At 63.5% G+C, this 57671-nt stretch carries 55 protein-coding genes (1 of these 55 running past the window's edge); 27 read left to right on the forward strand and 28 right to left on the reverse strand.

Annotation, left to right across the window (positions count from 1 at the left end):
• Positions 1-171: 171 nt before the first annotated feature.
• Together AC56PL_RS23565 and AC56PL_RS23570 are read right to left on the reverse strand one after the other, a co-directional pair.
• Positions 172-1827, reverse strand: coding sequence for an alpha/beta hydrolase (locus AC56PL_RS23565; RefSeq protein WP_497155322.1), 1656 nt, complete (start codon positions 1825-1827; stop codon positions 172-174).
• Positions 1828-1830: 3 nt separating this feature from the next.
• The gene (locus AC56PL_RS23570) at positions 1831-2133 is read right to left on the reverse strand and encodes a hypothetical protein (protein WP_497155323.1); all 303 of its coding nucleotides are present in this window, start codon (positions 2131-2133) and stop codon (positions 1831-1833) included.
• Between the two features lie 315 nt (positions 2134-2448).
• Between AC56PL_RS23570 and AC56PL_RS23575 the strand changes: the two genes are divergently transcribed.
• From AC56PL_RS23575 to AC56PL_RS23590, 4 genes are read left to right on the forward strand one after another with little or no spacing between them, the layout of a single operon-like run.
• Entirely contained in the window at positions 2449-4245 is a 1797-nt protein-coding gene (locus AC56PL_RS23575; protein ID WP_497155324.1) for an alpha/beta hydrolase, read from the forward strand.
• Between the two features lie 32 nt (positions 4246-4277).
• Entirely contained in the window at positions 4278-4844 is a 567-nt protein-coding gene (locus tag AC56PL_RS23580; protein WP_495517647.1) for a hypothetical protein, read from the forward strand.
• On the forward strand, positions 4844-5428 hold the full coding sequence (locus AC56PL_RS23585; protein ID WP_497155325.1) for a hypothetical protein: 585 nt from the start codon (positions 4844-4846) through the stop codon (positions 5426-5428). Before AC56PL_RS23580 ends, AC56PL_RS23585 begins: the two co-directional genes overlap by 1 nt.
• 19 nt (positions 5429-5447) lie before the next feature.
• Positions 5448-5741 carry a hypothetical protein gene (locus AC56PL_RS23590; protein ID WP_497155326.1) on the forward strand — a complete coding sequence of 98 codons (294 nt, stop codon included), beginning with the start codon at positions 5448-5450 and terminating at the stop codon, positions 5739-5741.
• A 36-nt stretch (positions 5742-5777) separates the two neighbouring features.
• Here AC56PL_RS23590 and AC56PL_RS23595 read toward each other — a convergent pair whose 3' ends face one another.
• Both AC56PL_RS23595 and AC56PL_RS23600 read right to left on the reverse strand, forming a co-directional pair.
• Positions 5778-6149, reverse strand: a complete 372-nt coding sequence (locus AC56PL_RS23595) for a nuclear transport factor 2-like protein (RefSeq protein ID WP_495517645.1) — start codon at positions 6147-6149, stop codon at positions 5778-5780.
• 22 nt (positions 6150-6171) lie between these two features.
• Complete coding sequence (locus AC56PL_RS23600; RefSeq protein WP_497155627.1) at positions 6172-7572, reverse strand: acyl-CoA synthetase; 1401 nt, start codon at positions 7570-7572, stop codon at positions 6172-6174.
• Positions 7573-7669: 97 nt separating this feature from the next.
• Between AC56PL_RS23600 and AC56PL_RS23605 the strand changes: the two genes are divergently transcribed.
• On the forward strand, positions 7670-8392 hold the full coding sequence (locus AC56PL_RS23605) for an SIMPL domain-containing protein (RefSeq protein WP_497155327.1): 723 nt from the start codon (positions 7670-7672) through the stop codon (positions 8390-8392).
• A 16-nt stretch (positions 8393-8408) separates the two neighbouring features.
• A complete protein-coding gene (locus AC56PL_RS23610) occupies positions 8409-10082 on the forward strand; it encodes an amidase (protein WP_497155328.1) in 1674 nt (557 codons plus the stop codon).
• A gap of 13 nt (positions 10083-10095) precedes the next feature.
• Here AC56PL_RS23610 and AC56PL_RS23615 read toward each other — a convergent pair whose 3' ends face one another.
• Positions 10096-10938 carry a sulfurtransferase gene (locus tag AC56PL_RS23615; RefSeq protein ID WP_497155329.1) on the reverse strand — a complete coding sequence of 281 codons (843 nt, stop codon included), beginning with the start codon at positions 10936-10938 and terminating at the stop codon, positions 10096-10098.
• Between the two features lie 166 nt (positions 10939-11104).
• Between AC56PL_RS23615 and AC56PL_RS23620 the strand changes: the two genes are divergently transcribed.
• On the forward strand, positions 11105-11704 hold the full coding sequence (locus AC56PL_RS23620; RefSeq protein WP_497155330.1) for a pyridoxamine 5'-phosphate oxidase family protein: 600 nt from the start codon (positions 11105-11107) through the stop codon (positions 11702-11704).
• Here the strand turns inward: AC56PL_RS23620 and AC56PL_RS23625 are convergent.
• The 3 genes from AC56PL_RS23625 to AC56PL_RS23635 form a co-directional block, all read right to left on the reverse strand.
• Entirely contained in the window at positions 11701-12135 is a 435-nt protein-coding gene (locus AC56PL_RS23625) for an SRPBCC family protein (RefSeq protein WP_482139986.1), read from the reverse strand. The genes AC56PL_RS23620 and AC56PL_RS23625 overlap by 4 nt on opposite strands.
• A 147-nt stretch (positions 12136-12282) precedes the next feature.
• Entirely contained in the window at positions 12283-13764 is a 1482-nt protein-coding gene (locus AC56PL_RS23630) for a carboxyl transferase domain-containing protein (protein ID WP_497155628.1), read from the reverse strand.
• 56 nt (positions 13765-13820) lie between these two features.
• Entirely contained in the window at positions 13821-14633 is an 813-nt protein-coding gene (locus AC56PL_RS23635; protein WP_495517640.1) for a mycofactocin-coupled SDR family oxidoreductase, read from the reverse strand.
• 106 nt (positions 14634-14739) lie between these two features.
• Between AC56PL_RS23635 and AC56PL_RS23640 the strand changes: the two genes are divergently transcribed.
• The 9 genes from AC56PL_RS23640 (at position 14740) to AC56PL_RS23680 (ending at position 26146) form a co-directional block, all read left to right on the forward strand.
• On the forward strand, positions 14740-15117 hold the full coding sequence (locus AC56PL_RS23640) for a VOC family protein (RefSeq protein ID WP_495517639.1): 378 nt from the start codon (positions 14740-14742) through the stop codon (positions 15115-15117).
• A gap of 181 nt (positions 15118-15298) precedes the next feature.
• Positions 15299-16672, forward strand: coding sequence for a styrene monooxygenase/indole monooxygenase family protein (locus AC56PL_RS23645; RefSeq protein ID WP_497155331.1), 1374 nt, complete (start codon positions 15299-15301; stop codon positions 16670-16672).
• Between the two features lie 100 nt (positions 16673-16772).
• Entirely contained in the window at positions 16773-17423 is a 651-nt protein-coding gene (locus AC56PL_RS23650; RefSeq protein ID WP_497155332.1) for a class II aldolase/adducin family protein, read from the forward strand.
• A 3-nt stretch (positions 17424-17426) separates the two neighbouring features.
• On the forward strand, positions 17427-18341 hold the full coding sequence (locus AC56PL_RS23655) for a carbohydrate kinase family protein (RefSeq protein WP_497155333.1): 915 nt from the start codon (positions 17427-17429) through the stop codon (positions 18339-18341).
• 835 nt (positions 18342-19176) lie between these two features.
• Positions 19177-20370: an amidohydrolase family protein gene (locus AC56PL_RS23660; protein WP_495517635.1), complete on the forward strand. Its 1194-nt coding sequence runs from the start codon at positions 19177-19179 to the stop codon at positions 20368-20370.
• Positions 20371-20435: 65 nt separating this feature from the next.
• Positions 20436-21605 (forward strand): M24 family metallopeptidase, encoded by a 1170-nt coding sequence (locus tag AC56PL_RS23665; protein ID WP_497155629.1) that lies wholly within the window; start codon positions 20436-20438, stop codon positions 21603-21605.
• On the forward strand, positions 21595-22716 hold the full coding sequence (locus tag AC56PL_RS23670; RefSeq protein ID WP_497155334.1) for a M24 family metallopeptidase: 1122 nt from the start codon (positions 21595-21597) through the stop codon (positions 22714-22716). Before AC56PL_RS23665 ends, AC56PL_RS23670 begins: the two co-directional genes overlap by 11 nt.
• A 38-nt stretch (positions 22717-22754) precedes the next feature.
• Complete coding sequence (locus AC56PL_RS23675; protein WP_497155335.1) at positions 22755-23717, forward strand: enoyl-CoA hydratase/isomerase family protein; 963 nt, start codon at positions 22755-22757, stop codon at positions 23715-23717.
• A gap of 5 nt (positions 23718-23722) precedes the next feature.
• Entirely contained in the window at positions 23723-26146 is a 2424-nt protein-coding gene (locus AC56PL_RS23680; RefSeq protein ID WP_497155336.1) for a CaiB/BaiF CoA-transferase family protein, read from the forward strand.
• 108 nt (positions 26147-26254) lie between these two features.
• On the opposite strand, the gene AC56PL_RS23685 is transcribed toward AC56PL_RS23680, so the two are convergent.
• The 17 genes from AC56PL_RS23685 to AC56PL_RS23765 form a co-directional block, all read right to left on the reverse strand.
• On the reverse strand, positions 26255-27496 hold the full coding sequence (locus tag AC56PL_RS23685; protein WP_497155337.1) for a cytochrome P450: 1242 nt from the start codon (positions 27494-27496) through the stop codon (positions 26255-26257).
• 59 nt (positions 27497-27555) lie between these two features.
• Positions 27556-27750 (reverse strand): ferredoxin, encoded by a 195-nt coding sequence (locus AC56PL_RS23690; protein ID WP_497155338.1) that lies wholly within the window; start codon positions 27748-27750, stop codon positions 27556-27558.
• A complete protein-coding gene (locus AC56PL_RS23695) occupies positions 27747-28601 on the reverse strand; it encodes an SDR family NAD(P)-dependent oxidoreductase (RefSeq protein WP_497155630.1) in 855 nt (284 codons plus the stop codon). The genes AC56PL_RS23690 and AC56PL_RS23695 overlap by 4 nt, the downstream gene beginning before the upstream one ends.
• A gap of 5 nt (positions 28602-28606) precedes the next feature.
• Positions 28607-29491: an alpha/beta fold hydrolase gene (locus AC56PL_RS23700; RefSeq protein ID WP_497155339.1), complete on the reverse strand. Its 885-nt coding sequence runs from the start codon at positions 29489-29491 to the stop codon at positions 28607-28609.
• Entirely contained in the window at positions 29488-30123 is a 636-nt protein-coding gene (locus AC56PL_RS23705) for an NAD(P)H-dependent oxidoreductase (protein WP_495517628.1), read from the reverse strand. Before AC56PL_RS23705 ends, AC56PL_RS23700 begins: the two co-directional genes overlap by 4 nt.
• Positions 30124-30129: 6 nt before the next feature.
• Entirely contained in the window at positions 30130-31125 is a 996-nt protein-coding gene (locus tag AC56PL_RS23710; RefSeq protein WP_497155631.1) for a cyclase family protein, read from the reverse strand.
• A gap of 43 nt (positions 31126-31168) precedes the next feature.
• The gene (locus AC56PL_RS23715; protein ID WP_497155340.1) at positions 31169-32035 is read right to left on the reverse strand and encodes a coniferyl-alcohol dehydrogenase; all 867 of its coding nucleotides are present in this window, start codon (positions 32033-32035) and stop codon (positions 31169-31171) included.
• A gap of 25 nt (positions 32036-32060) precedes the next feature.
• Complete coding sequence (locus AC56PL_RS23720) at positions 32061-33365, reverse strand: LLM class flavin-dependent oxidoreductase (protein ID WP_482140016.1); 1305 nt, start codon at positions 33363-33365, stop codon at positions 32061-32063.
• Positions 33366-33367: 2 nt separating this feature from the next.
• Entirely contained in the window at positions 33368-35191 is a 1824-nt protein-coding gene (locus tag AC56PL_RS23725; protein WP_497155632.1) for an FAD-binding protein, read from the reverse strand.
• 11 nt (positions 35192-35202) lie between these two features.
• Positions 35203-36156, reverse strand: coding sequence for a 3-carboxyethylcatechol 2,3-dioxygenase (locus AC56PL_RS23730; RefSeq protein ID WP_495517624.1), 954 nt, complete (start codon positions 36154-36156; stop codon positions 35203-35205).
• A complete protein-coding gene (locus tag AC56PL_RS23735) occupies positions 36113-37822 on the reverse strand; it encodes a bifunctional 3-(3-hydroxy-phenyl)propionate/3-hydroxycinnamic acid hydroxylase (protein ID WP_497155633.1) in 1710 nt (569 codons plus the stop codon). The genes AC56PL_RS23730 and AC56PL_RS23735 overlap by 44 nt, the downstream gene beginning before the upstream one ends.
• 30 nt (positions 37823-37852) lie before the next feature.
• Entirely contained in the window at positions 37853-38716 is an 864-nt protein-coding gene (locus tag AC56PL_RS23740; protein WP_497155341.1) for an alpha/beta fold hydrolase, read from the reverse strand.
• A gap of 51 nt (positions 38717-38767) precedes the next feature.
• Positions 38768-39838, reverse strand: a complete 1071-nt coding sequence (locus AC56PL_RS23745; protein WP_497155342.1) for a phosphotransferase — start codon at positions 39836-39838, stop codon at positions 38768-38770.
• A gap of 18 nt (positions 39839-39856) precedes the next feature.
• Positions 39857-41059: a cytochrome P450 gene (locus AC56PL_RS23750; RefSeq protein ID WP_497155343.1), complete on the reverse strand. Its 1203-nt coding sequence runs from the start codon at positions 41057-41059 to the stop codon at positions 39857-39859.
• 303 nt (positions 41060-41362) lie between these two features.
• Positions 41363-42352, reverse strand: coding sequence for a substrate-binding domain-containing protein (locus tag AC56PL_RS23755; protein ID WP_495517697.1), 990 nt, complete (start codon positions 42350-42352; stop codon positions 41363-41365).
• A 150-nt stretch (positions 42353-42502) separates the two neighbouring features.
• Positions 42503-44113: an FAD-dependent oxidoreductase gene (locus AC56PL_RS23760; RefSeq protein WP_497155634.1), complete on the reverse strand. Its 1611-nt coding sequence runs from the start codon at positions 44111-44113 to the stop codon at positions 42503-42505.
• Between the two features lie 109 nt (positions 44114-44222).
• Complete coding sequence (locus AC56PL_RS23765) at positions 44223-45770, reverse strand: AMP-binding protein (RefSeq protein WP_497155344.1); 1548 nt, start codon at positions 45768-45770, stop codon at positions 44223-44225.
• Positions 45771-46133: 363 nt separating this feature from the next.
• On the opposite strand from AC56PL_RS23765, the gene AC56PL_RS23770 reads away from it, so the two are divergent.
• Genes AC56PL_RS23770 through AC56PL_RS23790 form a run of 5 tightly spaced genes read left to right on the forward strand, consistent with a single transcriptional unit; the run spans position 46134 to position 51059 of the window.
• Positions 46134-47504, forward strand: coding sequence for a cytochrome P450 (locus tag AC56PL_RS23770; protein ID WP_497155345.1), 1371 nt, complete (start codon positions 46134-46136; stop codon positions 47502-47504).
• The gene (locus AC56PL_RS23775; RefSeq protein WP_497155346.1) at positions 47501-48601 is read left to right on the forward strand and encodes an amidohydrolase family protein; all 1101 of its coding nucleotides are present in this window, start codon (positions 47501-47503) and stop codon (positions 48599-48601) included. Before AC56PL_RS23770 ends, AC56PL_RS23775 begins: the two co-directional genes overlap by 4 nt.
• 10 nt (positions 48602-48611) lie before the next feature.
• Entirely contained in the window at positions 48612-49757 is a 1146-nt protein-coding gene (locus AC56PL_RS23780; protein WP_497155347.1) for an amidohydrolase family protein, read from the forward strand.
• A gap of 1 nt (position 49758) precedes the next feature.
• Positions 49759-50166, forward strand: a complete 408-nt coding sequence (locus tag AC56PL_RS23785) for a Rieske (2Fe-2S) protein (RefSeq protein WP_497155348.1) — start codon at positions 49759-49761, stop codon at positions 50164-50166.
• On the forward strand, positions 50163-51059 hold the full coding sequence (locus AC56PL_RS23790) for an alpha/beta fold hydrolase (protein WP_497155349.1): 897 nt from the start codon (positions 50163-50165) through the stop codon (positions 51057-51059). The genes AC56PL_RS23785 and AC56PL_RS23790 overlap by 4 nt, the downstream gene beginning before the upstream one ends.
• Positions 51060-51076: 17 nt before the next feature.
• Here the strand turns inward: AC56PL_RS23790 and AC56PL_RS23795 are convergent, their stop codons facing one another.
• The gene (locus AC56PL_RS23795) at positions 51077-51550 is read right to left on the reverse strand and encodes a hypothetical protein (RefSeq protein WP_495517615.1); all 474 of its coding nucleotides are present in this window, start codon (positions 51548-51550) and stop codon (positions 51077-51079) included.
• Positions 51551-51643: 93 nt separating this feature from the next.
• Here AC56PL_RS23795 and AC56PL_RS23800 point away from each other — a divergent pair, with 93 nt between their 5' ends.
• The 6 genes from AC56PL_RS23800 to AC56PL_RS23825 are packed head-to-tail and all read left to right on the forward strand — an operon-like array spanning position 51644 to position 55784.
• Complete coding sequence (locus AC56PL_RS23800) at positions 51644-52951, forward strand: NADH-ubiquinone oxidoreductase-F iron-sulfur binding region domain-containing protein (protein WP_497155635.1); 1308 nt, start codon at positions 51644-51646, stop codon at positions 52949-52951.
• Entirely contained in the window at positions 52948-53178 is a 231-nt protein-coding gene (locus AC56PL_RS23805; RefSeq protein WP_495517614.1) for a ferredoxin, read from the forward strand. Before AC56PL_RS23800 ends, AC56PL_RS23805 begins: the two co-directional genes overlap by 4 nt.
• Positions 53179-53223: 45 nt before the next feature.
• Complete coding sequence (locus tag AC56PL_RS23810; protein WP_497155350.1) at positions 53224-53874, forward strand: TetR/AcrR family transcriptional regulator; 651 nt, start codon at positions 53224-53226, stop codon at positions 53872-53874.
• Positions 53871-54350 (forward strand): hypothetical protein, encoded by a 480-nt coding sequence (locus AC56PL_RS23815; RefSeq protein WP_497155351.1) that lies wholly within the window; start codon positions 53871-53873, stop codon positions 54348-54350. The genes AC56PL_RS23810 and AC56PL_RS23815 overlap by 4 nt, the downstream gene beginning before the upstream one ends.
• Before the next feature lie 49 nt (positions 54351-54399).
• Positions 54400-55170, forward strand: coding sequence for an Rv1363c family protein (locus AC56PL_RS23820; protein WP_497155352.1), 771 nt, complete (start codon positions 54400-54402; stop codon positions 55168-55170).
• Complete coding sequence (locus AC56PL_RS23825) at positions 55167-55784, forward strand: twin-arginine translocation pathway signal (protein WP_497155353.1); 618 nt, start codon at positions 55167-55169, stop codon at positions 55782-55784. Before AC56PL_RS23820 ends, AC56PL_RS23825 begins: the two co-directional genes overlap by 4 nt.
• 24 nt (positions 55785-55808) lie before the next feature.
• On the opposite strand, the gene AC56PL_RS23830 is transcribed toward AC56PL_RS23825, so the two are convergent.
• On the reverse strand, positions 55809-57191 hold the full coding sequence (locus AC56PL_RS23830) for an MCE family protein (protein WP_497155636.1): 1383 nt from the start codon (positions 57189-57191) through the stop codon (positions 55809-55811).
• Positions 57191-57671, reverse strand: partial view of an MCE family protein gene (locus tag AC56PL_RS23835; protein WP_497155354.1) — the 3' portion only. The gene runs 641 nt beyond the window's last position; 481 of the gene's 1122 nt are visible here — the last part of the coding sequence; its start codon lies off the right edge, out of view; it ends in the stop codon at positions 57191-57193. The genes AC56PL_RS23830 and AC56PL_RS23835 overlap by 1 nt, the downstream gene beginning before the upstream one ends.

Here is a 57671-nt window from a genome sequence, read left to right on the forward strand (position 1 = left end):
GCACATTCAAACTATGGGCGGTCAACGTTGTTCCTTCAGGAAAAGACTTCCCTGTCGGTGTTCTCGGCCCCCGGCTTCCTGCTCTCCGGCGCCTCACTCGCTGACTTGAAGAAAGTTACGGGAACAAGTCCGCCGGCGTCAAATCGCCTGGTCAGGCACCCCCGGCCCAATTCACCGGACGTTCACCGAGGTGGCGGTTTCCGGATACTGCACCTCCCCGTACTTCGCTGTCACGATTCGGGCGATATTGCGCAGTGACTCCGAGCCCTCGTCCCAGTACTTGCTGTGTGCGGCGGTACTGATTCCCGGACCGTTGTCGGAGGTGAAGACCTGCGCACCGAACCCCCTGTCATGAGGGTCGGCGCCGTGGACTCCCTCGATCGTGTTGATCCAGTCGTTCCTCGCGACAGTCGCCCAGATCCGGTCAGAGTTGGGCCGATCATCGGGACCGGTCAAGTTCAGGTCGTTCACGTCATCGGGCCCGCCCAACCCTGGACTGGCAACAAACACCAGGTCATCGACGTTCAGTTGCCGATCGCCGCTGGCCGCCTCGGCAGCGACAACAGTCCCGTAGGAGTGACTGACGACGGTGTTGTGTGAGGGACTCCCTCCTTCGTGAGTCGCCCGCAAGCCCTCTTGGAGATCAACAAGCGCCTTGGCTCCCTGCACTGCCGGCGCACCGGACCCGGCTGCCCCGATGTCCTGTGGTGCGTCGTAGCCGAACCAAGCAATGGCCGCGGTATCCGTCGTTTCGTGTGGACTGGCAGCGCGGACCATCCGATCCGCGCGGACGACTCCCCCGCTGATCTTGCTGAGTTTCGATCCCGTCCCCGGCACGTAGGTCACCACGTTGGCGGCGGTATCGGGATTGTTGACCGCAATCGCCCCGCGGCCCTTGGTATCGAGCTGCATCAGATAGCGCTTCCTCCCACCGACCTCGTCCCCGAGTGCGTTCTGCACCGCACTCAGCGCAACAAGGTCCCGCTGCGCCTTGTCACGATGAGATCGCTCCGCCTCATCATTCGCGAGCATTTCACGAGACACCGTTTCCAACTCGAGCAAATACCGGCGGTTGAAGTGATCACGGTCGGCAACCGGTATCCCGTCCATGTTGCCGAGGTCGCGGTTGCTATTCCACAACGCTGCCTTCTCTGCAGAGGTCAGACCATCCCAGAGGGTCTTGAGCAGGTACGGATCGCTGGGCAGCTTGCGTCTGCCATCCACCAGTTCCTGCACGGCGTGCCGTAGCGGGATGGGCGCGGTCGCCCGTTCGGCATTGAGCACCAACTCTTCGAGGGTCTTGGTGATCTGGACGGCCAGGGTCGAATCAGCCTGACCGGCGGCGACCAGTGCTTCCAACAACCACAGCTGATGTCCCGCGGCCTTGCGGTCGGCCAGCGCCCGGGCGTCGCGGATCGGCAGACTCGCCGGGATGTCGGTGGGATAGCCGGGCCGGGAACCGGCCGGCGCGGTGACGTTGCCGTCGTCGGCAACGAGGTAGCCGAGCCATGCGATGGAATTTGCGCGGTCACGGGCAACCCGACAGGAGTGGACGATGTCTGGCCCGAGCCGGTTGATGTCGTCGGCGATGTCGAGGATGGTGATCGCCAAGCGGCTACTCGCCTGCGTTTCTGCGTCAGCGCGGGCCTGTGATGCTTCGGCCGCGTCACCCTGCCAGCCCTGCATCGTGGTTGTGACAGTGCGGGAGATGTCATTCATCCGCCCGTCGAATGAGTCCACCGCAGAACCGATCTCGGTGACAGCGTCCGAGAGCGCTTGTGCATGAGACAACCACGTACGCACTTGTGACACAGTCGGTTTGCTCATCGTTCACAGCTTCAGCAAACCGCTGATCGAGTCGGCGTATTGGCCGTCGGTGATGCCATATGTTGTTCCGGCGAGCGCGTTCTTCTGCGCCAACGCATCAACACGAGTTGCGACGCGCTCGAGGGCCGACTCGATCTGCTGCTCCGCCGTTTCGCAGGCGACAGCTACGTCGGATCCCGCGAAACCTCGCAGTAGATCCGCAAACGCCGTGTGGATGTCGATCGCTCGGATACCACGCGCCGTGGTCCACAAATCGGCCGCGAGCATGGCGAGCGCATCACGATCTGCCTTGAGTACTGGTGCCATCAGATTCCCCCAATGTCGTTGGACGAGTTTGACGCTAGGTGCGCGATCGTCATAAAGGAGGCAATCGGGCCCCAACCCCGTCTCTCCTGTTAACAGGTAAGGGACATGTGGACAACGCGGAACACGGTGACAGTCGGCGTCCATCGAAATATTCGGGACTTCAACGGCATAGGGCATACTCCTTTCATCGTCGTCGTCTGATAGCGAAACCTCCCAAGCCAGGCGTTTCGCAGACCATGTCGATGCACGGTGTCCGGGGGCGGAACTAGGGGGGTGGATATGGCTTCTGTTGCAATTCCTACGCAGCCCGTTCACATGACAAAAGTCGAGGGTGACCCGGCGAGCGCCGAGGACATGAGCACGCGTTTGACAACAGCGGCCAACACAGCCGAAGGGCAACAAGACTTCGCTGACGACGGAGCCAAGAAGAACGTTGGGGTCAGCAACGGAGCATGGTCCGGCCGGGGTGCGTCGGCATATCTCGGTGCTATCGCACCATTCGGTGCGGAGGCAGCCGTTGCGTACGCGGGGCTCACGCGCGGCGCAAGGGCGTTGCTCGTATACGCCGACGCCCTGACCGAGCTGAAGAAGACACACAAAGAGCTCAACGAACGCCGCGCCACGTTGGTGACCACGATCCGCAACTTCGAGGACGAAGTTCTCGAGTGGGAGGGCAAAGAGGTCCCCGAGGAAACGTTGGCGGCCCTTCAAGATCGCTCAACGGATCTGACAAACCAAGCGAATACCTGCAACGCGGACAACGAAAAGCTACGGCTCGACACCGAGGCGAATGAAAAAGCCTTGGTCACGGCGCTCGGCAACTACGCAGGCGTTTCTGCAACTCAAAATTCAATGACAGCCGAGGGTTACGATCCGGCGCAGGCCACACGATCCGCGCTGGACAAACTCCCCCATGGCATACACCTCCAGGACCTCGCTGCCCTGTCGGCTGAGGAACGCGCGCGGTGGTGGGCCGGACTCACGGCATCTGAGCAGGAAGCACTTTTGCAGGAGTTCCCGGAGTCCCTCGGCAATGGGCAGGGCCTACCAGCTGCCGTTCGTGACATCGCCAACCGACAGACCCTCGACCGAGACATCGCGCAATCGGAGGCGATCATCCATGCACCGTTCAAGGGCTTCATCACCGCAAGAGAGCCGACCGTCGGTGAATTCGAGCGACGCGATGCCGAGAAGTCCCTCGTCGCCGCCTACGCGGTCAAAGACGGCCTGACCAAAGGCGAGGAAGCAGCACCTGGCGCAACCGTATTGCTCTACGGATACGATCCGCGCGCGTTCGGCGGCGACGGAAAGGCAATTGTCGGTATCGGCGACATGGATACTGCTCAGAATGTTGCCTGGAACGTCCCCGGAATGACAACCGACATCACCAAAACCGGCGGTAATGTCGAGTCTGCGACCACACTGTACGAAGAGGTGCATCGAACCGGTGCGGACATCGCGTCAGTTGCGTGGATCGGCTACGACGCGCCGAGCGGCAGCGATGTCCTCAGCGTCGCAGGTCCCGATGCCGCACAAGAGGGCGGCGCTTTGCTGGCCTCGGATATCGAAGGGTTCGTTGCAGCCCGCGATCAACTCGGCCTTGGCCAAGGTGATGGTGCGGCAGACAAACTCGATCTACATGTGATCGGCCACAGCTACGGTTCGGTCACCACCGGCTGGGCCGGGGACAACGGACGCCTTTCGGAGGATATCGACTCGGTCACCTTGATCGGGTCACCGGGAGCCGGCGGAAGCGAAACAGCCGCGGAGTTCGGCATCGGTGCCGAAAATGTCTACGTCGGCTCAGCATCCAACGACCCGGTCGCGAACCTTGGTGGTACCAAAGACATTCCAGGCGTACTGGCGGCATTGGGTACCGACCCGGCCAGCACTTCATTCGGTGGCGAGAGGTTCCAAGCCGAGGGTGGAGACTCAGGAATTGTCGGCCCCCACAACAGCTATTACCAGCGAGGCACCGAATCACTGTTGAATCTGGTCAGAATCGCAAGCGACGACGGTGCCACCATTACCCACGAGGACCGAAAGAGTGATGCACAGGTTTACGACATCGGTGCCGATCCTGCGAGCGAACGCAACCGAGGAGGTTCCTAGTGATCCCGAAGCAGCGCATACGATTCCGAACATTGTTGTTGCCGACGGTGATGACCGGTGTGATCATTCTGGCGGCCGCCTGCAGCAGTGAGACCCAGTCCCCGCTTCCGAGTTCGACAACTACTGTGGATGCGGACTCTCCGTTGAACCGGGCACAGGCACAAGACATCCGGCTCCACGGGCGAGAACTCATGGCGTCGGTGATCAACTCCGTCGAGCCCCACGGCGCAACCCTCAACGAAGAACGTGCCGAAGAACAGTGGTCCGGGTGCACCGCGAAGAGCACGCCGACTTCGTTCGGAATCAACTACAACGGCGTCCTTTACAGCGCGGACGTGCCATTCGATGCGCAAACTCCGTTCACCGAAGCGCAGGTACATCAATTCCTTGCAGCGCTGCCCATCGCTTGGACTGACTCCGACCCCAACCGCGGGACGAGTGACATCTACTCCGTCACGATCGTGTCCATTGACCCGTTACTCATGAGCGTCACCAGTCCCTGCTACTTCCTCAAAGAGGCAGAGGACAGCGGGACGATCTCCGAGGCAGACAAACGTAAGATCACCGGATTCACGTCCAAATTGTGGGCGGACGAATAATGGGAAGAGATACTGACGACCAAGACAAACGCTTTGTTCGCGAGCTCTTGCAGGTTGCGAGAGCGGCGATCACGGATCCGCGGGTTCGCGTGCAGCATATTCATCATCCGGGACAGCCACCGAGGACAACCGCAGAATCCGGCGCAGGGCATGCCGACACCGTCCTGCACGGGCGTATTTGGCGCGATGTCCAGGTACTCGAAACCGAATTCCTGGCCCTGTGGATGCACTCATGGATTTCTGACCACGACCCCGACTCCGCAGACATCCAGTTCAGCGTCGACCATCCCGACCGAATTCGTCCGATCATTCATGCCGTTACGACCGCTCGTCCAGGGGTCGATCTCATCGGCACGGCGGCCGATCGACTGATCGTCAGAGGTTGGATCCCCGAGGGGAAGCCAACCGATCGCGAACTGATTGCGAAAAAGCACGGCCGCCTGTTGAAGTTGTGCATCGACCCCTCCGGCGAAGCTGCAATCACACTCGACGGCCACTCGCTCGAGATTCCCAACCTCACCGACACACAAATTCGGCAACTGACTCGAGCGCCGACCTCGATAGATTTGAAGCCGTCCCGTTGACCGATGCGAAAGGCTGAAGATGGAGATCGAGAATGCGAAGGTACTAGCGATCAGTAATGGTTGGTACCAAGCCAACCACGCGCTGACCGAGGCTGCAACCAACGCCGGCGACGACAGTGGGACCTGGTCGCCGACAGTCAGCAGCTCCGTTCATTTGTTCGCCGACGCGTGGCGAACCGCACTTGGCCAGCTAGCAGCAGAGGCCCATACAACAGCCGAGAGCCTGACCGATGTCGTGTACACGTACCAGATGACCGACGACAACGCAGCGGCGCTGATGCAGACAATTCAGGCGTCGAAGGCACCTGAGTAGCAGTCTTCCGTTTCACCGCACTCAAGGTCTGCCATGTCACCGGGCCGGAAGCTTGGCGCCCATCTTCTCGGAGAACAGTTGTGTGGCTTTCATCGGGCGCAGCATGACGGTGAACTCGTCGATGAGGTGGTCGGGTGTCTCGTGGATGAAGTCGCATCCCTCGATGGCCAGGCCGTCGACCTTGGCCCTGAATATCAGGCCGGTGTAGCCATCGAGTGGTGAATTCAGTTCTCGGACATAGGTGAAATCCTCGAACGTGTCGAAGGCTGCACGCAGGATCATGTCGACGACGTCGCGTCCCTTGTAGGCATTGAAGGCGACCGGGCTGTGAAAGACGACGTGTTCGTCGAGCATCTCTGCGATGTCATCGATCCGTTGTTCCTCGACCGCCGCGCGGAATGCATGCATGTCCAAGCCTCCTCATAGTCCCCTAGAGCAACAGCTTCTTCTGCACCTTACCCATGGCGTTACGGGGTAGTTCGTCAACTACGCGAATTTCCCTGGGCCGCTTATGGTTCGAGAGCTCGGCGGCAACGAGGTCGATGAGTTCGGTCTCGTTGATGTCATCTCCGACCACAACAGCAACGATGCGCTGTCCCAGATCGTCGTCGGGCACACCGATCACGGCGACCTCGTGCACGCTCGGATGGCCGAGCAACACGGTCTCGATCTCACCGGCACCGATGCGGTAGCCACCGGATTTGATGAGGTCGATCGATGCACGTCCGACGATCCGGTGCATGCCATCGGGATCGATGACGGCGACGTCGCCGGTGGCAAACCAGCCGTCGTCACTCCACGATTCCGCGGTGGCGTCGGGCCGATTCAGGTACCCCTGCGACACCATCGGACCACGAATCTGAAGGTTGCCGATGGTTTCTCCGTCATGCGGAACCTCGGCGCCCTGGTCGTCGCGCAGGCGGGATTCGACACCGGCGATGGGGAAACCGACCCAGCCCGGACGACGTTCACCGTCGAAACGGGTACTGAGTGTGATGAGGGTTTCGGTCATCCCGTAACGCTCGACGATCTCGTGGCCGGTCAGCTCTTTGATCTTCTCGAACACCGGGACCGGTAGCGGAGCACTCCCCGAGACCAGCAGCCTGGCCGGCGCCAGCGCACGTGCCGACTTCTCGTCGGCGGCGATCCGTGTCCAGACAGTCGGGACACCGAAGTACATCGTGCCCGCGGCCGCGGCGTAGTTCTCGGGGGTCGGTTTAACCGTGTGGACCACGGCGCTGCCGACTCGCAGCGGACCGAGGATACCGAGGATCAAGCCGTGAACGTGAAAGAGCGGAAGGCCGTGTACCAACACGTCTTTCGAGGTCCACGCCCACGCGTCCGCGAGGGCATCGAGGCCGGCGGCGATGGCGCGGCGGCTCATCGGAACGCCCTTGGGGAGTCCGGTGGTGCCGGAGGTGTACAGGACGAATGCCGTCGAATCCGGATGCGGTTCGGGATGGCTGTGCCACGACCGCGCGTACATCCGGACCGGGAGAACCTGCAGACCTGCGGTGTCCTCGGGGGCCGCGCCGAGCCAGGCCTGGGCACCGGAGTCGGTCAGCATGTGCTGCCGTTCGGTCGCGCCTGCATCCGGAGGAACCGGGACGACGGCGACGCCGGCGATCAGCGCACCCACCACGGCGACCACGGTCTGCGCCGTGGGCTGCGCCAGCACCGCTATGCACCTGGCCCCGCGGATCCGCTCGGCGACCGAGGTGGCCGCACCGATGAGATCGCTTCGCGACAGGACGGTGTCGCCGACCGTGACGAAGGCGGGGTCATCCGCCCTATTGGTGAGGGAGGCCTGGGTCAACGACGGAAAGAGCATCACCCGACCACTTTGTCATACCGCCGCGCCGCGTCATCGCCGATGCGCTCGCCTCCGATGGCGCCGAAATGTCAGACCACCCAGGCACACTGCAGCAATGATTCCTCGCCCCGTCACGATCACCGTCTCCGGCCACGCGAACCGGCAGTTCACCCCGAACCGCTGCACTGTGCATCTGTCGGTGCACTCTGACGGCGCCACCCGGGAAGGCGCGTCCGAACCGGTGACGGCTGCGGTCACCACCGTCACCGATCTGGTGAAGGCACTCCAAGAGCAGACCGCCTCACCCCTGCAGCGATGGTCTCTTGATCAGCTGCGTCACGACCGGTACCGGCCCTACGATTGGGAAGCCAAGGAGCGCCCGTGGGTGTACCGCTCATCCGCGTCGGTCAGGGTGACGTTCAAGGACTTCAGCGCGCTGGGCGCCTTCATCGATCAGGTCTCCGAGATGGAGGAGGTCGCGGTCGGTCGGATCCACTGGTGGCTCAGCCGCAAGGCCGAAGCAAAGCGGACCGCGCAGGTTCGCGACCTGGCCGTCCGCAACGCACTGGCCAAAGCCCAGGGATACACGCAGGGTCTCGGCTACAGCGAGTTCAATGCCATGGCGATCGCAGATCCCGGGATGCTCGGCTTGACCACGGGCGGTCAGCATTTCGAGCCGGACGGCGGGATTCCGCGCGCGATGGCTGTGTCCGGTGCGCCTCCCGGCGAGCTCGAAGACCGCCAGGTCATCGAGCTCGAGCCTGGTCGGGTCACGATCTCGGCCTACGTCGAAGCACGGTTCGAAGCGCTCAAGACCGAGCCGACCGCCGAGGTCTGATGGCATTCTGAACGCCATGGGTACCGCCGGGACGTTCAGTGTTGTCGAGAAGTCCATCGCCGATCTGCGCCTGGCCCTCGACACGGGCGCCACCACGAGCGTCGAACTGGTCGGGCGCTATCTCGATCGGATCGATCACTACGACCACAACGACATCCGGTTGAATGCGGTGCCGGTGATGAACCCGGATGCGCTCGATGAGGCACGGACCTCAGATCTACGACGCGAGCGCGGCGAGGTGCTCGGTCCGCTCGACGGCATTCCGTACACCGCGAAAGACAGCTACAAGGTGCGAGGGCTCACCGTCTCGGCCGGTTCTCCGGCGTTCAAAGACCTGATCGCCGGGGACGACGCCTTTGCGATCGCCCAACTGCGCGCCGGTGGTGCCATCTGTCTCGGCTTGACAACGATGCCACCGATGGCTGCTGGCGGTATGCAACGCGGACTCTACGGGCGCGCCGAAAGTCCCTACAACGCAGACTTTCTCACGTCTTCGTTCGGTTCCGGTTCGTCCAACGGGTCGGGTACCGCCACGGCGGCCAGTTTTGCGGCGTTCGGTCTCGGTGAGGAAACTTGGTCGTCGGGACGAGCGCCGGCCTCACACAACGGGCTGGTCGCGTACACGCCCTCCCGTGGTGTCATCTCGATGCGCGGCAACTGGCCGCTGTACGCAACGATGGATGTTGTTGTCCCGCATACCCGCACGGTCGCCGACATGCTCGAGATCCTCGATGTCATCGTCGACGACGACGAGCAGACCCGAGGCGACTTCTGGCGGATGCAGCAGGTGGTCGAGCTCCCGAAGTCCTCCGCGATCAGACCACCGAGCTATCCCACACTCACCGTCGCGGCCGCGTTGCAGGGCAAGCGCCTTGCGGTCCCCCGGATGTACATCAACCAAGATGACCAAGGCAGGGATCCGGTACACACCAGGCAGTCGATCATCGACCGATGGAACAAGGCCCGCATCGTGCTCGAGTCGTTGGGTGCCACGGTCACCGAGACCGACTTCCCGGTGGTCGAGAACCATGAAGAGGACCGGCCCGGCGCACGGAGCATGGTCACCCGCGGATTGGTTCCGCCCGACTACTACGCTTGGGAGATGGGTGTTCTGATGATGTGGGGGTGGCAGGACTTCCTCGACGCCAACGGTGATCCGAACCTGTCGGCCTTGGCCGATGTCGACGGATCGCAGATCTTCCCCCATCCCGAAGGTGCACTCCCCGACCGCTACGACATCGAAGACGAGGACTTCTCGGTCACCGTCGAACGAGCCAAGCACGGTGTGCCTGCACTGGAGGATCTGCCCAATCTGCAGCAGTCATTACGCGGGCTCGAAACCACCCGAAAGCTGGACTTCGAGGACTGGATGGACTCGAATGACATTGATGCCGTGGTGTTCCCGACACAGTCGGATGTCGGTCCCGCCGACGCCGACGTCAATCCTGCCTCCGCCGACATCGCGTGGGCCAATGGCGTGCGCTACTCCAACGGTAATCGCGCGATTCGCCATTGCGGCATCCCGACCGTCACCGTCCCGATGGGATTGATGGCCGACACCCAGATGCCGATCGGGCTGACGTTCGCGGGCAAGGCCTATGACGACAACTTGTTGTTGTCAATGGCCGCGGCATTCGAAAGCGCCGCTGATCCCAGGCCGGTCCCGCCGCGCACGCCCGAACTGCCGTAGGCGCGCCGTTGGGTTACGCCAACCCGGTGGCCACCGGGTTGGCCGAATCCGAGCTCCACTGCGACCACGAACCGGGGAACAACGCCGCATCGACGCCCACCAATTGCAGTGCCACGAGGTCGACGGCTGCGGTGACACCCGACCCGCAGTACACGCCGACCGGCGCCGATCCGTCGGCCCCGACGCCGGAGAAGAACTCCCGCAGCTGCTGCGGCGGCCGGAAGAAACCCTCTTCGTCCAGGGTGGCGGTGCTCGGTGCATTCACGGCACCCGGCACGTGCCCGGCGACCGCATCGACCGGCTCGACCTCGCCCCGGAATCGTTCAGGTGCACGGGCGTCCACCAGCACACCGGCAAATTCGCCGACCTGCTCAGCGGTCAACGTCGGCAAGGCGCCGGCGTAAAGGTCCGGCTGCGACACCACAACGTCACCACCGACAACGGCGGTCTCTCCGGCGGCAACGGGCTCACCGGCCTTCACCCACGCACTCAAGCCGCCATCGAGAATCCGGACATCGGAGATGCCCGCCGCACGAAGCACCCACCAGGCGCGGGCAGAACCGGCGCGGTTCCAGTCGTCGTAGACCACCACGGTGTCGCCGTTGTTGACACCCCAGCGACGCAGCGCCGTCTGCAACGCCTGGCCCGACGGCAACGGGTGACGGCCCCGCCCCTCGATCGAGTGGTCGCTCAGTTCGGTCTCCAGGTCGACGTAGACCGCGGTCGGAATATGCGCTGCCGCAAAGGCTTCGCGTCCGTCCGGTGCGGGCAGCGACCACCGCGCGTCGAGGATCCGCAGGTCGTCCCGCTCGGATGCCAGTTGGTCGGCCAACTCCGAAACACTGATGAGAGTCATATACTACCTTCTACCACTCGCGCTCAGTTCGGTGGCCAGCGAGTGACGTCGCCGGCAGTCCGTGCACCAGGCAGAAGCTTCGCCACCTTCCACTGATTCCGCTTGACCATCCCTACGCTTCGGTGGGACTTTGAGCGCAGAGAACAGCAGCAGCCAAGGGGAGATCGTGGATCAACTGAATCGTAAGAAAGAACGCCGCGGCGACCGCGCACTGCTCAACGAGATTCTCGACGAGGCACACGTCGCGACCGTCTCGACCGTTGTCGACGGATTGCCGTGGTCGGTGCCGATGCTGATCGCCCGACACGGCGACACAATCCTGATGCACGGCTCCACCGGAGCCGGGGCGTTGCGCCATATTGCCGCCGGAGCACCGGTTGCGGTCTCGGCGTTTGTCGTCGACGGGCTGGTTGTTGCCGACACCCTCTTCGACCATTCGATGAACTACCGATCAGCGGTGGTGCGCGGCACCATCGAGAACTCCGCCGTCGATCCACGCGAGGCACTGAACGTTCTCGGCGACAGCATCCTGCCGGGCCGCAGCGCAGAAGTTCGTCCACACACCGGCAAGGAGATCGCCGCAACGATCGTCTTGGCACTGCCGATCGTCGATGGCCAATGGATCACCAAGGCGCGCGCCGGTGGTCCCGGCACCGTCGACTCTGATGCCTGGACCGGACACATACCCATGCGAACCGTCTATGACAGACCCATCACCGACACCGAAGGTCAGATCCCCGAGTCGGTGCGACGCCTGATCACCTAGAGCGCGCCGAGCGACTTTGTCATCTGCTTCTGCGTCTCATCCGCGAGACGCTTGAAGACCATCCCGAAAACCGGATCCGACAGCTTCGCGACACCGTTGAAGACGACATGCGCGTGGTAAGCAACCGACGTCTTCGCCGGCCCCTGCGGATAGATCGAAATATCATCGATGCTGGTTGCGGTCTTGTTGACGCCCTCAAGGGTGACCCGATCAGGGTCGTCGCGGGTCAGCTTGTATTTCAGGTGGGTCCTGATCCCGGCGATCTTCGAGGTGTTGTCCCACTCGGTACCCAGGACGACAGGCCCGGATCCGACTTGCGTGCATTTCTGCGTTCCCGGGTCCCACTGCTCCGCATTGGCAAAGTCGCGTAGGTATGCGCGGACCTTGTCGACCGGCGCTTCGACCGTGAACGTGCGTTGAACATTAACCATCCTTCGACGGTAGCCGATTTTCCGCCGCGCCACCCCTGACCTGCGAAAACAACTTGGTCAGAGTTCACAATCATCAACAAACGAGTGAACGAGATCGAGTCGGCGAAACCAGCCGTTGCCAAACCCGGATGCGACGAAGAAGCCGCCTCAGCCGACCGCGTCGCCGATCCGGCGTCGGCGATCGTCGCGGCGTTGGCGTCGTTCATCGATGGCGAGCGCCTTCAGTTCGGCAAGCTCGTAGGCGAGGCGGGCTCCCAGGTCAGGGAGAAAGTCCGCGGCATCGAGAGGCGATTCACTGAGCACCACGTCAACGATGCCCGATGCATGCAGGTCGGTGGCCCGAATACCCTGCTGCGCAGCCAGATCCGCTGCGTGGTCGGTGTCGCGATAGACGATCAGGCTGGCACCTTCGGGCGGTAGCGGTGAGAGCCAGGAGTTCTCCATCGCAATCACCCGGTCGGCTGGAAACAATGCCAGCGCCGCACCGCCGGCACCCTGCCCCAACAGCACAGAGATCGTCGGCACGGTCAGCGCGCTCAACTCCGCTATGCAGTGCGCGATCTCGCCGGCCAAACCTCCCTCTTCGGCATCGGCGGACAGGTCGGCGCCCGGCGTATCGATCACCGTCACCAACGGAAGACCGAGCCCCTGCGCCAGCCTCATCCCTCGTCGTGCGAGTCGCAGATCTGCCGGACCGATCAGTGCGCCGGGTACCTGCCGGTTGCGGTCCTGGCCCACCACCACCGCCGCCTCACCACCGAAACTCGCCAACGCCAATATGATTCCGCTGCGAGAGTCGACCTCACCGCCGCCCGCCAACTCGATCGATTCGCCAGTCGAACGCTTCAGCAGGTCACCAACCCCGGGCCGGTCGGTGGCGCGCGATGCCGTGACCACGTCCCATGGATCCTGCGCCATCACCGGAGCCGCATCTTTCAATGCCGGCTGCGTATCGCCCTCGGATTCCGAAGGTTCGAGCAGGCCGACGATGCGGGACACCGTCGCACCCAGCTCATCCACGGCAACAACAAGATCGATCAGCCCGTGCGACCGCAGGTTCTCCGACACCTGCACGCCGGCCGGAAATTCGTTCCCATAGAGCCCTTCGTAGACGCGAGGGCCCAGGAATCCGACCAACGCGCCGGGCTCGGCCAGCGTCACATGCCCCAACGAACCCCAAGAAGCGAACACCCCACCGGTTGTCGGGTGCCGTAAATAGACCAGGTACGGCAGACGAGCCGCCTTGTGATCCACCACGGCAGCGGTGATGTTGACCATCTGCAAAAAGGCCGGTGTCCCCTCCTGCATCCGAGTACCACCGGAAGCCGGAAGTGCCAGCACAGCAAGTTGTTCGGACGTAGCGCGCCGGATTGCCGCGACCACCCGTCGTCCGGCTTCGCGGCCGATCGACCCACCCAGGAACCCGAACTCGCTCACCACCACGGCAATGCGCTCACCGGACAGCGTGGCCTCTCCGCAGAGAACCGACTCGTCCAGTCCGGTCTTCTCGCGGGCGCGTGTGATGTCGGCCGCGTACGCCGGATCGTCGGGCAGCGTCGTCAACTCGACGTCCCAGGGTCGCCAGCTGCCCTCATCCACCAGCTTCGCCAGCAGTTCGGCAGCCGTCATCCGCTCCGGAGTACCTGTTGTCTCGCCCACGACATCAACCGTAGGCGGGTTTGCGGTCAGAAGTACTGAGCACCGCCATCTACGGATACGTGTTCTGCGGTCATGAACGACGATTCGTCCGAGGCCAGGAATGCCACGGCGTTGGAGATCTCCTCGGGTTCGGCCACGTACTGGTTGAGGAAGGGAGTACCCATCACCGCCAATCGAGGGTTGGCGGCGGCGGTCTCCTCGATCCGCGCGACCATGTCCCCCGACCCCATCGGGCTCGCCACAGCACCGGGATGCACGCTGTTGACCCGGATGTTGTGTGCGCCGAGTTCCGCTGCAAACGCGCGGGTCATGCCGGTCACCGCGTGCTTACTCGTGGTGTAGTGCACCATGAACGGCTGCACTTTCTTGCCGGCATATGAACTGATCAGAATGACCGATCCGCCACCACGCTCGACCAGTGCAGGCGCGGTGGCCATCACCGTGTTCCATACCCCCGTGACGTTGATGTCCATGTGATCGCGGAACATCTCCGGCGTCGACTCATCCCACGTCGCGGGAATGCAGATACCCGCATTGGCGACCACCACATCGATACCGCCGAACTGATCAACCGCGTCGACTGCCAGTGCCTTCAATGCGTCGAGGTCCCGGACATCGCCCTGACGCAGCAGCGCCTTGCGACCCTGCGCCTCCACCAAGGCCACGGTCTCGGCGAGATCGTCAAGCGTCGCGGAGTCATAGGGCACGCCCGGCAAAGGGCCCGCAAGGTCGATCCCGACGATGTCGGCGCCCTCACTCGCCAGACGGACCGCATGCGCCCGTCCCTGTCCACGGGCTACCCCGGTGATGAATGCAACCTTGTTCTCCAGTCGTGACACCTGCACACCTCTTCTGTCGTAGACAACTCGCCCTGCCGACTGTATGCCTCCGCAAGAACATTGCAGTTCAAGATCTTTCACCGTTGCTGTGATCTACCATCAGGCAATGATCGACCATCTGGCATTGCAGTCACTTGATCCGGCTGCCAGCGCAGCGTTCTACGTCAGCGTCTTCGCGCCGCTCGAGGTTCACGAGGTGATGCGATTCGAACGCCCGGACGGTCTTGTGGTCGGCCTTGGGACGGGCGACTTCCCGGAACTCTGGTTCGGGCCGCTCGTCGACCCCGGGACCCGCCCGGTCCACCTGGCACTGACCGCATCCGGCCGTGAGGCGGTCGACGAAATCCACAGACTCGCGGTGGCAGCAGGCGCCGAGATCCTGCACGAGCCGCGAGTATGGCCCGAATATCACCCGACGTACTACGGCGTTTTTCTCCGCGACCCCGACGGCAACAACGTCGAGGCCGTGAACCACGGGTTCTAGTGCCACGACACCAGAGCGGGACGAGACCGGAGGGACGCATCACCATCCGTTGAGGTGGATCCCCCACGTCGGTAGTTAATCTCCCCCTGATCAGAAGGGTTCCGTCGACCTCGTATCCAGCGGATGCTCACCGTATCGCCAACCCGCACATACGTTTCGTACGAGCATCGGAGAGCACCCTATGAGCAGCACCAACCGATCCGTCGCCATCATCGGAGCCGGTCAGACCGGTATCTCTGCCGCCGTTGGCTTCCTGAACGCCGGATTCGACGTCACCGTCTACAGCGACCGAAACCAGCAGAGCCTGTTTCGCGATGTCTCCGCCACCGGTACCGCGGTCACCTTCGGTTTGTCGCAGGAGTCCGAGGCCGCACTCGGCGTCGACACCTTTGCCGGCCGTGCCCCGCAGGTCACCGGCATCAGTGCCCGCACCATCACCGGTAGCGGCCACGATTACACCGAACTCCTCGACTTCGACGCCGACTTCCCCGGTTTCGAGGCGATCGGAGTCGACACGCGGCTCAAGGTGGACGAGCGCATCACGCAGTTCCAGGAGAAGGGCGGCACGTTCATCGTCGAGGAGGTCGACCCGGACCGGCTCGACACGATTGCCGGCGACTACGACCTGACGCTGGTTGCAACCGGCAAAGGTGGACTGGCCAAGTTGTTCTCGGTGGACGAGGCGAGGTCGCCCTACAAGAGTCCGCAGCGCAGCGTGCTGCTGCTGACCGTCGAGGGCCTCGACCACGGTCCGGACGTGTTTGCGCACCGCAGCCCGGCAGGCGGCAAGCATCAGGCCTTCAACTTCGCCGATCAGGGTGAAGGCTGGTGGGGTCCGTACCTGCACAAAGACGCCGGACCGTCGTGGTCGTTCCTCGGCTGGGCACAGCCGGGCAGCGAGTGGGAGCGGCGCTTCCAGTCGGTCACCGATGCCCACTCAGCGCACAAGGTGGTCATCGACCTGCACCGCGAATACTTCGACTGGGATCTGCCCGAAGTGTTGCGCACCCGGGTCATCGAAGAGGATCCGCACTCGTGGCTACAAGGTGCGGTGACGCCAACCGTGCGTAACGCGCTGGGTCACACCGCAAGTGGACACCGCATCGCCGCATTGGGCGACACCGCGGTGGCCTACGATCCGATCACCGGCCAGGGCGCACAGAGTGGATTCATCCAGGCAGCACAGCTGGTCGTCGCGGCCAAGGACCACGAGGGCGAGTTCGATGACGCCTGGATCACCGACACCTATAACAACTTCTTGACCAGCCGAGTCGATGCCGCAAACCTGGCAACCCGAATCTTCCTGCGCGACCCGGTGTTTGCCGACTACGCCGCGGTTCTATTCCCGGCTGCCGCCACCAACCCGAAGTTCGGTGCTGCACTCTTCGGGCTGCTGTCCGACCCGTCGCCGGTCCTTTCGATCAACTCGGTCGATGACGCGAAGGCACTGATCACCGCGGTGACCGGCGAGGACGCCGATTCCATCCTGGCGAAATTCGCACCGGCCGGGCGATTCTCACGATCTGCACTCAGCGCCATGGCTCCGGCGATCTGACGAACCTGGGGCCGCTGGTCCCCCGGCCAGACCGAGCAAGCCATCGCCGGTGGCGGTGATCTCCCACCGATCACCGCCACCCACCGCTAGCCTCGTCACCATGGACTTCGACGATCAGCGCGCCGAGCTGGTGAGCGCCGCCCATCGACTGGCCCGCCATCGCCTCGTGATCGGCACCGGGGGCAACCTGTCGATCCGTGTCGAGGACCGGATCCTCGTGACACCCAGCGGTGCCGACCTCGAGTTCCTCACACCGGATCAGGCGGTGGTCACCGACCTCGACGGCGTGGTGGTGGCTGACAGCCCCTACACGCCGACGTCCGAACTGCTCCTGCATCTGGAGATCTATCGGTCGACAAGCGCGAAGGCCGTGGTCCATGCACACCCGGTGGCATCGATCGCGGTGGCCAATCTCGTCGATGAACTGCCGGCAGTGCATTACACCGCGGCGCTGGTCGGCGGCGGCGTGAAGGTGGCGCCGCACGAGATCTTCGGCACCCAGGAGCTGACGGACGCCGTGGCCAGGGCCCTCGTCGAGCGCACCGCCGCGCTGATGCGCAACCACGGATCGGTCGCGTACGGCGACTCGACCGAAACCGCTTGCGAACGAATCGAACTCGTCGAATGGCTGGCGGAGATCTACCTGCGGACCGCAGCGGTCGGAGACGGTGCCGTCTTGAACCAGGAACAGCTCGTCGCGGTGGCGGTCGCTGCCGCAACGCGTGGCTACTCGCCGATCAGCAGGAGATGACAGATGCAGATTGTGACGTTCGGAGCGCATGTCCTCGACGTGGTGGTACATCCGGTCGATGAGATCCCAGAAGGCCAAGGTGCGGTGCTGGTTCCGCACATCCGGCTGGTGCCTGCGGGTCCGGCTGGGGGCACGGCGATCACGCTCGCGAAGCTGGGTGCTGCGGTATCGACCGTCGGCGCGATCGGACACGACGACTCCGGCGATCTGCTGACCACGCTTCTGCAACGCCACGGTGTGGTCACCGAACATCTTGTGCGCGTGGAGGATCAGCCGACGTCGATGAGTGTGCTGCCCATCCGCAGTAACGGTGACCGGCCGGCACTGCACATGCCCGGCGCCAATCTCACCTATCCACTGGACCAGGTCCCACTCGATCTGCTGACCAGCGCCGACCACGTGCACATCGGCGCACCCGAACTGCTCAATCCGACCGAACTGGTGAAGGTTCTGGAAGCGATACATGCTGCGGGGGTGACGATTTCCGCCGACATCCTCGCACCGGGCGACCCCGGCGTCTTGGCCTGGATCGACCCGGTGCTGCCACACCTGGATTATCTACTACCCAACGACGAGCAGGTTCTCGGATTCACCGGGGCCACCGATCTGATCGCCGGATGCCGCGTCCTCATCGACAGGGGTGTCGGATGCGTGGCGGTCACGGCAGGCGCCGAAGGGGCGTGGGTCGTCACGGCGGCAGCCGCCGAACACGCCGCCGCCACCGAAGTAGAGGTCGTTGACACCAGCGGCTGCGGGGACGCATTCTCGGCCGGCTTCATCGCCGGCCGGATGGAGGACTTCAATCTCCTGCGATCGGCACAGCTGGGCTGCGCGGTGGCCGGAATTGTGGCCACCGGCCTCGGTAGCGATCACGGCGACTTCGACTGGACATCGCTGACGGCCACACTGCCCAGCTGAACCGGACCAACCCCGGAAGACCACCCGGTTCCGTTGTGCTCAATGCAGAAGAAAGCAAATCAATTGCACGCGGAAATAGAAAACGATCAATAGCGCCGATGTGCCCGCACATCAGTTTGCATTCGATTCAATTCGCGAATTGTCGCCATTTATTTGATTGATGTCGCGGCCGGCTCCCACCCTCGATCGTCACGACTCGGAGCACGGAAGACCCGACCCGGGGCCCCCACGCCTTTCCCGCGGTACAGCCGCCATTGTCGCCGACGTCCACACCGCTCGACTCCAGCGCGGCCGCGCGGCGACCCCAGCGACTGGCAGAGCACTTTATCGCCCCTACCAGCACCAACAGCCGAAACACAGAACGCCACCGGACTCCCCTTCCCAAGCTTGTCGGGCTGGTATCTCGACGTGCAGCCATCACGACACCCAACTCACTCGACCGCCAACTTACACGCATAAGTAAACCCTGTGTGGCCTTTCGTCAGATGCACCGGAGCACGCCCCGCAACCCGGCCCGAACGCCCGTCACAATGGCGGGAAATACGCTCTGGCTAACACCTGGAGTGCGTGATAATGTGACTTCCGCTGCAGCAGATTGTTGTTTTCCATGAGCCCGAAGAACGGAATGCAACTTCTTTTGTTGCCCGTGCGCTCCTTGCTCGGTGCGGACCGTTTCGAATTCCGTCGCAACAGCCGGCGATGGAATCGTCACGCACCTGGAGTCGATCACGAGGTTGTCCACTTCCCCCCGCGCGCCAGAGTGAGCTCGGGCGTATCCGGCGTCTTCATCGGCGTCACGTGAACTCAGCCAACCAGTCGAACAAATGGAGAAGTAATGTCGCTTCATACCACCAGCGCATCGTTGTATCCGCCGGAAGGATTGGCTCCTCCGAAGGATCGTCGCGGCCACGCCGTCGGCGACCTCGGACTCCCCACCGGGACCCAGGTGTTCTCGGCGGACAATCACATCTCACTCGCCGACGACATCTTCTTCGAACGTTTCCCTGCCGAACTTCAGGAGAAGGCTCCGCGAGTGTGGTACGAGGAGGGGGCTTTTCAGCTGGGGCGCAAGGGAAAATCGTTCCTACCCGGAGATTTCAGCCACGTACTGATGCAGTACGACCCCCTGGTCGGATCCGGCAGCGCGAACCTCGAGGCGAGGTTGGACGAGCTTGCCGCGGACGGTGTCTCCAAGGAACTCGCCTTCCCCAACGCGCTTCTGGCACTGCTGTATTACCCGGACCGCGACATCCGCGAACGCGCGTTCCGGATCTACAACGAGTACATCGCCGACCTCCAGGAGCGATCGGGCGGACGGTTCTTCGGAGTCGGACTGATCAACTGGTGGGATGCCGCCGGTACCCGTCGCACCCTTGACGAGCTGAAGTCTTTGGGCCTCAAGACTTTTCTGATGCCGCTCTCGGCGGGCAAGGACCTGGAGGGCACACCCATCGACTACGGCAGCACGTCGATGATCCCGGTGTGGGATGCCATCGAGGAGTCCGGGGTTCCGCTGGCCCACCACATCGGCGAGGCGCCGTTGTCGAGCCCGTGTGAGGTCAACAGTGTTGCCGTCGGCATGATGCACAACGTCGCCCCGTTCCGCGAGATGTTTGCCAAGTACATTTTCAGCGGCATCATCGATCGCCATCCGGGCCTCAAGATCGGTTGGTTCGAAGGCGGCATCAACTGGGTTCCGTCAGCCATCCAGGACGCCGAACACATGCTCGCATCGTTCCGTCACATGCTGAATCGCCCTGTCGAACACGATGTTCGACACTACTGGGACAACCACATGAGCGCGTCGTTCATCGTCGACCCGCTGGGGTTGGAGCTGATCGACCAGATCGGGATCGATCACGTCATGTGGTCGTCCGATTACCCGCACAACGAGAGCAGCTTCGGCTACTCAGAGAAGTCGATCGCCGCGGTGGTCGAAGCACTGGGCCCCGAGGACGCGGTCAAGGCCGTCAGCACCAACATCACGACGTTCCTGGGCCTCACGCAAGAAAGCGACGCAACCTCTTGACCTCATCTGTCTTGACCAGCAACAAAACCACATTGCGCGTCCCAGACAAACCCGACCTCGGCCGGATGCGACATGAGGTCGGTGTCCGCATCCGCGCGGAGATGGTGCAGCGCGGGATCGGCGCGTTGATCCTCCTCGGCAACAACGCGGTCGCCTACGCCACCGGCGTGAGCTGGCCGCTGGGTGATGCCGGATTGTCCCACGTCGAGCGACCGGTGGCGGTCATCCTGCCCGACGACGAATGGCCCTACCTCTTCTTGCCGATACGCGATGGCGCACCGGAAGATTCGGTATTGCCCGACGATCATGTGCTGCCACCGGTCTATCTGGAGTTCGATGAGGGCGTCGAATCCTTTGCCCGGGCACTGGCCGACCTGGTGCCTGCCGATGCGATCTACGCCGTCGACGAGAGCACCGGGGCGATGCTGCGAGCAGCCAAGCGCCTGTTCCCCTCGGGGCCGCCGCGCGACGCCGCATTGATCATCGGTGCCGCCAAACTCATCAAGACCCCTGATGAGCTGTCCTGCATCCGAAATGCCTGTCGCATAACAGAAGAAGCGATGGTCGAGGTCCAGGCAGCTCTTGCTCCGGGGATGCGGCAGATAGACCTGTCCGCCGGCTTTGTCCGGCGGGCATTCGAGCGCGGGGCAACGGCCAACATGCTCGATGCCATCTGGCAGGTGATGCCGTCGAGCAAGGACACCGGTGTCTGGACCACCCACGGTGATCTGGCGCTTCCACTGCTGACCACCGAACGCGAACTCGGTGCCGGCGACGTCCTCTGGGTCGACGTGAGCATCACCTACTCGGGGTACTGCTCCGACTTCGGTCGCACCTGGATTGTCGGGCAAGACCCGTCACCACGTCAGCAGGCACAGTTCCGGCATTGGAAGGACCTCATCACCGCGGTGTTCGAGACCCTGCGGCCAGGTGTCACGCTCGAGGATCTGGCCACCGCGGCCATCGCAGTGAACGGCGGGTCCAAACCCTGGCTTCCACATTTCTACCTCGGCCACGGCATCGGCACCTCAGCGGCCGAAATGCCCATGATCGGAACCGATCTGGGTCCCACCTACGACAAGAACTTCGTCCTGCAACCCGGGATGGTGCTGGTACTGGAACCGGTTGTCTGGGAAGACGGCACCGGCGGCTACCGCAGTGAGGAGATCGTGGTCATCACCGAGGAGGGCTTCGCGCCGCTCACCGACTACCCGTACACGCCTTATGGCGACTGAGATCCTGGCCGATGATCGCGCTCTTCGCACCGGACGGCGAGAGCGCGCACTGGCCCAGATGCAGGCCCACAACCTTGACATACTCGTCCTGGGTCGACAGGCCAACGTCCGCTATGTCACCGGCGCGACCCAACTGTGGGTGGCAGGCACACGACCATTCGCACCGAACTGTGTCCTGTCCCGGGAGACCGGTGAGATCCACCTGCTCAGCACCTGGGACGAGGGCATCCCGGATGACATCCCCCACGATCACCTGTACGGCATCGCATGGAACCCGATGAACATCATCGCGGTATTGAAGGAGATCAACGGTGCTGCAACGGCCCGCCGGGTCGGGATCGACGCTCTCTCGCCAGGGTTCGCCGAACTGCTGCCCCACGCATTCCCCAACGCCGAGTTGGTGGATGCGGAGGTGGCACTACGGACCGCACGCCGGATCAAGACCGATGACGAGATCGCGTCCATCCGTGAAGCACTGCGGATTGCCGAGGTGGGCCTGGCCTCGGCGGTCTCCGAACTCCGGCCCGGGATCAGCGAACAGCGGCTCACGGGCGTCCTCCTGGAGGCGATGGCCGCAGGCGGTGTCAGCACCCTGGCCACCCAGGACGGGGCGTGGGTGACCTCGCCCGGCCACCACGGACGGCGCGCCAACGGAGCAGGTGACGTCCGCAACGGCGATCTCGTCGCCTTTGCGGCCGGAGTCCTCGACAGGGGGTATACCGGCGAGGTCGGTCGAACGTGGCCGGTGGGTGAGGTCACCGACGAGATCCGGTCGCTGTATCGCCGCTCGGAAGCCCTGCGAGAACGTCTCTTTGAAGCCTGTCAGGCCGGAGTACGAGCCGGCGCGCTCTTATCGGCGTATGAGGCGGCCGGTGAGCCGTTGCCACCGACTCCGGTTGCGCATGGATTGGGCCTGGGCTTCGACCCACCCGTCGTATCGCCGCATCTACCGGAGACCAACGCCTCCGAAATACTCGAGCCGGGCATGGTCTTGGCCGTCACGAGCTACGTCTGGACGGAGGGCCTCGGTGCAGTCTTCGGTCGCGATGCCGTCCTGATCACCGACCACGGGCCCGAGGTTCTCACCACAGCTCCCTGGTGGACCGGATAACCCCCAGTGAAGGCGAATACAGAGGGAGTCAGCACAGCATGACCGATTCACTTCCCAAGCCCGAGGAGATCATCCTCTTCGAGAAGGACCGAAAGACCAAGATCGCAACGATCACGTTCAATCGTCCAGACCAGCTCAACGCACCGACCGCAGCGGCACGTCTGCGCTACGGCGACCTCATCCACCGATGCAGCATCGATGATGACGTCAAGGTACTGGTGGTACGCGGCGTGGGTGACGACTTCGGTTCGGGCGCAGATCTTCCCGAGTTCATGGCGAACCAGAATGCGGATTCTCCGCAGGCCCGGCTCCGCGAGTTCAAACTCGACGAAGACGACGTCACGGCACCGCCGCGAGGGTCATTTCGATTCGGTGCGTCGGTCAGCCAGTGGTATGCCAATCCACAGGCCGGATGTCGCAGCCTGCAGGAGTTCAAGAAGATCAGCATCGTGGAGACCAAGGGCTACTGCTACGGCTGGCACTTCTATCAGGCAGCGGACGCCGACCTGCTGATCTCGGCTGACGACACCCTGTTCGGGCACCCGTCATTCCGCTATCACGGCTGGGGTCCGCGGATGTGGACGTGGGCACAGGCCATGGGACTGCGCAAGTTTCAGGAGATGGTGTTCACCGGACGGGCCTTCACCGCCGCCGAGATGGACGCCTGCGGATTCATCAACAGTGTGGTGCCCCGCGCGGACCTCGAGGCAGAGGTCGACAAGTACGCGACCTCCTGTGCGCGCACTCGCCCGACCGATACCGTCTTCATGCAGAAGACGTTCTTCGAAATCATGAAACAGCAACAGGGCGAGTACATGGGCAGCCTCATGTCGGCGTTCTTCGAGTCGATGGGCAGCAACATCGCGGCCGACGGCGACGAGGTGATGCTCGAAGACGAGGACACGTTCGGCCGCGGCCTGAACAACACCGTGAAAGGCAACGACGATCAGTACCCGCCGGAGTTCAGGTTGAGCAAGTCCGGTCGCAAGAAGAAGAAGTAGTCGAGATGTCCATACCCGGTGCCGGTTACCCGCTCGACGGATACGTGGTTGTCGATCTGTCGGTGGGTATCGCGGGGGCATACTGCACCAAACTCCTGGCCGACGGCGGTGCCCGGGTCATCAAAGTCGAACCACCCGAAGGTGATCCGTTGCGCAGGTGGTCCGCCTCGGGCGCACGGATCGCACCGGACTCCGATGGTGCCCTGTTCAGTCACCTGGCCTGCTCCAAGGACGGCGTCGTCGTCGACCCGGACAATCCCGACGATCTCGAACTCCTCGAAAAACTGCTGACCGGGGCCGATGCCGTTGTGTGGTCGCGGGACTCGCGCATCACCGAGCAGCCATCGTTGACCGCCGAAGAAATCCATCGCCGGTATCCGCACCTGACCGTCACCGCGATCACGCCATTCGGCTCGGATGGACCGTGGAGCGATCGTCCGGCCACAGAATTCACCGTGCAGGCCGCCTCGGGCGGCATCGTCGGGCTCGGACGAGGATCGCCGGACCGGGCACCGGTTCACGTGGGTGGTCAGGTGGGTGAATGGCTCACCGGCGCCTACGCGAGCGCGGGGACACTCGCATCGAGAATCGGCACCACCGAGAGCGGTATCGGCGACTTGGTCGACGTCTCGATGCTGGAGACCGAGATCCTGTGTCTCACCTACTATTCCGTCAGCTTCTTCGACGTCTTGCAGCGACCCTTCCGAACCAAGCGCGCCGCCGGTGTTCCCGGCGTGGCCACCGCGGCCGACGGGCTGGTGGCACTCGGCTGCGGCACCATGCAGCAGTGGTTCGACCTCGCGGTCATGGTCGGGCATCCGGAATGGATGGATGAGGAATCGACACTCACCCTCACCGAGCGGGCTCAGCAGCACGCCCCAGACATCTACGCCTGGCTGTCCGAGCAGGATGTCGCAGGCATCCGCGAGTTCGCCAGTGCGCTGCGCATCCCCAATGCCCCGGTCGTCAATGGTGAGAACGCAACCGCGCAGCACCATTTCCGAGAACGTCGGACCTTCACCACGAACCCGCGGGACGGATTCGACCAACCCACGTCGCCTTTCCGGATGCAGCCGGCACAGCTTCGCCCGCCGGAGCCGGCGCCCCACCTCGGCGAGCACACCGATCACCACCGTGCCGAGCCGCCGCGTCGGCGTGCCACACCCACGAATCCCCTGGCCCTCAAACAACTTCCCTTTGCCGGGCTGCGAGTGCTGGACATGACCGCGTATTGGGCCGGACCGTCCTGCACCCACTTTCTCGCGATGCTCGGCGCCGAGGTGGTCCACCTGGAGTCGACACGACGGCCCGACGGAACCCGGCTCATCGCAGGTGTTCCCGTCACCGAAGACCAGTGGTGGGAACGCTCACCCATCTTCTCCGGCCTGAATACCAACAAGAAGAGTTTGACTCTCGACTTCCAGACCGACCGGGGGCAGCAACTGCTCCGGGAACTCGTGGCGACCTCCGACATCATCGTCGAAAACTACACACCGCGAGTACTCGATCAGATCGGTCTCGACTTCGCCGGAGTCCACGCCCTGCGTGCAGACGCCATCATGGTGCGAATGCCGGGCTTCGGTCTCGACGGGCCCTGGCGGGAGACCCCGGCATTCGCGTACGTCATTGAGGATGCGTCCGGATTGACCTGGCTGACAGGGTATCCCGACGCCAATCCACTCGAGCCGTATTCTCTGGGCGACCCGAATGCCGGAATCCATGCGCTGGGTGCACTGCTGCTGGCCTTGGAGCACCGCAAGCGCACGGGAGAAGGTGTGCAGGTCGAGGTCGCGATGGTCGATGCGGCACTGTCCATCGCCGCCGAACAGGTCACCGAGTACTCGGCATATGGAAACATCCTGCAGCGGGATGGAAATCGAGGACCCGTGGCCGCGCCGCAAAACCTCTACCGGACCGCCGATGTCGATGAATTCGGCCGAAATGACTGCTGGATCGCGGTGGCGGTGGCCACCGACACCCAGTGGACCGCGATGCAAAAAGCGCTCGGCGGACCGGAGTGGGCGATGGATCCCCGGCTCGACGATGCCGCTGGTCGCCACCGCCATCACGACCTCATCGACTCCGAACTCGCCGCCTTCTTCCTGATGATGGGCAGCGACACCGCCGTCGAATTACTCTGCGACGCCGGAGTACCCGCGGCGAAAGTCATGCAGCCGCACCGGACAACCGAGATTCCGCAACTCGCATATCGCCGGTTCTTCGAGCAAGTGGATCATCCGGTCAACGGACCCGCGGCCCACAGCACCACACCGATCCGGTTCACCGACAGCATCGACCACTTCCATCGGTCGCCTGCGCCCCTGCTGGGCCAGCACAACCATCAGATCCTGTCCGAACTCGGCCTCACGGACGACGAGATCGCCGCGTTGCAGGCCGACGGCATCATCGGCACCTCACCCGACCAATAATTCCCCCCAGCGCAGACGCTCCATCTGTGCGAGGACGCTCCACAAATTTGTGGAGCGTCCTCGTACAGATGGAGCGTTTGCGGGGTGGGGTGGGGGTGGGTTCGGGCGCTACCAGGTGACCGGCAGCTGATAGACGCCGAAAGCCAGGCGGTCGTGCTTGAACTCGACGTCTTCAAACGGAATCGCCAACTTCAGGTTCGGGATCCGCCGGAGCAGGGTCTGGAAGACGATCTGCAACTCCACCCGCGCGAGCTGCTGGCCCACGCACTGGTGAACGCCGAAGCCGAAGCCGACCTGCTGACGGGCGGGCCGGAGAATATCCAGCTTGTCGGGCTCGGGGAACTCCCTGGCATCCCAGTTGGCCGGGGCCAGGTCGATGATGATGCCCTCCCCCGCCTTGATCGTCTTGCCGCCGATCTCGATGTCCTCAACCGCAATTCGCCGCTGCCCGTTCTGAATGATGCTCAGATACCGCATCAATTCTTCGACCGCGTTGGCCAGCACCTTCGGATCATCGGAGTCACGCAGCAACGCAAGCTGTTCCGGGTTCTGCAGCAACGCCAGCGTACCCAGCGAAATCATGTTGGCACTGGTCTCGTGGCCGGCAATCAGCAGTCCGGTGCCGAGCTGCGCGGCCTCCCGCATGGTGATTTCTTCGGCCCGAACCCGCTCGGCCAACTCGGTCACGATGTCCTCGGCCGGCTCGTCCATCTTCTTCTTGACCAGTTTGATCAAATACCTGGCCAACCCGGTCCGCCCCTCTGCCGCCTGCTCGGCCGAGGCAAACCGGCTCACCCCCGTGGTGGCATGCGCCTGGAAGAACTCGTGATCCTCGTAAGGGACACCCAGCATTTCGGTGATCACCAGCGACGGCACCGGCAGCGCCAGTTCCTCTACCAGGTCGGCGGGTTGCGGGCCGGCCAGGATCGCGTCGACATGCTCGTCGGTGATCCGCTGGATGGCCGGGCGCATCGCGTCAACGCGCTTGAAGGTGAAGGGACGGGTCAACATTCGACGGAACTTGGTGTGCTCCTCACCATCGGAGGTGAACACCGACCGCGGCCGCAGATCAACTGTCGACAGCATCCCCTCATTCCAGTGTGGGAAGCCCGGGCGCCTGTCGTCGACGCTGACCCGCGGATCACCCATCAGCGCTTTCAGCTCGGGGTACCCCGTGACCAGCCATGGTGTGCTGCCGTCCCAGATCCGGACGCGACTGAGCGGTTCGGTGTCCGTCAGTGCCCGGACCTCCGCGGGAGGCGCAAACGGACACTGCGCCGACCGCTCCATCGGGTAGTCCGGAACGTCCCCGGTTCCTTCGATTGTGGTGCTCGGCAGCGAGTCAGACATGGTCACTCCTTAGGGGTTATCGGAAGATCGAGGGCGGTACGCGGGCGCAATGGGTGCGCTCATTCCTCCACGTGGATGGCCATTGCGGGACATACCGCCGCCGCTTCCCTGACGTGCCCATGCAGTTCGGCGGGTGGATGCTCGTCGAGCAGCTCGACGATCCCGTCGTCATCACGTTGATCGAAAACATCTGCCGCCTCGAAGACGCACTGTCCGGCAGCGATGCACTTGGATTGTTCGACCGTCACTTTCATACGGGCCTTCTTTCTCCGTTGCTGTGGGCAGCGGCAGGCGACTTGTCCGAGAAGTTCCGCTTCTTCAGCGGTTTACCGGCGACCGTGCCACCGTCGACCGGTAGGACCGTTCCCGTCACATAAGAGGAACGATCGCTACCGAAGTACAGGGCGACTTCTGCCACGTCCCCGGGCTCGCCGTCCCGCTTGAGTGGCCGGTCGGCTTTCATGGCCTCGCGCACGCCCCTGGTGAACCGCTCCCCCGCCTCCGGCGGCATCTTTGCCGCGGACGTGGCGAGCAACGAGGTGGGAATGTTGCCCGGTGCAATGCAATTGACCCGAATGTCGTACTCGGCCAGTTCGATGGCCGCCGATTTCGTGAAGTGGATGGCAGCGGCTTTGGACGCCCGATAGGTCATCACACCACCGCCTGCCAACACGCCGCCCACCGACGACACGTTGATGATCGAGCCACCGCCTGCAGTTGCCATGTAGCGGGCCGCGTTTCGGGTACCGAGCATCACCCCGAGAAGGTTGACCCCCATCACGTGATGAAAGTCGGCCAAGTCATCCTGCAGGAAGTTCTTGTGCATGACTCCGGGGACCCCGGCGTTGTTGACCATGATGTCCAGGGCGCCAAACGTATCCACCGCAACCGAGACGAGCCGTTCAACTTGCAGCGGGTCGGAGACATCGGTCGATTGGAATATCGCTTCGGGTCCATATGCGGCGGCGAGGGATTCGCCACCGACCCGGTCGGTATCCGCGATCACCACCTGGGCCCCTTCGGCCAGGAACCTCTCGACCGTCGCGGCGCCGATGCCCGCGGCTCCGCCCGTCACCACTGCGACCTTGCCTGCCAGTTCGCCCATCGCCATCACTTCCGTCGTTCGGTCGCGCGCGCACTCGCGCACTGGTTCTCGAAGAATTCGATGAGAAGTCGGCTCACTGCGGCCGGCTGTTCTATCTGCGGGCAATGACCGGCCTGTGGAACCACCGCCGATGAACCCACCCGCACCTGGTCGGCAAGTTCTTTTGCCCAACCCGGAGGCAGGAGTTTGTCGCACTCGCCCTCGACGACCAGTGTGGGCACCTTGACCCGTCCATAGGGCCGATCAGCCGTCACCGGAGATGTCGACGCCGGTCCTGGCCGCCGGAACCTGGCTGCTGCCACCGCTTCCCACGCTCCCGGAGCAGTCGCGGACTCGTGGCGCCTGCGAACGAAGTCCCCATCCGCCGGGTATGAGGCGTCGTGGAAGAGGGCCGTGACAATCCGGCGCATGGCCGGCATCGTGGCGTCGTAGTCGTACAGCGCTTGCATGTGTTGGCTCGGCTGGATTTCTCCACCACCGCAGATGGCCACCAGGCTTCGGACCGGTAACACCGGGCGATCTGATGTGAGGTCGGCCAACAGCATGACCGCCCCCATCGAGTTCCCGACGAAGTGGGCCGAGTCCACACCCAGCACCCGGCACCAGGCCGCGACGTGCCGGATCCGCAGTCCGCGGCCGTCGTTGAAGTCCACCACCTTCGCCGATTCGCCGAAGCCCAGCATGTCGGGTGCGAGAACATGAAACCGCTCGGCGAGTGCGTCGAGAATCCGCTCGAAGCCCAATTCTGCACTGGCGCCGAACTCTCCACCGTGCAAGAGCACCACGGTGTCACCCGAGCCACCTTCGAGGTAGCTGGTGGAATGTCCGTCCACCACCACGTGTCTGCGTGAAATATGGTCGGGCGGCATCCGGCCTGCCGAGACCGTCATGACCGCCGCCCACCCGCGCCGGCGAAGGTCAGCACCTGTCCGGCCAGCATGTCCAACTGCCCGCGGACCGCCTCGTTCGTCAATTCACCTGAGTCATCCCAGATCTGGTCAGCCGAGTTGATGGCAACGCCCAAAGGTGTGGGCCACGCCCGCAACGCGTGCCCGATCGACCGGAGTTGCCCCAGCGTTCCCACGGCCGCCTGCCAGCCGTAGGCGCAGGAGATGCAACCCCAAGGAGTGTTGTCCAGGTACGTCCGCGGTTCGTCGCGCAGGTCCTCGATGTAGTCGATCGCATTCTTGATCAGCCCTGAGACGCCGCCGTGGTAGCCCGGGGACGACACGATCACCGCATCGGCACTGCGCAGGGAATCAACCAGTTTGCGCGCCTGCGGCGTCCGTTCCAGTTCGTGTGGCGAGTACATCGGCATGTCGAGGTCGGTGCCGCTGTAGATCTCGGTGCGTCCGCCCTGCCGCTCGATCGATTCGAGGCAGAACCGCAGCACCCGCTCGGTGGACGAGTTGGTACGCAGTGTGCCGCCGAGTCCGACCACCAGGGGTCTGGTATCAGCCGGCCCGTCGGTGGCCGTGTTTGTCGCCGTGGCCCTGTTTGTCGCCGTCGTACTGTGTGTCATCGCGGGCTACTTGATCGCTATCGGATTGACCGGTGATCCCACGGCCCCGGTGACGCGCAAAGGTGGTGCGATCAACTGGAACTCGTAGACGCCGTCGGCTGCGCAATCGGCGGCCAGCGCAGTCAGATCCCAGTATTCGCCGAGCATCAACCCCATGTCGCGCAGGCAGAGCATGTGCATCGGAAGGAACGTGCCCTCGACAGCCGAGACCGGATCCTCGACCATCAGGTTGTCCGACGCTACCGCGGCCACCTCGTGATCGTGCAACCACGATGCGCAGGTCCAGTCGAGTCCGGCTCCGGGTTCGGATCCGGCACCGGTGGTGAGGAATCGCGCCCACCAACCTGTGCGGACCAGGACGACGTCACCGCGTCTGATGGTGATTCCCTGGGCCCTGGCGACGTCGTCGAGTTCGGCGGGGGTGATCGTCTGGCCGTGTTCGAGATACAGGTCGGCCCCGCGATGGCGGACCACGTCGAGCAGCACTCCGCGGGAGGTGATCCCTTTGCCATCCACCTTGTCGATTCCACAGTGTTTGGCACCCATGCTCGTCACCGAATCGGCCGGAAAGTTGTTGTACAGCTTGTCTTCGTAATACACGTGCGACAACGCGTCCCACTGTGTCGCGGCCTGCAGCGGCATGATGATCATGTCGTCGTTGAACCGGAACGGATTGTCCTCGCCGGCAAAGAAGCCGCTCAGTTCTTGGCCCACCGAGTTGATATCCCAATCCGTGCAGTGCTTGACCAAGGTTTCGGCGTCGCCGCCGTCCACCGTCATCACGTGGACGGGATTCTGCCGAAATTTGAAGGCGCCCTGGGGACCAGATGATCCGAAGTCGACCCCGAGCGGAAACACCTTGCCCTGCTTGACCAGGGACGCCGCTTCGGCCACCTTGTCGGCGGTGATGAAGTTGAGGGTGCCGAGTTCGTCGAAGCTGCCCCACCGGCCCCAGTTCCGGACCTCGTCGGCGACCCGGCGAAAGTCCTTCATCGTGGACATCGCGGTGGGTTCGACGGTGCTGACTCCACTGTGATCGCTCATGTCAATTCCTCGCGTCATGTGTATGTGCTTGATGGTCGGAGAGCCCGATGGTTGAAAAAGGTTCACGCAGCTCGTTGCTGTTCACGATTCCGCCGTCACCCCAAACCACCTGGCCTGAGACGTAACTGGCGGCATTGCTACCCAGAAAGACCAGAACCGCGGCTTGTTCCTGCGGGGTCGATACGCGCCCCAACGGTTTCGGTATGTCGTCAAGGTACGCCGGGCCGTACGCCGTGCGCAGCTGATCGAGTATGGGCGTCTCGGTCACGCCGGGAGCCGTGCAATTGATCCGGATCTTCCGCGCACCAAGGTATTCAGAGTTCAGGATGCAATAGTTGATGATCGCCTCTTTGGACAGTGTGTAGCCACCGTTGGCGTGTGCATCCGGGTGGTCACGACACCACTGCACTCCCTCGGCCATCGATCTGGTCGCGAGTAGTTCGGCAACCGTGGCCCGATTGTCGCGATACCCGGAAGCAGCCATCGAAGACACGCAGCAAATCGAAGAGCCGTCCGGCATCCGCCCCACCAGCGATTCGGTCAGGTGCCGCATGCCGAGGAAGTTGATCGTCACGACCAGGAGCGAATTCCCGATCCCCGACGACACCCCGGCAACGTTGAACAGGACATCGATCGGGTCGGCGCCGATCACGGCCACGGCGCGATCGATCGACTCCCGATCAGCGAGGTCCACCTGGTAGAACTCGCTGATCGGAAAGTCCTGGCCCGGCGCAGCTATGTCGAGACCGATGACTTCGGCACCCAGCTCAGCACTCTGCCTCGCGACCTGCTCACCGATGCCCGATGAGCATCCGGTGACCACGACGCGACGACCGTCATAGCGCAACAGCTGATCTAGATGGCCCATGACCGGAATACCTGCGCCGTGGCAATCATTGTGCCGCTGCCTCCTTCGCGGCCTGCGCCGCCTGGACCCGGCCTTCGTTGATCTCCGCCATGGCCTCTGGAATCTCACTCGCGGTGAAGCTTCCGCCGCGGCCGGTCGGCAGTCCACCGAAGGAGTAGTTGGGGTCGAACTCCGGCGCCCGCGACTCCGGACGGCGTGCCTCCACTTTTTCGATGACCGGCGCGAGCCGCTGAGCCTTTGCCTTGACCGCCTTTTCGTCCCGCTCGATGAACTCCGGCAGCACCTCTTTGCCCATCAGCTCGATCGACTCCATGGTCGCCTCGTGGCACCTCGGATTGAGCAACAGGATGATTTCGTCGACCCCGCTCTCCTCGTAGCCACGCAGGAACTCGCGAACCATCTCTGGCGAGCCGATGGCCCCGCGGCCCGGACCGTAGGCCAGGGTGTCGTCATTGGCCACCTCTTCGAGGTAGCGTTCCCACACTCCGGTGCGGCCCGGAACGTGTTGTCCGGTCATGTAGTAATGCATGATCCCGAAGGAGAAGAAACCGCCACCGAGTCCGAGGCGATCAAGTGCCTGCTTCTCGGTCGGCGCGACCATCATCGACAGATCCCCGCCGATCGCGAGGATGTTCGGGTTGATCTCCGGCGTCGACGGGACGCCGCGCTCTTCGAATTCCTGGTAGTACGAGGCCACTCGGTCGCCCAACGGTCCGGGACCGGTGTAGGCGAAACTCAGTGCACCAATGGCCTTTTGCGCAGCCATCTGCACCGACGATGGGCGGGTACAGGCGACCCACACCGGCGGATGCGCCTTCTGCATCGGCTTCGGGATCACGTTGCGGGCCGGCATCTCGATGTGCTCACCCTTGAATCCGGTGAACGGTTCCTCGGTCATGCAGCGAATGGTGACCTCGAGGGCTTCCTCCCACTGTCCACGCTTGTCCGCCGGATCGATGTTGAACCCGGCGAGTTCGGCAACGGAGGACGATTCACCAGTTCCGAACTCCACTCGGCCACCGGAGATGAGGTCGAGCGTCGAGACACGCTCGGCGACACGTGCGGGGTGATTGATCAGCGGCGGCAGATGCATCACACCGAAGCCGAGTCGAATGTCCTTGGTCCGTTGGCTGGCAGCGGCGAGGAACATCTCGGGTGCCGTTGAGTGGCAATACTCTTCGAGGAAGTGGTGTTCGGTGAGCCACACCGTCGAGAATCCCGCCTTGTCGGCGGCCTCCACTTCGGCCAAGCCCTCTTGGAACATCTTGTATTCGTCGTCCTGCGTCCACGGACGTGGCAGAGCGAACTCATAGAACAAGGAAATCTTCATGGTTACCTCCGATGGGAATGAAACGGTTGTGAGGGAAGAACGGAATCTTCGTGCTGTGTAGCGCCTTCGCCGGGCGGTGCGTTCTCCGCGATATGACACGCAGCGACATATCCAAAGGTCATGGCCGGCCCGATGGTGGCCCCGGCCCCGGCGTAACTCCGGCCCATCACCGCCGCAGAGGTGTTGCCCACCGCGTACAGACCGCTGACAACTGAGTCGTCGTCGCGAAGGACGCGGGCGTGCTCGTCGGTCCGGAGTCCACCGGAGGTCCCGAGATCACCCAGCACCATCCGGAAGGCGTAGTACGGCGGCTTAACCAGCGGGTACAGGTTGGGGTTGGGCAATGTCGGGTCGCCGTAGTAGTTGTCGTAACTGCTGTCACCCCGGTTGAAGTCGTCGTCATGGCCTCGCTGGGCGAGTTCATTGAAACGCTCAGCGGTCCTGGCGAGTTCGTCGACCGGCACATCGATCTTGGTGGCGAGTTCTGCCAAGGTGGACCCTTCTTGGACAACTCCTGACTGCAACCACTCCTTCGGCATCTTGTGCCCGGTGGGTACGGGCGCGAACGGAATCCTGGGTAACGGCAGGTGCCCTGCCACGACATACTTCGCCCACGACCGTGAGTCGGTGATGAGCCAGCAGGGAATGTGGGTGACCCCGGTCTTTTCGCCCGCGATCATCGCGTGGCTGAAGTCCATGTAGGGCGCCGCCTCGTTGCAGAATCGGCGCCCGGCACCGTTGACCACGAACTGTGACGGCATCATCCGCTCGTTGAGCATGAACTGCATACGGCCGTCGGGCCATTGGATCGCCGGAAACCACCAGGCCTCGTCGAGTAGTTCGGTTGCGGCCCCGACCTTCTCGGCCGCCCGGATCCCGTCCCCGGTGGCCAACGGATTCCCGAAACTCCAATCATCGGACAGGACTGGTTGATGTTCTCGACGCCAGTCCATGTCGTGATCGAATCCACCGGTCGCGAGAATCACGGCCCGGCGGGCCCGGATCCGCAGCGTTGCACCTTCGTGCTCGACCACCGCACCCAGCACCGACCGATCCGGACCTTCGATCAGCTCGTTCATCGGCGAATCCAGCCAGAGCGGGATGTTGTGTTCTTTCATGGCCAGCCGTAACCGCGCCACCAGCGACTGGCCGATGGCCGCAATCCGGTCACCGAACACATGGGCCCGGAGCATGCGCCACAACAGTTTGAAGAGCACGACCTTGCCCTCCCAGGACTGCCGGATCCGATAGAACGCACGCAAATCCTTGGGGCCCAGCCACACGCCTTTCGGCGCAAGCGCCAAGGGTGTCAACAGGTTCTGTTCTTCGTCGCCGAGTTCCCGCAGGTCGATCGGTGGAACGTTGATGGTGCTGCCACGCTCGGAACCCCCCGGCAGTTCCGGGTAATAGTCGGCGTAGCCCGGCTTCCAGACGAACTCGAGCCAAGGGCTCGACTTCTCCAGAAAGTCCATCATCTCGGGGGCGGTCTTGACGTACTGCGCGATTCGTTCGTCACTGACCAGTCCACCGGTGATCGCACGCAGGTACTCCTGCACCCCGGCCGGATCCGGCGAGTACCCCTCGCGGCGCTGGGCAGGGGCACCCGGAACCCAGATGCCACCGCCCGACAAGGCGGTGGAACCACCGAATTGCGAACCCTTCTCCACCACCAGGGTTTCCAGTCCGCTGTCAGCTGCTGCCAGTGCCGCGGTCATCCCGCCGCCGCCTGATCCGATCACCAGCACGTCGACTGTTTTGTCGTAGTCGCCGGGGGACGTGATCCCCGCTGCGGCTGGATCCACCACTGCGTCCTCCTCTCCGGTCATCGGTTCAGTTGTCATGGGCGCACCTTGGTTGTCAGCTGTGCGGATCGAATCGCAAACCCCGCAATCAGTTCGGGTGCGGCCCGGTAGTAGCGCACCGGTGTCTCGTAGGGCCCTTGACTGGCCATCGCCGCGAATGCAGCGACCCAGGTGCGGATCTCGTGCGCCGAATTGCCGGCTTCACTGGTGATCTTCGTGTTGGACCAGCCATCGAACTCGTCGAGCCGGCCGGAGTCGATGATCTCCAGGAACTCGCGGTCCCAATCCGGATTCAATGGCCGCAGTGGTCCACGCCCGGCGGCAAAGTCCTGCGCTGCCTCGATGACCGCGCTCTGCCGGGCAGACCGTTGCTCAGGTGTCTGGCTGCCCCCGTGCACCATGCGCTCGCGGACTCCACCGGTTGCCGTGGCCAGCGAAGGGACCGGCGGATCGTGCGACAAACCACCTGAGCCGATGACGAGTACCCGTTGATCCAGACCTGCCAGGTAGTTGCCAACTGCCTCACCAAGCGCCCGTACCCGGTACAACGGACCGAGCGGCGCCGCAACGGAATTGACAAAGATCGGTATCACCGGCAGTGCACGGGAGTCACCGAGCAGGCGTTGCAGAGGCTGGACGGTGCCATGGTCGACGTCCATCGATTCGGAGACCGCAACATCGACACCGGCTTCGAGCACTGACCGCGCGCACGCATCGGCAAGCTCGCGAGGCACATCCAACGGATCGGCTTGCGTTCCGTAGTCGCCGACGCCTCGGGCGGCGTTACCTATGCAGAAGGGCGGCATCACCTGGTAGAAGAACCCGTTGTAGTGATCGGGCGAAAAGATCACCACCAGTTCAGGATCCCAACTCCGGACGAAGTCGGCGGCCACTTCGAGCGCGGCTCCGACGTCGTCGACGAGGTCCGGCGGTGTGCCCGGGAGTTCAAGCAGGGGGCTGTGCGACACGCAGCAGAGCGCCAGCGGCATCGGTATCCCCTTCCCCTGGTCCGGCTTGCCCTGATCTGACCTGCCCTGGTCCGAGTACGCCGAGCAGTGCGGCACTTGTCTCCGGGGCGCGTTGTGCGACACAGGCCGCGGCTATGCATCGGTCCGGGCGCAGAAACAGGACCGAGTCGGTCTGCGTATCGAACCAGCGCTTCACCTGCCCGTCGCTGTCGCCGATCACGATCACGTCGGGATCGTCGTGTCCGGTCCATTCCAGCTGACACTCCGGCCGGGCCGTGATGAATCTGGCGCCCTGGGCTTTCCACGCCGCGAACTGCTGCTCGCCCAGTACCGTGCGCGGATGGTTGTTCCAGCACAGCACCGCAAACCAGGTGCCCAGCACGTCGTCGAGCAGAACCCCGGTGCGGTCGCGGGTGTCCACCCGCGGCTGGATGAACAGGGTGCCCACCGCCGATCGAGGTGGGCGGGGATCGGCGTGGAACACAGCACCGTGCTCATACCGGGGCATCGGCTTGAAACGCATGGTCAGCACGTAGTTCTTCAGGGCCGGGAGCGCGGACGCACTGCGGACCAGCAGATCACGTGCCGCGGCAGCCCGCCGATTTGTCGGCGAGATGACCTTGCCCACCATCGTCGACAGATCGATCATCGCTCGGGCATGACTGCGCCGTTCGCTGTCGTAGGTGTCCAGAAGAGCGTCATCGGCGCGACCGGTCACCACTGCGGCCAGCTTCCATCCCAGATTGGCCGCGTCGCGGATCCCGCTGTTGTAGCCCTGGCCTTGCCAGACCGGCATCAGATGCGCGGCGTCACCGGCCAGCAGTATCCGGCCTTTTCGGAATGCACCGGCGATCCTGGAGTGGTGCGTGTACACCCGACGCCGGATCACATCGAGTTGATCCGGGTACGGCACCAGTGGCGCAAGTAGTTTCGCCAAGAACTCCGGTCTCTGCGCGTCCTCGTCGCTCTCGCCGGAGTGGATCATGAACTCGAACCTGCGGATGCCGTGGGCGATCGACACCGACACGTTGGGACGCGCCGGGTCGGCGGCCACCTCGATGTTCGGGTGACCGAGCGGGTCGGTCGCCAGGTCGACAACCAGCCATCGTGTCGGTGATGTCGTCCCCTCGAACGACACCCCCATCAAATGCCTTGTCGTACTGCGCCCGCCATCGCATCCGACCACGTAGCGCGCTCTCACGGTCCGGAGTCCCCCGGTGCCGGCGAGTTCCACCACCACACCGTCGCCGGTGTCGTCGGCCGCCACCATCGGAGAATTCCAGGCCACCTGAACGTGATCGAAACGCCTCAGTCCGGCCAGCAGTTCCGCGTCGACCAGCGGTTGAACAAATGCGTTGCGCTTGGGCCATCCGAAGGAGGTGTCGGTGGGCGCGATTTCGGCCAGTAGCCGCCGTTTGGCGTCGACAAAACGCAGGATCTGGTTCGGGCTGGTGTGCGGGAGCACCTGGTCGACCAGGCCGATTGCCTGGAAGGTACGCAGGGATTCGTCATCCAGCCCTACTCCCCGCGGATAGTCGATCAGCGTGTTTCGCTCGTCGACGACCAGTGTCCGAACATCCTGGAGGCCAAGGATGTTGGCGAGGGTGAGCCCCACCGGGCCGGCACCGACGATCACCACATCGAACTGCGCCGTCTGTGGCGCGCGACCGACCCGGTCCTCCCCGATCGTCCCACCGTCGATTGCGGATGACACGCCTCAGCCTCCCAACAGGAACTCGAGGTGGAGCGCGTTGAAGGTCTTTGCGTCCTCGTACTGCGGCCAATGCCCACACCCGGCCATCACCTCGAAGCGCGAACCGGGGATCATGGACGCGATCCGCCGCCCCTCGTCGACGTTCGCGGTCGGATCGTCAGTGGTCCACAGCACCAGGGTCGGCGCGGTGATGCGCCCGTATTCGGCCGGGCCCAGGACATTTCGGGCCCTGATGTCTGGATCTTGCAACGCCATGATGTCGCTCATCGCATCGACGAATCCCGGTTGCCGGTAGATCCGCTGCCTGCCGGCGACAATGTCGTCATAGTCCTTCGACTTGTCTGCCATCAGCCACTTGATGCGGGCCTGCACGGTCTCCCAGGACGGATTCTGCGCAGCGGCCATCGACAGATCGATGATCCGTTTCATCACCACCGGATCGGCCTGCGATCCCCCGGCGGTGTTCAGCACGAGCCGGTGGACGCGCTCCGGGTGGTCGGCGGCAACCCGCGAAGCCACCCAGCCACCCAGCGACTCGCCACTCAGACTGGCCTGTGCGACGCCGATGGCGTCGAGAAATCCAAGGTAATGGTCTACGTAGTGCGGGATTTCGAGCGGATGACCCGGCTTGCCGGTGTAGCCGTGCCCCAGCATGTCGATCGACCAGGTCGAGAAGTGCTCGGAGTGTGCCTCCAGATTGCGCACATAGGCTTCGGCGTGACCGCCTGACCCGTGGAGTAGCACCAGGACCGGCTTGGTGTCATCCCCGGCATGTAGGTAACGGGTCCGAATCCCGCCAACCGCCAGGTATCCCTGCTCAAAGGCAACACCCTGGAGGTCACTCCAGATGCTTTCATGTTCTGGCACTTGTCATCTCCGGTGTCTGGTCGGTGCAGTAGACGAGTCTTCGCGATGAGATCAGGTATCGAAGCTCTCGAGAGCCTGCGCTGTCTCCAGATCCGAGTAGGCCACCGAATAACGCTCGGCGAGTGCGATTGCGATGTCCGGCCGTTGCCACAATTCGCCGGCGCTGGCGGTGCACAGCCAAACAGCCAGACCGTGTGCCACCGAGGCGCGGTACTGCCGCCAGACCTCGTTTCGACTCGGAAGCTCGTCGGCGGGGAGCCCGAGCGCCCCGCGATACTCTTCGAGGAGGTCGCGTTCGTTATTGCGGCGGTCGTCGATTGTCAACGCGCCCTGCAGGAAGTAGCCCAGGTCGAGACCGAAGTTGCCGCGTCGAACCACCTGCCAGTCCAGGAATCCCACATCGTCGCCGGGTAGCACATATGAGTTGCCGATGTGTGCGTCACCGTGCAGCAATGTCTGGTTCGACGTGGTCAGCGTGCGGATATACGGCGCCCAGACCGTGTTGATGAGGTGATCGATGGTCAGCGCCTGAACCTCGGGAGGTGCAGCGGCACCGAGTCGTTCCAGGGCGGCAGGCAGCGGCGCGTATTCCATACCGGGCCAGGGCACAAACGGCTCGACCCAGCTCAATTCAGGGCGCTGAAAACGCACACCCCAGTACGCTCCGTGCAGTCGAGCAAGTCCACGGACTGCGCTCGCGGCCTGCGCCACCGACATGGGTCGGGTCGCGTCGCGCGGATCGGCGCCACGTGTGGTCAGGTCCTCCATGACGAGGACGAAGTTGTCATTGGCCTCGTCGGTCAGCGAGGCGTAGACCGTCGGATGTTCCAGCGGGAGTTCGATGTTCGAATCGAACAGGCGGGGCTCGTGATAGAGCCCGCTGGTGAGTGCGATCAGTTCGGTATGTGCCGGGTCGGCCCCCTTCACGAACACCGTCGCGGGCCCGGCGCCTGACGAGTAGGTCAAACCCAACCGTGCTCGGCGGTTGGTTCCGTCGTCGCGCAGCACCACCTCGACCTGATCCACCACCGCACCCGGGTGATGTCGCGAGATCGCAGTGGTCATCCACTCACCCGTGATCTCGTCCCACGACCTGGGTACGGGCAGTTCGGTGGTTGTCATGGGTTCACTTTCAAGTGATCAGCGGATGATGGCGGGCATCGCGTCCCAACCCCGGACCGTCGAGGTCGGGGACAAGGTCGCGCGGGTGAGGTCCACGTCCCATTCCGGGAATCGCTTCAGGATCTCTTCGAGCGCAATCCGTCCTTCCAGACGGGCCAACGACGAGCCGAGGCAGAAATGTGTGCCGCTACCGAAGGCAAGGTGCGGGTGGGCTTCGCGATTGATGTCGAAAACATCACCGTTCGGCGGGAACTGGCGATCGTCACGGCAGGCGGAGGCCAGCAGCAACATCATCACGCTGCCCGCCGGCACGGTCTGGCCGTAGTATTCGACGTCGCGGGTCACATACCTCGACGCATGGGGCCCTGGCGGCTCGAACCGCAGCAGCTCTTCAATCGCTTTGGGTATCAAAGAATTATCCTCGACGAGCTGGCGCCGCTGATCCGGATGCTCGGCAAGAACCTTGCCGGCCCATCCGATCAGCCGGGTGGTCGTCTCGTTGCCCGCTCCGGCAACCACATTGACATAGGTGAGCAACTCTGCGCGGGTGAGTTTGCGGGTCGTCCCGGTCTCATCTTCGAACTCGACGTTGAGCAGTTCGGTCACGATGTCATCTGAAGGATGTTTGGCGCGCCAGTCGATGTAGTCGGCGAATATCTCACCGGTATCGATCCCTTCCTCGGCTGCCTTCATCGGTTTGCCTGCCTCGGTACGCATCTGGGCATTGGCGTGTTCCCGGATGGCCACCTGATCTGCCTCCGGGATTCCGATCAGCATTCCGATCACCCGCATCGGCATCTGCGCGCCGAGATCGGCGACGAAGTCGAACTCTCCGGCACCGATCAATGGATCGAGACTGCGAGCGCAGAACTCGCGAATCTTCGGTTCCAACTCAAACACCTTGCGGGGTGTGAACATTCGAGCCAAGAGCTTTCGGTGAACGGTGTGGACCGGCGGATCCTCGAAGATCAGCACACCGGGCGGGATGTCGATGTTCGCCCTGATCAGCTCGAGAATCGCACCACGCGCAGAACTGAAGGTCGTGGGGTCTGTCAGCGCGCCGTGGACATCGGCGTAGCGACTGAGCAGGTAGAAGTCGTGTTCGCTGTTGTAGTAGAGCGGCAACTCTTCCCGGAGCCGGCGAAACATCGGATACGGATCAGCGTTCAATTCCACGTCGTATGGGTCGAAATGCACATCACTACCAGCACTCACCGTCACCGGATTGCCCCTCCTTCTGTGCCGCTCACGCATGCTCGGCACGCTTCGCAGACCACTCTTCAAATCCGAAAGTGGCTGATGTTCTTCGCACGGTCCATCCCGGGGGCAGCCACCCGAATTGCGGGCCCTACATGCGCCGGAACACTTCAACTTGATGCAAGGATTGGTTATGAACTGATTCGAGCTCTGAACTGACTGTGTACTTTGAACTGAAAGGGAGCTTACACGCGTAAGTGACCCGCGTCACCAAGTTCGCAGAAGTAGTTCTTCGGACAATTTCAGATGTGTTCTGACCAGGCGAGATCAGGTCGACTGACGCTGGATCAGTTCAAAGACGTTCGCGCTACTGGGATCCTCATCGGGGAGATACCCGAGCTCACGCATCATCGCGGCCACGGCGGCGTCGACGATCGCACCGGCGTGGATCTTCACGGTGGTCAGCGGCGGATTGCTCACCGGCCCGAGCGTGCTGGCCTCACCGCCGATGACGGCGATGTCCTGCGGGCATCGCAAGCCCGCCTCCCGCAGCCCGTGGAGCACCACAAACGCGGCCTCGTCGCTCGCGCCGTAGATGGCGGTCACACCGCTGTCGGCCCACTCGGTGACAATGGCCGCCGCATTGGACCCACTGGGCTCGAATGACCCGGCCGTGACTTCGGGGAGCCCTCGTTCCCGTGCGGCCGCACGAACACCGTCACGACGAAAGCCGTTCAGCGCCCGCTGCTTGGGCACGTCGACGCCCGCAAACGCCAGATTGTTGTGCCCTTTGGAGATCAGGTGATCGACAACGAGTTCACCCACGGACAGATTCAGCGAATCGAACCCCTCGAGGTGGGTACTGACCACGTCGATATGCCGGATACCGGCAGCCTCGACCACCGCAAGCGGTTCACCGGACAGCGGAAAGATGCTGGTCACCGCAATCGGGTTCAGATTTGCGATCGCGCCACTCATGCTCGCGGGATCCCTGGTCTCGAATTGCAACGAGACGACCACGCCGTGTTTGGCGAGCGCGGTTGTCAGGCGGCTGCCGACCTCGATCGGTAGCTCACTGAGCGCCATGCGTGGCAGCACGTACAGCACCACACCGCTGCCACCCACGGCGAGGTTGCGGGCGGCGAGATTGGGCCGGTAGCCGAGCGTCTCGGCGGCGCTGCGCACCACTGCCTGGGTTTGGGCGGAGATCTTCTGACCTGCGACGTTGTTCAAGACATAGCTGACGGTCGCCGGAGAGACCTTTGCCAAGCGGGCGACATCGGCTTTGGTCGGCCTCGACGGCCCCTTGACGCCCACTGCCACCTCCGGCCTCACACCCTGTTCGCCACCGTGGCCCACAGGGCGCGTCTGCGCCGGCGGGGGGTGCCTCGGTGCGAGATTATCAACACACCGGTCGCCGCGCCGCGTACGACTCGATCAGAACCCGGCGAATCCGGCAGGGCGTGCCTACAGCGATGCGCCGGTTGCCGCCCTGTGACCTGCACGAAGCCCCCAGACCATGCCTGGGCCGATCGTGCCGCCCGCGCCGCCGTACGCGCGTCCGGTCACGCCCGCCATGGCGTTGCCGACAGCAAAGAGTCCGTCGATCACCCCACCGTCGACATGTAAGACGCGCGCGTCGCGATCAGTCCGCGGGCCACCTTTGGTTCCCATGGCGCCAACCGTCACCGGCACGGCGTAGAAGGGGCCGGTGTCCAGGGGTCCGAGGGTGCGGCCCGCGACGGTCGGCGCACTCTCGTCACCCCACCATCCGTCGTAGGCGCTCGCGCCACGGCCGAACTCCGGATCCACCTCGGCCGCGACATTCCGATTCCACTCCGCCACCGTTGCGGTCAGGCCGTCGGCATCGATTCCCACCTTCGTTGCGAGTTCACGTAAATCTTGAGATTCCGAAAACCATTCTGGAACCTCATCTTTCGGATCCACTCCCAGAAAACCGAATCGCTTGAAATGCAGAGCGTCGAACACGATCCAACCGGGATCGTTGACGTAGCCGCCTTTGGGGTCCAAATAATGGAACGCTCCGGCCATCGAATTGTATTCTGATGCCTCGTTGACAAAACGCCTACCGGCGCGGTTGACCATGATGCTGCGCGGACGAGTGCGTTCCAGCCGAACGCTTCGGCTGCGCGGTCTGCCCTCGATCAGATCGCCCGGGATCCGCACGATCGGCACCCACCACGCCTCACTCATGTTCCCCAGGTCGGCCCCGAGTGCCATCGCCATCCGGAGCCCGTCGCCGGTCCCGTTCGGCGGCGACACCGGACCATGCATCGGGCCGCGCAGATAAGACTTCACCAACGTCGGATCCCACTCGAAACCACCGGTCGCAAGGACGACTCCCCGCCGGGCCCTGACCGCAAACCCCCTGTCTCCCTTAGTCATCTGCGCTCCGACCACGCGACCGGATTCGGTGATGAGCCGGTGTGCGCGGGTACCGGTCTCGGGGACGACCCCGGCGTCGAGCAAACCCCGGAGCAAGCCCCCGATCAGCGCGGCACCGGCCACACAGATGGTCGATGAATCCGAAACATCCACCGCCGCATTGAGTCTTGCTCTCGTCTCGGCATCAAATCCGACGTTGCTCCAATCGGCGGGAAAGGTGGTGATCCGATTCTTCCACTCCCCCAAGCGATTGAGATCAAAGGGGATCGGACTCAGTGATCGCCCGCCCGAAGGCCTGCCTCCGGGCAACTCCGGCTTGTAGTCCGGGAACCCGTCTGCGATCTCGAAGCGGAGCGCACTGTGCGCCTCTACGAAGTCGATCGTCGCCTCACCGGTTCGGACGAACTCCTCGACGAGGTCGTCTTCCATCGAGTCCAGCGCCTGCGCCCGCAGGTAACTCAGGGCATCGTCAATGGTCAGCTCGCCGTCGGGGCTGCGGTGATGCGCGGGGATCCAGGCGATCCCGCCCGAGACCGCACTCGTGCCACCGACGGTCGCCGCCTTGTCGTAGATCGCCACCGAGGCGCCGGCATCTGCGGCGGACAACGCAGCCGTCATCCCGGCGGCACCGGTTCCCAGGACGAGTACGTCGACCTCGCGGTCATATGACACGTCTTCCACGCCGACGGTGCGCTCACCGACAGGGTGACGATCGTAGATGTCTGACACGAGATGTCCTTTCAATCAGTTGGCGACAGTCGCGCCAATATCGTCGCCAGAATCAGTGCGTTTGCTGCGATTCAAATAGATTCTGCCGTCGTATCAAATGCTTTTGCACTTTTCCGCTCGGGGTCCTCGGAAAGTCACTCAATGCGGCGATTTGTTCAGGCCATTTGTGCATGACAATCCCACAACTTTCGAAATGAGAGCGCATATTCTCGAGCGTCGGGAGTTCATATCCGTCACGAACCCGGACGACTGCGGCGGCGTGCTCACCAAGCCGCGGATCAGCGACGGCGACCACTGCAGCCTCAGCCACCGCGGGCATCCGCAGGAGCACTTCTTCGAGCTCGAGGGCACTGATGTTCTCACCACCACGAATGATGATGTCGGCTTTTCGGTCCGTGATGGTCAGGCACCCGTCGGCGTCGATCACGCCGACATCCCCCGTCCGGTACCACCCCTCACTGTCGAAAGCCGCTGCGGTCAACGCGTCGTCGGTGTACCCCACGAACAGGTCCGGACCTCGGCTGAGGATCTCGCCATCGTCGTCCAACCGGACCTCGACACCCGGCATGGGACGTCCGTCTGTCAGCAGTCGGAATCGCTGCGGAGCGTCGAACGGTGAGCCGGTGATCGACGGATGTTCAGTGCTCCCGTACGCGCGAAACGCGACTATTCCCAGGTCAGCGAGCCTTCGCATCAACGCCGGAGATACCGAAGCGCCACCGAGACCCACGAACCGAACGTGTGCGAGATGTTCTGTGGTGAAGTCGGGATGATCGAGCAGGCTGCTCACGAAGTACGGCGGCCCACCACCCACGGACAGACCGTCGCGCCGCATCAAGGCCAGGGCCCGACCCGGGTCCCAGACGTCCATGAGGTTGACCGGCTTGCGATTGAGCACGGGGATGAGAAGCGCACCGACCATTCCGATGAAGTGGCCCACCGGTGTCGCCGTCAGCGCAGCGCCGGTGTCCTGGGCGTTCTGCGCCGCCAGCTGCCGTGTCTCACAGCCGAGGGTCTGATGACTGTGGACCACCCCTTTGGGCGCGCTGGCCGTACCAGACGTGAACGCGATGAGCGCGGGGCCATCGGGATCAACCGGGACCGCGCCGATCATCGGCTCGTCGCCAAGGAGATCGTCGAAGTCACGTCCGACCACGCCGACGATGGGCACGTCGGCCGCGACGTCCGGCTCATAGACCAACCGGCCGAATCGCTCCGCGGTGATGAAGACCGCAGGCTGGGCGACCGCCAGAATGTATTCGACCTCGCGGCGTCCGTACATGTGGACGATCGGCACGACCACCGCGCCGAGCAGGCTCGATGCCCAGAACGTGGCGGCAGCCTCCATCCAGTTCGGCAGCTGAAACGCCACCGCGTCACCCGGCTTGATGCCGCGCGTGCGAAGCCCGGTGGCAAGCCTGCGGGCGATCAGCTCGACGTCGGCGAAGGTCCCCGACCACGGCCTCGACTCGGAATGCACGGTGAACGAAAGGTCTCGGGTTCCGGCCAGGCCGGAGTCCAGCATCTGCCCGATCGATTCCCCGCTCCACCAACCTTCCGCAACATAGCGAGCGCGCACGTCACCTGGGATCTCCCGCATCGTCGACACTCACTCCTTGTTCGAGACCTATCGCGTGGCGAAACCGACCGCCCACCAACTCATGAGAATTCAGTACGGATGTGCCAATATCGGTCGATAAATCAACGGTTTCGCCGGATTCGATCACCCCTGCTCGGCCGGTCGCGGATGACCAGAAACCTTGTTGCAGAATCGCTCGTAGAGTAGCATTCTCGCAAACCACAAGATCATTCTTCCGGAATGAAATAACATTCCTGATACCGGGATGGCTTCGGCCGCAGGCCCGTCGATAAAAGTTACCGAGACGTACCAACCGGTGTTCTACGAATAGATCGTATCGGCGAAGGGGACGGGTTTCAGTGACGCAAAGGAAGGACACCTCGCGTGAGCACCGAACAATCGACTGACCAATCCACCGGAGACGCGGCAACGCGGAACGGTCTGCACTTCGATCGCCATACGCCCGAGTACCGACTCCAGTTCGAGTCGATCACCTCCGAGATGCATCAGAAGTGCCCACTGGCCTGGACCGAGACCTACAACGGACACTGGGTGGCGGCAGGCAACAGTGAGGTCTTCGAGCTCGCGCGCTCCTCTTACGTGTCGAACGACAACGACATCAACGGAATTCGCAAGGGGTACAGGGGAATCAGCATTCCCACACCCGAGCACGAGCTGATCGCGCGGGGCGGCATGCTCGAAATGGACGAACCCGAGCACCATCACTACCGCCAGGTCCTCAACCCTTACCTGTCACCCGCGGCGGTGAAGCGGTGGGAACCCTTCATCAAAGAAGTGGTCGACGCCAGCATCGACGAGAAGATCGAAAGCGGGACAATCGATTTCGTGGACGACCTGGCCAACGTGGTGCCGGCGGTCCTCACACTGGCGATGCTCGGCGTCCCGTTGGACAAGTGGTCGATCTATTGCGAACCGGTGCATGCCTCGGTGTACACGCCGGTCAACTCGCCCGAAGCGGTCCGGGTGTACGAGCTGTATCAGGAGATGGGCCTGGACCTGATGTCCAATGTGGCCGAGATCCGTGAGAACCCACGGCCCGGATTGATCCAGGCACTGGTCGACATGCGGATCGACGGGCAGCCGGCACCGGACCTCGAAGTGCTCGGCATGCTCGGTCTCATCATCGGCGGCGGCTTCGACACCACCACGGCGCTCACCGCACATGCCCTCGAATGGCTCTCGGAGAATCCGGACGAACGGACTCGCCTCAGCGACGACCGTGATGATCTCTTGAATCCGGCGACCGAGGAATTCCTGCGCTACTTCACCCCCGCCCCCGGCGATGGCCGGACCATCTCGAGTGACTGCACCGTCGCCGGAGCCGACCTCAAAGAGGGTGAGCGGCTGTGGCTTTCGTGGGCGATGGCAAACCGCGACCCGGACCTCTTCCCGGAACCCAACACCATCCAACTCGACCGCGGCGCCAACCGGCACTACAGCTTCGGTCTCGGAATTCATCGCTGCATCGGATCAAACGTCGCACGGACGGTGTTCAAGTCGATGCTTCTCGCGGTACTCGACCGCATGCCCGACTACAGGTGCGACCCCGGCGCAGCGGTCCATTACGACACCATCGGTGTCATCCAGGGCATGCGCCACCTTCCCGCCACGTTCACGCCCGGCCCCAAGCTGGGCCCGGGTCTCGACGAGACTCTCAGAAAGCTTCAAAAGCTCTGCGCCGAACAGGAACTCGCCGCACCGATCACCGTCCGACGCGAGCAGGACAGCCGATGAAGACACACCCCGACGGCACCACCACACCCGTCATAGACGCCAGCGTGCACATCTTCTTCACGTCGAACAAAGACATGCGCAGCTTCCTGCGAGAACCTTTCAAGAGTCGCGGCATCCCCGACGCCGAGATGGATTGGTACGGCGCACCGGGTGGTGAGTATGCGCCCGGTACCCGGGGACCGGGGCGCGGCTATCCGGGCTCAGATCCCGAACTCGTCGCGCAGCATCTGTTCGTCGACCACGGCGTCGACGTGGCCATCCTGCACCCGATGACCCGCGGCATCCTCCCCGACCGCCATCTGACCAGCGCGGTGCTGGCCGCCCACAACCAGATGATGGTGTCGCGCTGGCTGGAATCGGCCGAATTCGGCGATCGCTTCCGGGGAACCATCCGGATCAATCCCGAGGATGTCACCGGGGCCCTTCGTGAAATCGACCGATGGAAAGATCATCCACGCGTGGTCCAGCTCGGTATCCCACTCCAGTCGCGCGAGCTGTATGGAAAACCCCAGTTCTGGCCGATCTGGGAGGCCGCAGCGGACGCGAAACTCCCATTGGCAGTTCACATCGAGACCGGGGAGAGCATCGCTTTCCCCCCGACCCCTTCAGGTCATGCCCGGACATACGAGCAATACCTGGGTTTCATGGATCTGAACTACATCTATCACCTGATGAACATGATCGCCGAGGGTGTCTTCGAGCGGTTCCCGGCACTGAAGTTCGTGTGGGCCGATGGCGGCGCCGACCTGCTCACTCCGTTCATCTGGCGGATGGACACGTTCGGCCGCCCGCATCTCGAGCAGACACCGTGGGCACCGCGCATGCCCAGCGACTATCTACCCGACCACGTCTACTTCGTGCAGAGCAGCATCGACGGTCCCGGTGATACCGACTTCGCCGGAGAGTGGTTCGGGTTCACCGGAAAAGACGACATGGTGATGTTCGGCTCGAGCTATCCCCATTGGCACCACAACTCATTGGATGCGTTGCCCCACTCGTTGAGTGTCGGACAACGCGAGAAACTCTGTTGGCGAAATGCCGCCTCGATCTACGGCATCGACGTCTCGGTCGCACTGGCCGCACCCGAGCCCGCGTGAAGGAGAAGCCATGACCAGCACCAAGATTCACGATCACACACCCGACACCGAGATGATCCCGGTCCGGGTTGTCGACTCCGACGTCCACCCCGTTCCGCGACGAGGCGAGCTGGTCGACCACATCCCGGAGCCCTATCGCAGCGAGTACTTCCTCAGCCACAAGGTCGGGGACACGATCATCTACGACGCACCCGACTATGCGCACTCGTATGCGATGCGGGTCGACTCGTTCCCGGCGGACGGCGAGTTCCCCGGCAGTGACCCGGAACTGGCCTTTCGTCAGCTGATCATCGACGCCGGTTCGGACATCGCGATCCTGGAACCGACCGTCAAGGCCACGCGGCTCCCCGAAACGACTGCCGCGCTCGCCACCGGGGTCAACAGCTGGTTGGCCGCTCACTGGCTCGACTCCCACAACAACTGGCATCAGCGCTGGCGCGGGTCGATCTGCGCCGGCATCGACGATCCCGCGGCCGCCATCCGCGAGATCGAGAAGTGGGCCGGGCACGAGTACATGGCCCAGATCCTCATCAAGGCCGAACCTCGTCCGGCCTGGGGCAACCCGGCCAACGACCCGCTGTGGGCAACCGCGGTCAAACACGACCTCCCGGTCAGCTGCCATCTGGGCCGCGGATCGTTCGAGACGATGCCCATGCCGCCGGTGGGGTTCCCGAGCTACAACCACGACTTCATGGTCACCTACTCGCTCCTGGCCGCGAACCAGATCATGAGCCTGATCTTCGACGGGATCTTCGACCGCTTCCCGGCGCTGCGGGTGGTGTTCGTCGAACACGCGTTCACGTGGATTCTGCCGCTGATGTGGCGGATGGACGCGATTTACGAAGCCCGCAAATCGTATGTGTCGATCAACCGCAGGCCGTCGGAGTACGTGAAGGAACACATCAAGTTCACCACCCAGCCGCTGGACTACCCGGAGGACAAAACCGAACTGACCCGGGCCTTCGAGTGGATGGAGGCCGACAAGATCCTGCTGTTCTCCTCGGACTATCCGCACTGGACGTTCGACGACCCCCGCTGGCTGGTCAAGCATCTCCCCCGGCATGCCCGTGACGCGGTCATGTACCGCAACGGCATCGAGACGTATCACCTGCCCGAATACGTTCCGGCCCTCAAAGATCAGGTCCGGGTGTTCTGAGATGGCAGACGAGACAACACCGGCCGACGCCACACCACCTCGGCTCGCGCAGGGACGCGAACATGTGGTCGCCACCGTGGCCGAGATCCCGCCGGGCTCGTCGAAGATTGTTCCGATCGGACGGCACGGTGTCGGTGTCTACAACGTCGGCGGCACCTTCTACGCCATCGCCAACTACTGCCCCCACGAAGGTGGGCCACTGTGTTCAGGGCGGGCCCGCGGCCGCACCATCGTCGACGACAGTGTGCCCGGCGATGCGGTGATGGTTCGCGATTTGGAGTTCATCTACTGCCCCTGGCATCAGTGGGGCTTTGAATTGTCCACCGGGACAACCGCAGTGAAGCCGGAGTGGAGCATCCGCACCTACCCGGTGCGGGTTGTCGACGACGACGTGCTCGTCACCGCATGAGCACAGGAGAAGCGTTGTCCAGTCCATGCATCATGGAGATCAACGGCGGCAACGTCGTCTACGAAATCCTCGGTACCTCAGACGAACTCATCGTCCTGACCCCTGGCGGCAGATTCGGCAAAGACATCCCGGGCCTACGTCCGCTGGCGCAGGCCCTCGTCGACGGTGGCTACTCGGTCCTGCTGTGGGATCGCCCGAATTGCGGTGCGTCCGATGTCCAGTTCTACGGCCGGTCCGAATCCCACATGCGTGCCGAGACACTCGCAAAGCTGTTGAACGGGCTCGGCCGCGGACCGTGCATCGTCGCCGGTGGATCCGGTGGCGCCCGGGACTCGATGGTGCTGACCATTCTCTACCCGGAACTGGTGAGCAAACTGGTGTTGTGGAATATCGTCGGCGGTATCTATGGAACGTTCAATCTGGGTGCACACTATGTACTTCCGAGCCTGCAGGCCGTCCGCGGACTCGGTGCCGAGGGACTGCTACGGCTCCGCGAATGGCGTGAACGGATCGATGAGAACCCGGCCAACAAACAGCGATTGCTGGACCTCGACCCGGACGAGTTCGTGAAACTGTCCCTGCGGTGGCTCGGCAGCTATGTCCCGAAACCGGGTCAGACGATCCCCGGAGTCGAAGACGAATTGTTCGATCGCATCACGGTTCCCACCCTCATCATCCGCGGTGGGGAGAACGATCTCGATCATCCCAAGCGCACGTCGTTGGAGGTCAGTTGCCTGATCAAAGGCGCCGTCCTGATCGATCCACCGTGGCCGGAGGATGCCTGGGAACGTGCGATGGAAGACCGCGCGTCCGGTAGGTCTAAGGGATTCAACATGTTCGACACCTGGGTCCAGGCCGCTCCCGCGATCCTGAAGTTCCTGGCGGACTCATGAGCCGCATTGCGGTGCGCTCACACCGGACGAATGTGGACCTCGCAGTTGAGGGAGGCCTCGAGTGCGGTGTGAATGCGGCTCTCGGGAATCCGGTCGAGATCGGTCTCCTGGATGTGGACAACCACCACATCCCAACCATCGGGTCCAGGTGTTCTCTCGATGTCGGCGATCAGCCCGAAGCCGGCGAGCACGCCGCGGGCATCGTCATCGGTTCCCCGGCTGATGAAGGTCACCACACCGGCACGCGGTACCACCTCGAAAACCCGCTCACACAACTCGAGTCCTTGCCGATGCAGCACATCAGGGTCGTCACCGGACATCAAGAGTTCGACCTCGCGCCGCTTGGCCGCGGCCGAAACGAGGTCGATGTCGATCAGCTCGGCGCCCAGTTGCGCCGCGCCGGAACGGAGCTGCGCCATGCCGGCTGTCAACTGCCCGGCGGTGAGTACACCGTCCGGATCGACGTTGATCCGCAGCACTGCCGTTCTCATGGGGGTGAGCCTAACCGTGCACTGCTGTGATGGTCGACCGATACCCCAACGCGGCCAGGAGAATCGAGGGTCATGAGTACCACCCCCACGAGTATGCCGACGGGCCGCCCGACACACATCGACGTGGCGGTTGCCCCCGGGCTCACACCGCGGCTCCTGCACGCCGATCGTCGCGCAGGCGAGATCGAGGATCTGACCGGCTACCGCCGAGGTGGTGGATACCGGCCAGTCGAGAATTCGGACACCGTCCTGCGCGAGGTGGAAGAGTCCGGGCTGCGCGGCCGCGGCGGCGCCGGATTCCCGATGGGCACCAAACTGCGGTCGGTCCGCGATCACGGTCTGCGGGCCGGCGCGGCCATCGTCGTCGCCAATGGCGAAGAGGGTGAACCTGCTTCGGTCAAGGACCGCTGGTTGATGCGGCATCGTCCCCACCTGATCCTCGACGGCCTCCGACTGGCGGCCGCCGTGGTCGGGGCTCACCGGGGTCACGTCTACGTCTCCGACACAGATGCGGCCGGCACCATGGAGCGGGCGCTGACCGACGCCGTCGATCTGCTGGGCGACCTCGAACTCTCGGTGCTCGTGGTCGAACCCGGATACGTCAGCGGCGAAGAGACTGCTGCGATTCGCGCGATCAACGGTGGACCTGCCAAGCCGAGCGACAAACCTCCACGGCCCTACCAACAGGGCGTGGGCCAAATGCCGACGCTGGTCAGTAACGTCGAGACGCTCGCACACGTTCCGTATATCGCGCACAAGGGCGGTACGGCGTTCCGGACCATAGGGACCGCCACCTCCCCCGGCACATTTCTGGCCACGGTCACCGGTGCGGGTAAACCGGCTGTCCTGTACGAGATTCCACACGGACTGCCGGTCACCGACCTGCTGGCACTGCACGGCGTGGCACCTCGCCGGGTCCGCGGAGTGCTCATGGGCGGCTACTTCGGTGGCCTGCTCAATCGCGACGTCCTGGCCGGCCACCTCGATCACGACAGCATCCGCACGCTCGGTGGCGGACTCGGATGCGGCGCCATCTCGCTGCTCACCGACGAGTGTCCGGTGGCTGTTGCGGCGTCTGTGATGAGCTATTTCGATCGTGAGAACGCCGGCCAGTGCGGGTCGTGTTTCAACGGCACCGCGGCCATGTCGGCTGTACTCGACGCACTGCGCGATGGTGTTGCAACCGAAGACGACGTCGTACGCCTGAGGCGATGGTCGATCGTCTTACGCGGCCGCGGTTCCTGCGCGACGCTGGATGCGGCCACCAACGTGGCAGGCACGCTGCTGGCACTATTTCCGAACGCGGTGGCCGATCACCGATCGCGGCGATGCGCCACCTGCGATGCCTCGCTCTACCGCACCCTGCGACCGTTTGCGGCGGAGAACGGAGACGGGCTGTGAGGATACGACTCGACCGTACGATGTGCGACGGGTTCGGCACCTGCGCACGGCATGCGCCCGAATACTTTTCGCTCGATGACTGGGGCTACGCCTCCCTCATCGGAAACGGTGAGGTCCCGCCCGCCGACCGTGATCAGGTCATGCGGGCGCTCATGGACTGCCCCGCGCACGCGATCATCGAGATGTCAGAGACCAGCGCAGTCGGGCCAGAGAGACCCGGGAAGTGAATTGCCCCTTGTGTGGCACAGTCTGCCAATGGCACACTATGCCATGTGACCTCCGCCACACAAGGCAGTGCGGACCTGCCCCGATACCAGCCCCGAACCACCGAGGAACGTGCCGAAAAGACCCGGCGCGCAATCGTTGACGCGGCTCTGGATGCCTTCCGCATCCACGGATATGAGGCAACAACCATGGGCGCGATCGCGGCCCTCGCCGGTGTATCGCCACGTAGCCTGTACCGGCACTACGGAAGCAAAGGCCAACTCTTCGCCGAGACCGTCGCGCTGCGGTCAGAGGACCTCATGACGTACCTCGTTGCCAATCTGGAACGAATGCCGTTGCGCGAGGCGATCCTCGACGCCGCCTGCGGGGCGACCGTCGATGCAAACGAAGAGAATCGCGAGCTCCTGCACCTGGCCACCACCGAACGCGAGATGTCGCGTTTCCTACACCTGACCACCCAGCGGATGGTGCCACCGCTGGCCGACATCCTGCGTACCGCGGCCGGGGTCACCGCCGAGAACACGGAGCCGATCGTGTGGGAGACCCGCGCTGCCGCCCTGATCGGCGCGTTGACCTGCGGCTTCGGACACTGGGCCGCCACCCCGGACTCAGATGTCCGAGAACAGCTTTCCCGAGCGGTCGACACCGTCCTACCCATTCTGCAGACCAGATCCGGCAACCAGGAGTCAGTCCGATGAGATATCAACTCAATGTGGTTGCCCGCAGTGTCACCGACGTGGTGCAGCACGCGGGAGGGCTCGTGTACGACCGGGTGATGGCCGGCTGGGACGTCACCGTGATACTCACCGACAGCTGCGACACCCGGCCGGTGAAGATTCTCGGAGCAGACGTCGCCGACCTCGAAAACGCGCTGGCCACCAAAGGACTCGGCCGCCATCCACAGGCTCTTGCCATTGCCGCGGACCTGTTCCGAAGCGATGATCGAGTTCACGGGGGCGTGGTGAGAGCTCTCGCCGACGGCAATGTGGAGGTCACGTTCTGGGGTGATTCCTGGCCGCTCGATTCCGACACCGCCACCGCCTCCGTCGTCCACCAACTGAGCTTCGCCGCGCAAGCTTTCAAATCGCACGCACTCACTGCGGCTGCACTTCCCGCCGACACAGTCGATTACACCGAGGTGTTCCACAGCAACGCCGGACAATCGGCCGCCTGACCACCCGTCGACCCGATCAAGCCGTTCACCAACGAAAAGCCGAGGCGCGATGACCAAAGCCGACACCACCGATCTGGCTGTGCTGGAAGCCGAAGCGCTCGCCGAAGCTGCTGAAGCCAGCGCGGTGGCTGCCCGCGCCCGCGCGCGAGCTGCCCGACTACGACGACAATCCGAGGCGGAACCCACAGACATCAAGACCACACCTGCCGTGGATGACGTTGAGCCGGAAGCTGTTCAGTCAGATGATGTCGAGCCAGAAGACTCGACCGCGCCCGCCGAGGACGACGGTGTGCAGGAACCATCCCGCTCACTGCGATCGCGGCTCCGGCTCCGGCGCCCGAGCAAACGGTTGACAGCGATACTGGTTGCTGCCGTGGTGATCGTCGCGGCGCTCGGGGTGAGCGGGTATCTGGCCTGGCAACACCGCGATGTGGTCAAGACCCAGGAACTCGAAGCCGAGTTCGACGCGGCGGCGCGGCAAGGCGTGGTCACGCTCACGTCACTGGACTTCAATCAGGCACAGGCCGATGTCCAGCGGGTACTCGACAACTCGACAGGGGCGTTCCTCACCGAATTCCAAAGTCGAGCCGATGATTTCACCAGTGTGGTCCAGCAGTCGCAGGTCACCACCAAGGGGCAGGTCAACGCCTCCGCGGTCGAGTCGATGACGGACGATTCGGCAGTTGTGCTGGTGGCGGCCACCTCGGAGGTCACCAACGCCGCCGGCGCCAAGGAAGAATCCCGGGCCTGGCGGCTCAGCGTCACCGTGACCAGAGTTGATGGAGAACTGAAGATGTCGAAAGTCGAGTTCGTGCCATGAGCGAATCCAGCGAAGCGGTGACCCTCACAAAGGAGCACGACGCGGCGGAGGCCGACGTCGACGAGTCGGACAATCCCAAGGCAGGGCGACGCTCGAGGTCTCGGCTTCGATTTCGGCGGGGAACCGGGTCCAGGCCGAGATTCAGTACTGTGGCACTTGCCTTACTGGTGGCCGCATCTCTGGTCACCGTCGCCCTCACTTACTTCTTCCTGTACGCCCCGGACAGGCAATCCGATTCCGGTGCAAAGGAATCAGCGATCACGGCGGCGGATTCCGCCACCGTTGCGCTGTTGTCGTATTCGCCGGACACACTCAACGATGATCTGGCCGCCGCCAAAACCCATCTCACCGGCGAGTTCCTGACGTACTACACCGAATTCACCGAAAAGGTCGTCGCACCGGCCGCCCAGGAGAATTCAGTCGATACCCAGGCTGAGGTCGTCCGGTCCGCGGTGTCGGACATCGACGAGAACTCGGCAACGGTCCTGGTGTTCATCAACCAGAGCACCACCAGCACCGACAAACCCGATCCGGCCCTGACTGCCAGTAGTGTCCAGGTCGCACTGACCAAAGTGGATGGTGCCTGGAAGATCTCGGCTTTCGATCCGGTCTGAGATCCAACTCCCGGCGCGTTCGCGTCATCCCTGCGGCAGCATGCCCTGCCAGGTCGGCCTTGGTTGTGAGCCCGCGAGATCGGTCTGTTGGTACATCGCCCCATCGGGCCCGACATAGGTGCCCGTGGTCGGCGAGTACTGCGCCCCGGCCACGGCGGGGGTGATCCCCTGCGCCTGCAGATTCGGATCCGGCGGGTAGTCGCCGAGCAGGGGCTGCGTCGGAGATACAGGTACGAACTCCTCATCGCTGTTGCACAATTCAGCAGTCGCCGCGCGCTTACCGGGATTGCCGAGGCACGGGATGTTCCGCGCACCCCGCACCGCGATGTCGGAATCCTGCGGCAACTTGCAGTACAGACCTTCGGGTGTGTCAATGGTGGTCGTGTCCGACGGCGGACGCCACTGATCCGGCGGCAGGAACCCGACGGTGCAGGCAGGCGGATCGGAGATACCGCTGATCCGGAAGTCTCCCAAGCCCAGCCCGGACGCGTTGTTCTTGGGCTGGACCGCCTGAATCATCGAGATGGACGGCGGCAGTAGCACCAGCAGCTGCTCCAGAGCCGCGTTGTAGGTCACCGCGAGCTGACCCACCGAGGTCAGATTCGCCAGCAGAATCGGCAAGGTGAACTCGACCGATTCGAGTAGACCGGTCACCTCGTCCGAAAAGCCCGGCCCGGAAGCGAGAATCGCGCGGATCTGCGGATCATTGGTCCGCAGTTGATCGGTGACACCGGCCAGCGATCGACTCCAGATCTCGATTGCATCTGCTGAGCGCACCTGCGAGGAGAGCAACGGTTCCGCATCCTCGATCAGGGTCCTGGTCGTGTCCCCCAGGTCGCTGAAGTCGCCGGCGAGTTTCGAAGACGTGTCGATGAGCGATTGGAGCTCGAAACGCTGACCACCGAGACCCCGATACAACTCCTCGGTGAGACTGTTCAATTTGTCCTTCGGAATGCTTCCGACGAGGTCACTGAGCTCGTCGAGCATCGGCCCGACCGGCTGCGGGATCTCGGACTTGTCCGAGGTGATCACCGATCCGTCATGGAGATACGGCCCCAAGTCCGTGTTGGGCCGCAGGTCCACATACTGCTCACCGACGGCCGACATGCTGCGCACCTGTGCCCGCAGATCCGCGGGGATCCGGGCGCCGCTGTCGATCGACAGCGAGGCCCGGACACCGCTGTCGGTCAGGCTCACCGACACGACCCTGCCGACCTCGGCACCCCGGTACGTGACGTTTCCGAACCGGTACAGTCCGCCTGCCGCAGGCAGATCCAGTGCCACCACCATCCGGCCGATCCCGAGTTGGGTCTGAATCTGCATGTAGGAGAACAGCATCACCACCATTGCGACCGTGGACATGAGCGCAAAGGCGACCAGCTGGAACCGGACGAAACCCGAGAGGATCACGATTCACCTCCGGTGATCGGCGCGCTCAATGGATCCCGAACGTATCGGCCATAACCCGGGTCTCCGACCGCTGCCTGAACAACCGCGTTCGGATCTCCCAGCGGAGTGCCCAGCAGGAGTTCACGTTGCATCCGCTCGACCGTGAGGTCGACCGTGGCATGGAGATTGATGTAGTCGCCACGGACAGCGCGATCAATCGTCTTCTGACCGTACGGATATACAGTCGCGTAGGCGATGGCCTTGTCCAGTTGCGGGCCGACGTCGGCCAGAGATCGCAGAGTGGGCGCCAGGTTCTCCAGGTCGGTCACCAGATCGTCCTGGACCGCCGCGACAACGCCGGTGGTGGTGTTGCTGAACACCCGGAGCTTGTCGAGTGCGGTGGTGATCTGCGGGCGCTCCGACACCAGGACCTCCAGGGCGGGCGGTATCTTCTCCAAGGCTCCGACCAGGACATCCCGTTGTGTGGCAAATGTTTCG

Source organism: Williamsia sp. Y721 (genome assembly GCF_059683565.1).

Excerpts from the sequence above, each read along its gene's own strand:
- AC56PL_RS23565 (WP_497155322.1), bottom strand. The coding sequence starts at position 1,827 with ATGAGCAAACCGACTGTGTCACAAGTGCGTACGTGGTTGTCTCATGCA.
- AC56PL_RS23570 (WP_497155323.1), bottom strand. The coding sequence starts at position 2,133 with ATGGCACCAGTACTCAAGGCAGATCGTGATGCGCTCGCCATGCTCGCG.
- AC56PL_RS23575 (WP_497155324.1), top strand. The coding sequence starts at position 2,449 with ATGACAAAAGTCGAGGGTGACCCGGCGAGCGCCGAGGACATGAGCACG.
- AC56PL_RS23585 (WP_497155325.1), top strand. The coding sequence starts at position 4,844 with ATGGGAAGAGATACTGACGACCAAGACAAACGCTTTGTTCGCGAGCTC.
- AC56PL_RS23590 (WP_497155326.1), top strand. The coding sequence starts at position 5,448 with ATGGAGATCGAGAATGCGAAGGTACTAGCGATCAGTAATGGTTGGTAC.
- AC56PL_RS23595 (WP_495517645.1), bottom strand. The coding sequence starts at position 6,149 with ATGCATGCATTCCGCGCGGCGGTCGAGGAACAACGGATCGATGACATC.
- AC56PL_RS23600 (WP_497155627.1), bottom strand. The coding sequence starts at position 7,572 with ATGCTCTTTCCGTCGTTGACCCAGGCCTCCCTCACCAATAGGGCGGAT.
- AC56PL_RS23605 (WP_497155327.1), top strand. The coding sequence starts at position 7,670 with ATGATTCCTCGCCCCGTCACGATCACCGTCTCCGGCCACGCGAACCGG.
- AC56PL_RS23610 (WP_497155328.1), top strand. The coding sequence starts at position 8,409 with ATGGGTACCGCCGGGACGTTCAGTGTTGTCGAGAAGTCCATCGCCGAT.
- AC56PL_RS23615 (WP_497155329.1), bottom strand. The coding sequence starts at position 10,938 with ATGACTCTCATCAGTGTTTCGGAGTTGGCCGACCAACTGGCATCCGAG.
- AC56PL_RS23625 (WP_482139986.1), bottom strand. The coding sequence starts at position 12,135 with ATGGTTAATGTTCAACGCACGTTCACGGTCGAAGCGCCGGTCGACAAG.
- AC56PL_RS23630 (WP_497155628.1), bottom strand. The coding sequence starts at position 13,764 with ATGACGGCTGCCGAACTGCTGGCGAAGCTGGTGGATGAGGGCAGCTGG.
- AC56PL_RS23640 (WP_495517639.1), top strand. The coding sequence starts at position 14,740 with ATGATCGACCATCTGGCATTGCAGTCACTTGATCCGGCTGCCAGCGCA.
- AC56PL_RS23645 (WP_497155331.1), top strand. The coding sequence starts at position 15,299 with ATGAGCAGCACCAACCGATCCGTCGCCATCATCGGAGCCGGTCAGACC.
- AC56PL_RS23650 (WP_497155332.1), top strand. The coding sequence starts at position 16,773 with ATGGACTTCGACGATCAGCGCGCCGAGCTGGTGAGCGCCGCCCATCGA.
- AC56PL_RS23655 (WP_497155333.1), top strand. The coding sequence starts at position 17,427 with ATGCAGATTGTGACGTTCGGAGCGCATGTCCTCGACGTGGTGGTACAT.
- AC56PL_RS23660 (WP_495517635.1), top strand. The coding sequence starts at position 19,177 with ATGTCGCTTCATACCACCAGCGCATCGTTGTATCCGCCGGAAGGATTG.
- AC56PL_RS23665 (WP_497155629.1), top strand. The coding sequence starts at position 20,436 with ATGCGACATGAGGTCGGTGTCCGCATCCGCGCGGAGATGGTGCAGCGC.
- AC56PL_RS23670 (WP_497155334.1), top strand. The coding sequence starts at position 21,595 with ATGGCGACTGAGATCCTGGCCGATGATCGCGCTCTTCGCACCGGACGG.
- AC56PL_RS23675 (WP_497155335.1), top strand. The coding sequence starts at position 22,755 with ATGACCGATTCACTTCCCAAGCCCGAGGAGATCATCCTCTTCGAGAAG.
- AC56PL_RS23680 (WP_497155336.1), top strand. The coding sequence starts at position 23,723 with ATGTCCATACCCGGTGCCGGTTACCCGCTCGACGGATACGTGGTTGTC.
- AC56PL_RS23685 (WP_497155337.1), bottom strand. The coding sequence starts at position 27,496 with ATGTCTGACTCGCTGCCGAGCACCACAATCGAAGGAACCGGGGACGTT.
- AC56PL_RS23690 (WP_497155338.1), bottom strand. The coding sequence starts at position 27,750 with ATGAAAGTGACGGTCGAACAATCCAAGTGCATCGCTGCCGGACAGTGC.
- AC56PL_RS23695 (WP_497155630.1), bottom strand. The coding sequence starts at position 28,601 with ATGGGCGAACTGGCAGGCAAGGTCGCAGTGGTGACGGGCGGAGCCGCG.
- AC56PL_RS23700 (WP_497155339.1), bottom strand. The coding sequence starts at position 29,491 with ATGACGGTCTCGGCAGGCCGGATGCCGCCCGACCATATTTCACGCAGA.
- AC56PL_RS23705 (WP_495517628.1), bottom strand. The coding sequence starts at position 30,123 with ATGACACACAGTACGACGGCGACAAACAGGGCCACGGCGACAAACACG.
- AC56PL_RS23710 (WP_497155631.1), bottom strand. The coding sequence starts at position 31,125 with ATGTCCACGATGAAGGACTTTCGCCGGGTCGCCGACGAGGTCCGGAAC.
- AC56PL_RS23715 (WP_497155340.1), bottom strand. The coding sequence starts at position 32,035 with ATGGGCCATCTAGATCAGCTGTTGCGCTATGACGGTCGTCGCGTCGTG.
- AC56PL_RS23720 (WP_482140016.1), bottom strand. The coding sequence starts at position 33,365 with ATGAAGATTTCCTTGTTCTATGAGTTCGCTCTGCCACGTCCGTGGACG.
- AC56PL_RS23725 (WP_497155632.1), bottom strand. The coding sequence starts at position 35,191 with ATGACCGGAGAGGAGGACGCAGTGGTGGATCCAGCCGCAGCGGGGATC.
- AC56PL_RS23730 (WP_495517624.1), bottom strand. The coding sequence starts at position 36,156 with ATGCCGCTGGCGCTCTGCTGCGTGTCGCACAGCCCCCTGCTTGAACTC.
- AC56PL_RS23745 (WP_497155342.1), bottom strand. The coding sequence starts at position 39,838 with ATGACAACCACCGAACTGCCCGTACCCAGGTCGTGGGACGAGATCACG.
- AC56PL_RS23765 (WP_497155344.1), bottom strand. The coding sequence starts at position 45,770 with ATGCGGGAGATCCCAGGTGACGTGCGCGCTCGCTATGTTGCGGAAGGT.
- AC56PL_RS23775 (WP_497155346.1), top strand. The coding sequence starts at position 47,501 with ATGAAGACACACCCCGACGGCACCACCACACCCGTCATAGACGCCAGC.
- AC56PL_RS23780 (WP_497155347.1), top strand. The coding sequence starts at position 48,612 with ATGACCAGCACCAAGATTCACGATCACACACCCGACACCGAGATGATC.
- AC56PL_RS23785 (WP_497155348.1), top strand. The coding sequence starts at position 49,759 with ATGGCAGACGAGACAACACCGGCCGACGCCACACCACCTCGGCTCGCG.
- AC56PL_RS23790 (WP_497155349.1), top strand. The coding sequence starts at position 50,163 with ATGAGCACAGGAGAAGCGTTGTCCAGTCCATGCATCATGGAGATCAAC.
- AC56PL_RS23795 (WP_495517615.1), bottom strand. The coding sequence starts at position 51,550 with ATGAGAACGGCAGTGCTGCGGATCAACGTCGATCCGGACGGTGTACTC.
- AC56PL_RS23800 (WP_497155635.1), top strand. The coding sequence starts at position 51,644 with ATGCCGACGGGCCGCCCGACACACATCGACGTGGCGGTTGCCCCCGGG.
- AC56PL_RS23815 (WP_497155351.1), top strand. The coding sequence starts at position 53,871 with ATGAGATATCAACTCAATGTGGTTGCCCGCAGTGTCACCGACGTGGTG.
- AC56PL_RS23820 (WP_497155352.1), top strand. The coding sequence starts at position 54,400 with ATGACCAAAGCCGACACCACCGATCTGGCTGTGCTGGAAGCCGAAGCG.
- AC56PL_RS23825 (WP_497155353.1), top strand. The coding sequence starts at position 55,167 with ATGAGCGAATCCAGCGAAGCGGTGACCCTCACAAAGGAGCACGACGCG.